Here is a 56,872-nt window from a genome sequence, read left to right as displayed (position 1 = left end):
GGCCCGGCCTGCCCGACGCTCGGCAATTACGTGGCCGAGTTCACCCTGTCCGGCGCGCGCGCGATGGGCGAGGTTCTGATCCCGTCGCTCATCGAGGGCTTCGCGCTGAACGCGGGCTATGCCCTGTCGCGGGAAGAGATCGCGGGCACCGGCCTTTACTACCGCCTGCTTGACGAGGATGGCGGGACCGAGGCGGCGCGGATCACCGTGCGGCTGACCACCTCCGCCGAAGGCTTTGCCGATCTGCTGGGCGAAGAGGCCGACATGGTGCTGTCGCTGCGCGAAGTCACCATTCCCGAGCGCAACATGGCGCGCGAAGCCGGGCTGGGCGATCTGCGCGGCATCCGGCAGTTTCGCGTGCTGGCGCGTGATGCGCTGGTGCCGATCGTTGCTCCGGGCAACCCGGTGCGCCGCCTGTCGATGCAGGATCTGGCGCGGGTCTATGCTGGCGAGATCACCCGCTGGTCGGAGCTTGGCGGCGAGGATGCCCCGATCACCCTGCACCTGACCGAAACGGATGCCGGCATCGGGGCTTTGTTTGTCGACCGCGTGATCGCCGCCCAGGGCAAGGTTCTGTCGGACCGGCTGGCATTGCACGGCACGATCCGCGGGCTGACCGAAGCTGTGGCCGACGACCCTTTCGGCATCGGCATCGGCACATTGTCACAGGCCGGCGTGTCGGAGGTGGTTACCCTTACCGGCGATTGCGCCTTCGAGGTCGAGGCGAGCAGCGCGGCGGTCAAGGCGGGGGATTATCCGCTCACCGCGCCGCTCTATCTCTACCTGCCGGGGCTCAGGCTGCCCAAACTGGCGCGTGATTTTCTGGGCTATATGCGTTCGACCAGTGCGCAGCTCGTCACCCGGCGCGCGGGCTTCGTCGATCAGGCTTTCACAGAGGTGCCGGTGGCGGAGCAGGGCGAGCGGCTGTCGAACGCGATTCTCGCGGCGGGGGCCGAAGTGAGCCTTGCGGAATTGCAGCGCATGGCCGCCCTGTTTGACGGCAAGCAGCGGCTGACGCTCACCTATCGGTTCCGCGGCGGATCGGCAGCGCTCGATGCCCCCTCGCGCGCCAACGTGGCTCTGCTGGCCTCGGCGCTGGAGACCGGGCAGTTCGACGGGCGCCGGCTCGTCTTCGTTGGCTTCAGCGACGGTCAGGGCGATGGCGGGGCCAACCTGCGGCTGTCGCAGCGGCGTGCCAATGCTGTGCGCGATGCCGTGCTGGCCGAAGCGGAGGCATTCGACCCGACCCATGTGACGATTGAAACCGATGGCTTCGGCGAGGCGCTGCCGATGGCCTGTGACGATTCCGACTGGGGCCGCGAGGTGAACCGCCGGGTCGAAGTCTGGGTGGAATAGAGTCTAAATCAGCCCTGCATCGCGGAAGCTCAGCTCGCGCGAGCGGCCGATGATCAGGTGATCGTGCAGCGTGATCTCCAACGCCTCCAGCGCCGTATGAATGCGCGCGGTCATTGCAATGTCGCTCTCTGACGGGGTCGGATCGCCGGATGGGTGGTTGTGCACGAGGATGAGCGCCGAGGCGTTCAGCTCAAGCGCCCGCTTCGCCACTTCGCGCGGATAGACCGGCACGTGGTTCACCGTGCCGCGCGCCTGCTCTTCATCCGCGATGAGCGCATTGCGCCGGTCGAGGAACAGTACGCGGAAATGCTCGGTATTGCGGTGGGCCATCGCGGTATGGCAATAGTCGATCAGCGCATCCCACGATGAGATGACGCAGCGCCCCATCACCCGGGCGCGGGCAAGGCGCTGGGCCGCAGCTTCGACGATCTTGAGCTCCTGCACCACGACCGCGCCCACGCCGCTTTGCTCGGCGAGCCGCTCCGGCGGGGCCGAGATGACACCGTTGAAATCGCCGAACCGGTCGAGCAGGGCGCGCGCCAGCGGCTTCACATCCTGCCGGGGCAGGGCGCGAAACAGGATCAGTTCGAGAAGCTCGTAATCCGGCACCGCTCCTGCGCCACCCGTCATGAACCGTGTGCGCAGCCGCTTGCGGTGGTCGGAAATGTAGGAGGGCAGGCGGGCCTTGCCGGGCGCCATGGGCAGGGCAGGGGCCTCGTCGCCAAACAGGGGCAGGGGGCGTTCGGACATATGCGACTCGGGGCAGGACATGCCCCGAGCCTGGCGCGATGTGGTGAAAGAAAGGTTAACGGGCCAGGGCTGCCACCCTAGCCCTTCATCCCGTCCCAGAAACTCTTCACCTTGGTGAAGAAGCTGGAGCTTTCGGGGTTGTTCTCTTCCGAAAGCTCCTCGAACTCGCGCAGCAGCTCTTTCTGGCGCGAGGTGAGGTTCACGGGCGTTTCCACGGCGAGCTCGATATACATATCGCCCGCGCCGCCGCCGCGCAGCGCCGGCATGCCCTTGCCGCGCAGCCGCATCTGCCGCCCCGATTGCGACCCCGCCGGGATCTTCACCCGGCTGCGGCCACCGTCGATCGTGGGCACCTCGATATCGCCGCCCATCGCCGCCGTCGCCATCGACACCGGCACGCGGCAATGGAGGTTGACCCCCTCGCGTTCGAAGATCGGGTGGCCTGCCACTTCGATGAAGATATAGAGATCGCCCGAGGGGCCGCCGCGCAGGCCAGCTTCGCCTTCGCCGGCAAGACGGATGCGGGTGCCCGTCTCAACCCCTGCCGGGATGTTCACGCTCAGGGCGCGCTCTTTCTCGATCCGGCCATGGCCGTGGCACGTCTTGCACGGGTTCTTGATCATCTGCCCGACACCGTGACAGGTGGGGCAGGTGCGCTCGACGGTGAAGAAGCCCTGTTGCGCGCGCACCTTGCCCAGCCCCGAACAGGTCGGGCAGGTGGTCGGCTCGCTGCCGCCCTCGGCGCCGGTGCCGTTGCAGGAATCGCAGGCCACCGAGGTGGGCACGTTGATGGTTTTCTGCAGCCCGTTATAGGCCTCTTCGAGAGTGACGCGCATGTTGTAACGCAGATCGGAGCCGCGCGTGGCACGCCGCCCGCCGCCCGCGCGCCCGCCGCCCATGAAATCGCCGAACAGATCGTCGAACACATCCGAGAAGGCCGAGGCGAAATCGCCCTGGCCCTGAAAGCCGCCGCCGGGGCGCCCGCCGCCGCCCATGCCGCCTTCGAAGGCAGCATGGCCGAAGCGGTCATAGGCCGCTTTCTTGTCGGCGTCTTTCAGAACGTCATAGGCTTCGTTCACTTCCTTGAACTGGGCCTCGGCGTCGGGATTGTCGGCGTTCCGGTCGGGGTGGAGCTCCTTGGCCTTGGTGCGATAGGCCTTCTTGATCTCGTCCGCCGACGCGCCTTTCGACGCGCCCAGAACTTCGTAATAGTCACGCTTCGACATCGGGTGTCATTCCCCTTGGGAACGCAAGCGCCGGCCCACACACTGGCGGGCCGGCGGCAAGCTTGTCAGTCCTTACGACCGTTTGTCGTCGTCGAGGTCTTCGAAGTCGGCATCGACGATATCATCGTCCACGCCCGCCGGCGCATCATCGTCTTCCGGCTCTTCGCCCGCCGAAGCCTGCTCGGCCTTGTAGATGGCCTCGCCCAGCTTCATCGCGGCATCGGTCACGTTCTGGATGCCCGACTTGATCTTGTCGGCGTTGTCCTTCTCAAGTTCGTCCTTGAGCGCGGCGATGGCCAGTTCGATCGCTTCGATGGTGGTCGGGTCGACCTTGCTGCCGTGCTCTTCCACCGACTTCTCGGTCGAATGGATGAGGCTCTCGGCCTGGTTCTTCGCCTCGACAAGCTCTTTGCGGGCCTTGTCGGCTTCGGCGTTGTCCTCGGCGTCCTTCACCATCTTGTCGATGTCTTCGTCGGACAGACCGCCCGAAGCCTGGATCGTGATCCGGTGCTCCTTGCCGGTGCCTTTGTCCTTGGCCTGGACCGAGACGATGCCGTTGGCGTCGATGTCGAAGGTCACTTCGATCTGCGGCATGCCGCGCGGGGCCGGCGGGATATCTTCGAGGTTGAACTGGCCGAGCAGCTTGTTGTCGGCAGCCATCTCGCGCTCACCCTGGAACACCCGGATCGTCACCGCGTTCTGATTGTCTTCGGCGGTGGAGAACACCTGGCTCTTCTTCGTCGGGATCGTCGTGTTGCGGTCGATCAGCCGGGTGAACACGCCGCCCAGCGTTTCGATGCCGAGCGAAAGCGGGGTCACGTCGAGCAGGACCACATCTTTCACGTCGCCCTGAAGCACACCGGCCTGGATCGCGGCGCCCATCGCCACAACCTCATCGGGGTTCACACCCTTATGCGGCTCCTTGCCGAAGAACTTGGTGACCTCTTCCATCACCTTCGGCATCCGGGTCATGCCGCCGACGAGGATCACCTCGTCGATGTCTTCCTTCGACAGGCCGGCATCTTTCAGCGCCGCCTGGCAGGGCTTCATCGAGTTCTTGATCAGATCGCCGACGAGGCTTTCCAGCTTCGCGCGGGTGAGCTTCATCACCATGTGCAGCGGCTGACCGTCGGACCCCATCGAGATGAACGGCTGGTTGATCTCGGTCTGGCTCGACGAGGAAAGCTCGATCTTGGCTTTCTCGGCGGCTTCCTTGAGACGCTGCAGCGCCATCTTGTCTTTGGTCAGATCGACGTTGTTTTCCTTTTTGAACTCGTCGGCGAGGTAGTTCACGATCCGCATGTCGAAATCTTCACCGCCAAGGAACGTGTCGCCATTGGTGGATTTCACTTCGAACAACCCGTCGTCGATTTCGAGGATGGTGATGTCGAAGGTGCCGCCGCCGAGGTCATAGACGGCGATGGTCTTGTTGTCTTTCTTCTCAAGCCCATAGGCCAGCGCGGCCGCGGTCGGCTCGTTGATGATCCGCAGCACTTCGAGGCCCGCGATCTTGCCGGCGTCTTTGGTGGACTGGCGCTGGGCGTCGTTGAAATAGGCGGGCACGGTGATGACGGCTTGCGTCACCTCTTCACCAAGGTAGCTCTCGGCGGTCTCTTTCATCTTTTGCAGGATGAAGGCCGAAATCTGCGACGGCGAATACTTTTCGCCCGCGGCTTCAACCCACGCATCGCCGTTGCCGCCGTTGATGATCTTGTAGGGCACCATATGCTTGTCTTTTTCGACGGCCGGATCGTCGTAGCGACGACCGATCAGGCGCTTGACGGCGAAGACGGTGTTGTCGGGGTTGGTAACGGCCTGCCGCTTGGCGGGCTGGCCGACGAGCCGCTCTTCATCCTTGAAGGCGACGATGGAGGGCGTCGTGCGCGCCCCTTCGGAGTTCTCGATAACCCGCGGCTGCGAACCATCCATGATGGCAACACAGGAGTTCGTGGTGCCGAGGTCGATACCGATGACTTTGGCCATGCTCAAAATCCTCTCTTGGCGATGTTGTGGGCCTGGGCCTTGGAAAGCACCCGTGCCCGATCCCGGTTTGTTGGCCGGAGGGGGATCCCTGTCCGGCGTCCCGGCGTATATAGGGAGGGCAAAAGAGCGCTGCAAGCCGCGTAAATGGGGCGAAAATGCAAAAAACCGAGTCGTTTTCAGGGTTTTGGCAATGAATGCGACGAATGGCCCGCGCCCGCCGGACCTGCATGTGGGGGGCGCAACGATCTGGAAGGGGTTGATCGACGCCCATGCGCAGGCGGCAATCGTCGCACGCCTGCGCGATATCGTGGCCGCCGCACCGCTGTTTTCACCCGAGACGCGCTGGGGCAAGCCGATGTCTGTGCGGATGACGAGCGCGGGCCGCTACGGCTGGTATTCCGACCGGGCAGGCTACCGTTACATCGACCATCACCCATCGGGAGCGGCGTGGCCGCCGATCCCCGACGAGGTGCTGGAGGTTTGGCGCACCGTGGCCCCGGATGCACGCGCGCCCGATTGCTGCCTTGTGAATTTCTACAGCGGAACCGCCAGGATGGGCCTGCACCAGGACCGGGACGAGGCCGATTTTTCACAGCCGGTGGTGTCAATCAGCCTCGGTGACGACGGGCTTTTTCGGATCGGCGGCACCGAGCGCGGCGGCAAGACGCAATCTGTCTGGCTCGCCTCGGGCGACGTGCTGGCTCTCGGTGGCGAGGCGCGGCTGGCCTATCACGGGATCGACCGGATCCGGCAAGGCTCGTCCGGCCTTCTCAGGGAAGGTGGGCGGATCAATCTGACCCTCCGCGTGGTAGACTGAGACGGCGCGTGCCGGACTTTGGTTGTGCGTTAATCCAGCGTTTATCTGTTGCCGAAGAGTTAATTGAAAAACTATTCTAAGATGCTGAAAATAATAGACTATCTTCCTCTGAGCGACACTACGATTCTAGAGTTCTAGAGTTCTAGAGTCGCTCCAGGCCCCAACCGGGTAGCAAAAGAAAAGGGGCGCAGCCCGTCGGCTCCGCCCCTTCGTCATCCGAGCTTTCCGAACCCTAAAGCCCTTCGCGGGCCACCAGTTCCATCTCGTGACTATCTTCGCGCGCCACGGTTTCGACGCCGAGCTTGCCACGCAGCGTGACCACGGTGCCGATCATGATCAGCGCGGGCCCCTTGAGCTTTGCCGCCGCCACCTTCGCGCCGATATCGGCCAGCGTTCCGGCGACGATCTTCTGGGTGGTGCGGGTGCCGTTGTCGATCACCGCGATGGGCATCTCGGCGGGCACGCCCTGCGCCATCGCCGCCTCGGCGATCTCGGCCACAAAGCGCAGGCCCATATAGACCACGACCGTCTGATCGTGGCGGGCAAGGCGCGTCCAGTCATGTGGCAGCAGCCCGTCTTTGCCATGCGCGGTCACGAAGACGACGCTTTGCGAATGGTCACGGTGGGTGAGCGGGATGCCGGCGGACGAGCCGCAGCCGGCGGCGGCGGTGATGCCCGGCACGACGATCACCGGAATGCCGTGTTCGGCCACATCTTCCAGCTCTTCGCCGCCGCGGCCGAAGATGAACGGATCGCCGCCCTTGAGCCGCAGCACCCGCTGGCCTGTCTTGGCGCGGTCGATCATCAGCGTGGTGATGTCTTGCTGGCTCATCACGTGATCGCCGGCACGTTTGCCGACATTGATCCGCTCGGCATCGCGGCGCACGAGGTCGAGGATGCCGGGGCCGATCAGCCGGTCATAAAGCACCACATCGGCGTGCTGCATCATGCGCAGGGCCTTGAAGGTCAGCAGATCCGGATCGCCCGGCCCGGCGCCGACAAGCCAGACTTCGCCGCGCTTGAGATCGTTCGTGCCGCTGGCGAGGTCTTGCTCCACGAGTTGCGCCGCGAGCGCCTCGTCGCCGGCGAGAAAGGCATCGCCCACCGAGCCTTCGATCAGGTTTTCCCAAAACCGCCGCCGGGCGGTGCCGCCCTTGATCTGCTCGGCGATCCTGTCGCGGTAGCCGGAGAGAAAATCGGCCAGCCGGCCATAGGCGGCGGGCAGCATCGCCTCGACCCGGGCGCGCAGGATACGCGCCACAACGGGCGCCGCGCCGCCGGTGGAGATCGCGATCGTCAGCGGATCGCGCTCGACCACCGAGGGGGTGATGAAATCGCAGTAATCCTTCTCGTCGGCCACGTTCGCCAGCGCACCGTGCCGCTTCGCCGCGGCGTAGAGCAGCGCATCGCGTTCGGCCACTTCCGACGCACCATAAGCCACCAGACACCCGGCGAAATCCGCCTCGACCGGCACGCGATCGTGATAGGTCAGGTTCTTGTGCCCGAAGAAGGCGCGCACTTCGGCGCCCGGTTCGGGGTCGAAGCACCGCACCCTGGCTCCGGCTGCGAGCGCCCGCTCGATCCGCCGCGCGGCCACCGTGGTGCCGCCATCGACGATCACCGTCTTGCCGGCGACGTCGAGAAAGATCGGAAGGTAATCCATCAGGAATTCTGCCTTGCCCAGTCGCCCATCGCATCGGCGAGCGCCGCGGCGCTGTCGCCGTCGAGGTCCACCTGCGTGATCCGTCGGCCTTCGCGCAGGATCAGCCGCAGCATCTTCATGCCGCCGTCGAAGGTCACCTCCCGCAATTCGGCCTTGCGGCTGTAGGGCAATTCGTAATTGGCAATCTCGCGCAGGTCGTCACTCATAGCGCAGCCCCCGGGTAAATGCGCCCTCAAGCAGCCATTCCCACTTGCGGGGCGTGTCCTTGTAATCGGGCTTGAGATCGAATTCGAGATGCATGATCCCGCTTTCGGCGGCATGGGCCACCAGCCGTTCCAGCTCCGAGAAGCTCGTCACCTCCGGGTGGCCGATGATCAGATCGCTCAGCCGGGCGTGGTTGGTCTCGGTCATGTCAGCTTCCTTTCACGCGGTTGTGGAACCGGACGCGATAAACCACGCGCGGGGAAAACTCCTGGCGCGTGGCATCGAATCCGGTCCGGTCGTGCAGAACGTTGTTGCAGAGCACGCCCTGCCCCTCCTCGAACCTAAGAGAGATCGTCAGAGGATCGGGCTTTTCAAGGGTGGATTGCAGAAACGCCACCGCTTCGCGGGTGAGCGAATCGTCGCGCCAGGCGATCGACCGGGTGCGTGCAGTGTAGCGCATCTGCAAAGCGCCGGTTTCCTCGTCGGCGAAAAACACCGGCCCAACCGAGGCCGGGCGATAGCTGCCCTCTTCCTCGTTCGCCGGGATGGTCATCGCCTCGGGATGCATCAGCGCGGCGACGTAATCGGGGTTTTCATCCATCAGGCGGATATAGGCGATGGTGTGATCGAGAAACTGGTTCGAGCCGCCATCGTCCGCCGGCACCGCTGTATGAAGCACCATCGCGCTGATCCGGTCGTCGGGCGCGTTGTAGTAGCCATCGGTGTGCCAGTTCATCTTGCGCTTGGAATAGGGGATGTAGCCTTTCTGGCTCGGCGCATCGCTTTCGCGCAGGGCGACGATCCCGTCGCCGCCGGCCGAGCGGTGCTTCTCGGCGATGCGCAATCCCATGGCGTCGGCAAAGGCCCGGAGCTTCTCGCGCCGGGCCGACGATTCGGAGGTTTGATAGAGCGCGAGATTCGCCGCCCCGCAGCGCCGGATCAGCTCCGATTTCTCCGGTTCGGAGGGATTCGCGAGGTCCGCCACTTCGACGAAACCAGCCGACCTGGCGGCCTCGGCGGCCTCTAGCCGAGCCTCCCGCCAATTCCGATAAAAATCATCGGCCTTTGGCGTTTTCCAGGAAAAGCCTTTGAGTTCATTCGTGTTAATGGCCATCTCCTCCCACCGTCACGCTATCCGACTGTTTTTGTCGGTAATATTCTGTTGTTTCTTTTGCAGTTGCGGCAACTTTTTCCTTTTACATTCGATTATCCGGATGTGTAAATTAATCTCAACACGCTTCAATGGTCGGCGGGTGAATCGCATGCGCGGGGAGAAAAGGACGGCGCAGGCGACAAGCCCGAGACGGGAGCGGGTTCGATCGAACGATTAACACGCGCGACCAACCTTAGGGAGGATCAAATGAAAGACGATCAGACCGGCCAGACCAAGCACGCGACGCCGATGCTTGACGAGCTCGAAGGCGGCAAGTGGCCGAGCTTCGTGACCGGCCTCAAGCGCCTGCGCGACGAGGGGACGGAAAGCAATCAGGCGATCATGAATGACCTCCTCGGTCAGCTTGAACACTCCTATGAGGAGAAGCTGGGCTTCTGGAAGGGCGGCGCCATCTCGGTGATGGGCTATGGCGGCGGTGTCATTCCTCGGTTTTCGGAAGTGGCCGCGAAATATCCGGCCTCGAAGGAATTCCATACCCTGCGGGTGATGCCGCCGGCGGGCTTCCACTATTCCACCGATCTCCTACGTCAGATGGCGGATATCTGGGAAAAGCACGGCTCCGGCCTCATCGCTTTCCACGGCCAGTCGGGCGATATCATGTTCCAGGGCTGCTCCTCGGAGGCCGTCCAGCCGGCGTTTGACGAACTCAACGAGTTGGGCTTTGACCTCGGCGGCGCCGGCCCGGCGCTGCGGACCGCGATGTCCTGCGTCGGCCACGCACGCTGCGAGCAGTCCTGCTTCGACGAGGTGCGCGCCCACCGCACGATGATCAACGCCTTCCTCGACGAGATGCACCGCCCGTCGCTGCCCTACAAGTTCAAGTTCAAGTTCTCGGGCTGCGGCAATGACTGCGTGAACGCCATCCACCGCGCCGACTTCGCGGTGATCGGCACCTGGCGCGACGACATCAAGATCGACCAGGAGAAGGTGAAGGAGCACGTCGCCAAGGTTGGCCGCAAATACACGATCGACACCGTCGTTTCGATGTGCCCGACCCGCGCCATCTCGCTCAATGACGACGACACCCTTGAGATCGACAACCAGTCCTGCGTGCGCTGCATGCACTGCATCAACGTCATGACCAAGGCGCTCAGCCCGGGTGACGACAAGGGCGTTTCGATCCTGATCGGCGGCAAGCGTTCGCTGAAGGTCGGCGACCTCATGGGCACCATGATCGTTCCGTTCATGAAGCTCGAATCGGACGAAGATTTCGAGCGTCTGGAAGAGTTTGGCGAGACCGTCATCGAATTCTTCGCCGACAACGCGCTTGAGCATGAGCGGATCGGCGAAACGATCGACCGTATCGGCCTGCCCGCCTTCATCGAGGCCGTTGGGATCGAGCCCGATCCGAACATGGTCAACCACCCGCGCACCTCGTCCTATGTCCGCACGGACGACTTCGACGAAGAAGCCGAGAAGTGGTTCGCCCGCAAGGCCGCAGAAGCTCAGATCAGCGCCGAGTAATCGACGCTCCAATTTCGATGATACTGCACCCGCGTCCGCCCCTCGGCGGCGCGGCTTGGGAGGAAAAGCATGAATCAGCAAGCCGAAAAGCCCCGTATGCCCGATGAGGTCGGCGTCCCGGATCCGTTCCCGTATATGCACCCGGTGATGAAGGCCAACTACGGCAACTGGGATTGGCATGACCGTCCGCGCCCCGGCGTTCTGCACCACGTGTCGAAATCCGGCGACGAGATCTGGACGGTGCGTGCCGGCACCCAGCGCCAGATGGACGTGTTCACCATCCGCAAGCTCTGCGATATCGGCGACAATCTTGCCGACGGCCATGTGCGCTTCACCACCCGCTCGAACATCGAGTACATGGTGGCGGACGAAGCCAAGGTGCAGCCGCTGATCGACGAGCTTGAAGCCAACGGCTTCCCGGTGGGTGGCACCGGCGCCTCGGTGTCGATGATCTCGCACACCCAGGGCTGGCTGCACTGCGACATCCCCGGCACCGACGCTTCGGGCGTGGTGAAATCGCTCATGGACGTGCTCTATGACGAGTTCGTTCAGGAGAAGATGCCGAACCGCGTGCGCATCACCACTTCGTGCTGCCAGATCAACTGCGGCGGCCAGGGCGATATCGCGGTGAACGTGCAATACACCAAGCCGCCGCGCATCAACCACGATCTCGTGGCCAACGTCTGCGAACGCCCCGCCGTTGTGGCCCGTTGCCCGGTTGCGGCCATCCGCCCGGCCATGGTCAACGGCAAGCCCTCGCTGGAAGTTGACGAGAAGAAATGCGTGGCCTGCGGTGCCTGCTACCCGCCCTGCCCGCCGATGCAGATCAACGGCAAGGAAGAAACCCGGATCGCGATCTGGGTGGGCGGCAAGCACTCGAACGCCCGTTCGAAGCCGACCTTCCACAAGCTGGCCGTGGCCAACCTGCCCAACAACCCGCCGCATTGGCCGGAAGTTGCCGGGATCGTTCGCAAGATCGTCCAGACCTACAAGACCGATGCCAAGCATTGGGAGCGTATGGGCGAGTGGATCGAGCGGATCGGCTGGAACCGCTTCTTCGAGAAAACGGGCCTGGCCTTCACCAAGCACCACCTCGACACCTGGACCGGCGCGCGCAAGACGATGAACATGTCGGCGCACGTCCACTTCTAAGGCTCAAGTCAGAGGAATATGTGAAGTGAAGATCGGAGTTCTCGTTTCCGAAGGGCCGTACACGCACCAGGCTGCGGACACGGCGTACAAATTCGTGACGGCCGCGCTTGCGGCCGGCCACGAAGTCCCGCGGGTCTTTTTCTACCATGACGGTGTGAACGTCGCGACGCGCCTGTCGGTGCCGCCGCAGGACGAACGTCACATCCAGCAGAACTGGACCGCACTCGCCAAGGAGCATGGCATCGACCTCGTGGTCTGCATTGCCGCGGCCCAGCGCCGCGGGATGCTCGACGAAAACGAAGCCAACCGCCAGGGCAAGGATGCCAGCAACATCGCCGAGGGCTTCCGCATCTCGGGCCTTGGCCAGCTCATCGAAATGGGAATCCAGACCGACCGTCTGGTGACCTTCGGCGATTGAGGGGGAACGAAAATGTCTGACGTGAAAAAGTTCCTCTATCTGAACCGCCGCGCGCCCTACGGCACGATCTACGCCCTCGAAAGCCTTGAGGTCGTTCTGATCGGCGCTGCTTTCGAGCAGGACGTGGCGCTGGCGTTCGTGGATGATGGCGTGTTCCAGCTCACCAAGGGGCAGAACACTGACGGAATCGGCGTGAAGAATTTCTCGCCGACGTTCCGGGCGCTGGGCGATTACGATGTGCAGAAGCTGTATGTCGAGCGCGAGAGCCTGGAAGAGCGGGGGCTCAGCGAGGACGATCTCATGGAGGTCGTATACGAAGACGAGGATGACGATTGGGAGGAGAAACCCGCCATCCGCGTTATCAGCCGCGCCGAAATGGCCGACGTCATGGCCGATGCCGACGTCGTGCTGAGCTTCTGAGGGAGGGGGAGAAATGTCTACGCTTCACACGGTAAACAAATCGCCCTTCACGACACAGGCGCTCGTGAGCTGCCTGAATCACGCCAAACCCGGCGATGCCATCCTCATGATCGAAGATGGTGTCTACGGTGGGCTCGGCGGCACCGGTTTGACCGAAATCATTGCGGAATTCGGAAAAAACGTGTCGCTCTACGTGTTGTCGCCCGACCTCGCCGCGCGCGGGTTCGACGCTGGCCGTCTTATCGGTGAGGTCGAGGGTGTCGACTACGACGGGTTTGTGGACCTGGTCACCAAACACGACCGGACCCAGGCCTGGCTCTAACGCAAGATCAACAGAAGGAAAGCGAACATGGCATACGAAGTGAACGGCACCACCGTTGAACACGACGAAGAAGGCTACATCACCAACCTGAGTGAATGGACGCCGGAACTCGCCGAAGTCATCGCCAAAGCCGAAGACATCGAGATGGACGACGAACGCTGGGAAGTGGTGAACTTCCTGCGTGAATACTACGATGAATACCAGATCGCCCCGGCGGTCCGCGTGCTCATCAAAGCCGTCAAGAAAACGATGGGTCCGGAAAAGGGCAACAACAAGTACATGTACGAGCTGTTCCCCTACGGCCCGGCCAAGCAAGCCTGTAAGATCGCGGGCCTGCCGAAGCCGACCGGCTGCGTCTGATACCAAATCAGCGATAGGGCCCGGCGGCGACACGCACGCCGCCGGACCACACCAGAATTTTGCTAATGCCCTGAAAAACAAAAGCTTCGGGGCAAGCGATGGGAGGAGTCTGCGTGCTGTCTACGATCTACGCATTGCTGTTCTATGGGGCGACGATCCTGATCGTCGTCGGTGTCGCGGCGAAGATCCGCAAGTATGCAGCTACTCCTGCCCCCCTCAAGATTCCGACCACCCCGGCCCCCACCACACGCGGCGGCGTGGTCCTGCGGATGCTCCGCGAGGTGATCTTTTTCGAGAGCCTGTTCAAGTCCAACAAGTGGATCTGGCTGTTCGGCTGGATGTTCCACATGGCGCTCTGGCTCGTGATCATCCGCCACCTGCGCTACACGATCCCCGGCAACACGCCTTGGCTTCTGGATTTTCTCCAGCCCTTCGGCAAATATGCCGGCTTCGCGATGGTTCTGGGCCTCCTCGGCCTCTGGGCACGCCGCTTCCTCGTCGACCGCGTGCGCTACATCTCGAACCCGTCGGACCATCTGATCCTTGCCCTGCTCGTCGCCATCGGCCTCTCGGGCCTGACGATGAAATTCGTCGCCCATACCGATGTAGTGGCGGTGAAGGCGTTCATGAGCGGGCTCTGGACCTTCAAGATCAATACGCTGCCGACCGATCCGTTCATCCTGATCCACCTTACGCTGGTGCTGATCCTGATGATCATCTTCCCGATTTCAAAGCTGCTGCATGCGCCGGGCGTGTTCTTCAGCCCGAGCCGCAACCAGGTCGACAACCCGCGCGAGCAGCGCCACATCGCCCCCTGGGCGGCCGAACTGGAGAAGTGATCCATGGCTGACGGCGATACCAATATCCCGAAACTCGACGATCCGCTTCAGGTTCCCTGCATCAAGCCGGGCGCGATGGAGGGCCTGCAGCCCTTCCTTGCCTCGCCGGAACACAACAAGGCGCTGGGCTTTCCCGAAGAGCTCGTGCCCGACTGGAAGGAAAAGGCGCTCGCGAAGATGAAGGAGCTTGCGGACAAGAACCGCGCGTTCCAGGTCTATCTCGACATCTGCGTGAAATGCGGCGCCTGCACCGACAAGTGCCATTACTTCCTCGGCACCGCCGACCCGAAGAACATGCCCGTCGCCCGGCAGGATCTGCTGCGCTCGGTCTATCGCCGCTACTTCACCTTTGCGGGCAAGTACTTCCCGTGGCTCGTCGGTGCGCGCGACCTCACCAAAGAGGTGCTCGATGAGTGGTATTCCTACTACCACCAGTGCTCCGAATGCCGTCGCTGCTCGGTGTTCTGCCCCTACGGGATCGACACCGCCGAGATCACCATGGCCGCGCGCGATATCCTCGACGCTGTCGGCTACGGGATGAAATATTCCAACGAGATCATCGGCAAGGTCCACACCGTCGGCAACAACCTCGGCCTGAATCCGAAGGCGCTCGCCGCGACGCTGGAAGACCTCGAAGAAGATATCGAAGACGAAACCGGCGTCTCCGTCCGGCTGCCGATCGACGAGCACGGCGCCGATATTCTGCTGGTGACGCCCTCGGCCGACTTCTTTGCCGAACCGCATATCGACGGCCTGATCGGCTATGCCAAGGTGTTCCACCAGGCCGGTGTGAGCTGGACGCTCAGCTCCTATGCCTCGGAAGCGGCCAATTTCGGCCTGTTCATCGGCAACTATGAGAACATGCGCCTCGTCTCGCAGCGGATTCGTAAAGCCGCGAAAGACCTTGGCGTAAAGCGGATCATCTTCGGCGAGTGCGGCCATGCCTGGCGCGTGGCCTATTCGTTCCTGAACACGCTCGCCGGCCCCTGGGATTTCCTCGATCCGAAATACCCGGTGCCGCAGCACATTCTCGAATTCACCTGGAACGAGATCCAGCAGGGCAACCTGACGCTCGACCCGTCGCGCAACGACCATATGACGGTCACGTTCCACGACAGCTGCAACGTCGCCCGCGGTTCGCGCATGGGCGACATGCCCGGCGGCCAGTTCGAGATTCCGCGTAACGTGATCAAGGCGGTCTGCAACAATTTCGTCGATATGGACCAGGACACGATCCACGAGAGCACCCTGTGCTGCGGTGGCGGTGGCGGCCTGTTGACGGACGACCTCATGGACCTGCGCATCAAGGGCGCCAGCCCACGCATGACCGCGCTTCAGAAGACCACCGAGGAAAGCGGCGTAACCCACATGGCCGCGATCTGCGCCATCTGCAAAACGCAGTTTTCCAAGGTGATGCCGAAATATGGCTATGACATGGACTCGATCGTTTCCGTGCACCAGCTGGTGTCCAACGCGATCATCCTCGATGGCCAGGAAACCGACGACGACGCCGACGAGTAAGGCGCAAGGGAGGACCAGATTATGAACGATATGGACCCGAACACCAAGCCGACTTTCCGGCGTTTCCAGGAAGGCGAGACGGCTGAAGATTGGGCTCTGGAAGAGAAGATCTTCCAGGCGGACCACAGCTACAAGTGCCCGACCTATGTCCACAAGACGCCGCCGTGCCAGGGCGCCTGCCCTTCGGGTCACAATATCCGTGGCTGGCTCGCCATCGCGCGCGGCATGGACAAGCCGCCGGTCGAGGACATGCCCTGGCAGGAATACGCCTTCCGCAACATGGTGGAGGCCAACCCCTTCCCGGCCACGATGGGCCGCGTTTGCCCCGCACCCTGTGAGGCGGGCTGCAACCGCAACGAGGTGGACGATTACGTCGGCATCAATGGCGTCGAGCAATATGTCGGCGACTGGGCCAACGAGAACAACATCAAGATGGCCGCGCCGGCTGCCGAGACGGGCCGCAAGATTGCCGTCATCGGCGGTGGCCCCGCCGGCCTTTCGGCGGCGTACTTCCTGCGCCTCGACGGCCATGACGTGACCCTGTTCGAAGCCAACGAAGAGCTGGGCGGCATGATGCGCTACGGCATCCCGGGCTACCGGACCCCGCGCGACATGCTCGACAAGGAGATCGGCCGTATCATCGACATGGGCGTGAAGGTGCACACCAACACCCGTGTGGGCCAGGACGTATCTGTCGAAGAGCTCGACAAGGCGTTTGACGCGGTGTTCTGGGCGCTTGGCGCGCAGCAGGGCCGTCCGCTGCCGATCGCAGGCTGGGACGAAACCGAAAACTGCATCAACGGCATCGAATTCCTCGATGCGTTCAATAAAGGCTGGGTGCTTGGCACCGCCAAGAAGGTTGTCGTGGTCGGCGGTGGCGACACCTCGATCGACGTTGCCTCGGTGGCCCGCCGCCTCGGCAATATCACCGAAGTGAAGTCCTCGGAGCACCCGGACGGGACCGTGATCGACTGGGCCGCACATGACGCCGCCGGCCTGCTCACCCGTTCGGGCATTCAGGCCACGCTGACCTCGCTCTTCCCGGTTGAGCAGATGACTGCCGCCGAGCATGAGCGCGAAGACGCCAAGCGCGAAGGCATCGACATCAAAGGCGGGGTGATGCCGCTTGAGGTGATCAAGAACGAAAACGGCATCGCCACCGGCCTGAAGATGTGCGAATGTGTGATGAAGGGCAACGTGCCGGAGCCTGTCGAGGGCACCGAGTTCACGCTGGAGGCCGATATCATCATCGCCGCCATCGGCCAGATGGGCGATCTGAGCCACGGTCTTGAAGATCTCGACAACGGCCGCGGCTTCATCGACGCCACGCCGACCTACCAGGTCAAAGGCAAGGAGAAGCATTTCGTCGGCGGCGATATCATCCGCCCGCACCTGCTGACCACCGCCATCGGCCATGGCCGGATCGCCGCCGAAACCATCAACGATTTCCTCGATGACGGCGAGATCCACAAGCGTCCGAAAGTGGATGTGCATCACTGGAATCTGATGGAAGAGCTGCACCAGCGCGGCAAGGATCCGGAAGAGTACCCGCACCAGCAGATCAGCGGCACCTCGTCGGCCGATTGGGCGATCCACAACTACGAAGACCGGTCTTCGAGCCAGATCATCCCGCATACCGAGCTGTTCAAAGGTCACTTCAACTACGTGCCGCGCGAAGTGCGCGACCAGAAGGAGATCGTCGGCGATGCGGTGCTCGGCAACTTCGAGGAGCGGATCATCGGCTTCTCCGAAGAGCAGGCGCAGAAGGAAGGCGAGCGCTGCATGTCCTGCGGCCTGTGCTTCGAATGCGACAACTGCGTGATCTTCTGCCCGCAGGATGCCGTGTTCCGCATCCCGAAGGGCGACCGCACCGTCGGCCGCTATGTCGACACCGACTACACCAAGTGCGTCGGCTGCCACATCTGTGCGGATGTGTGCCCGACCGGTTACATCAAGATGGGTCTCGGGGAGTGACCATGCGGCTCGTTCTCGCTTTCCTTGCCGTGATTGGTTTCGCCGGGGGTGCGGCGGCCGACGGGACTGGTCCCGTCGTGCCCGCCGCGACCGGTGACCCACACCCCGAAGGCAGTGACTACTGGCGGATCCATCACATGGACATGCTCAAGCATGACCGTGACCTGACGATGCGCGACGGCGTGCGCGATCTTTCGCCCGACGATCTGGCGATCAACGCTTCCATCGGCGAATGCTTCGACTGCCACGCGGTGAAGGACGAGGCCGGAGACTATGTGACCTTTGCCGACGACCGCCACTTCTGCCGGGTCTGCCACGACTATGCGGCGGTGACGGTCGATTGCTTCTCCTGCCACCGGTCGACCCCGTCGAACGAAAGCGCCGTTGCCTACCGGACGATGGCCGGGCCGGAAGATCCGAGCTCGATCGAAGCCTATCTTTCCCGCGTCGCGCAGGAGATGAACGAATGACCAATCGCGCCGAAATGACCCGCCGCGACATCCTGAAATCGGGCGCGGCGGCCTCCACCGTTACTCTTGCGCCGGGTGTGACCCTGATGGCGTTCGGCGGCACCGCCGAAGCCTCGTCGCGGGCCGATGCGGGCAAGCGCTGGGGTCTGCTCATCGACGCCTCGAAATGCGATGCGAACTGCACCGACTGCGTGACCGCCTGCAAGGTCGAAAACGGCTGGGGCGCGGATGCCGAGCATGGTCATGTCAGCGCCGACCAGAGCCCGGAATGGATTCGCAAGGTCACCCTGAAAGACAAATCCACCGGCCGCGAAGTGTCGGCCCCGGTCATGTGCCAGCATTGCGAAGAACCGCCTTGCGTCGACGTTTGCCCGACCGGCGCGTCGATGAAGCGCGAAGACGGGATCGTGCTGGTCGACAAGCATATCTGTATCGGCTGCCGCTATTGCATGATGGCCTGCCCCTTCAAGGCGCGCAGCTTCGTGCATGAGCCGATCACCGACCAGAACGTGCAGTCACCGCGCGGCAAGGGCACGGTCGAAAGCTGCAACCTCTGCGCCCCGCGCATCGACTCTGGCCGCATCCCGGCCTGTGTCGAAGCCTGTGAAAATGCCGGCCATTCGGCGATCCTGTTCGGCGATCTGAAAGATCCCGAAAGCCCGATTTCGAAGGCGCTCAAAGAATACGATTCGGTAGCCCTGCGTGCCGACCTGGAGCTGAACCCGGGCGTCCGCTACACGAACCTCTGACGGGGAACGACCATGGCAATGGAACAGACGATCTATCGTGAACTCAAGGCGACGCCCGGCGTCTGGCAACTGGCCGCGCTGCTGGTGGCCTTCCTCGCCGCCGCAGGTGGTGCATGGTTCTACATGGAGCACCACGGCCATGTGGTGACGGGCATGAACAACCAGATTGTCTGGGGCTTGCCGCATGTCTTTGCGATCTTCCTGATCGTCGCCGCCTCGGGCGCGCTCAACATTGCCTCCATCGGCTCGGTTTTCGGCCAGACCGCCTACAAGCCGATGGGCCGCTTCTCGTCGCTCCTCGCCATCACGCTGCTTGTCGGCGGCCTCGCCATCGTCGTGCTTGACCTCGGCCGCGCCGACCGGCTGATCGTGGCGATGACCACCTACAATTTCACCTCGATCTTCGCGTGGAACGTGCTGCTCTATAACGGCTTCATCGCCGTGGTCGCCGTCTATCTCGTGATGCAGATGATGCGCCGGCTCGATTACAAATGGGTCAAAGCCGCCGGGTTCGTCGCCTTCCTGTGGCGCCTTGCGCTCACCACCGGCACCGGCTCGATCTTTGGCTGGCTCGTTGCCCGCCCCGGCTACGATGCCGCGATCATGGCGCCGATGTTCATCATCATGAGCTTCTCCTTCGGCCTCGCGATCTTCATCCTGGTGACGCTCACGCTCTTCAAGCTGAATGACCGGCCGTTTGGCGACCAGCTTCTGATCCGCCTCGGCCGCCTGCTTGGCATCTTCGCGGCGGCGGTGCTCTACTTCGCCATCGTCTTTCACCTGACCAATCTCTACGCCACCGAGCATGGCGGTTATGAGCGCTTCATCCTGCTCAACGGCGGCATCTACACGGTGCTGTTCTGGGGCGTGCAGGTGGTGCTCGGCGGGCTGATCCCGATTGCGCTCGTGTTCCTGAACCCCTCGCGCAGCTCGACCATCCTCGCCTCGATCCTCGTGGTGATCGGCGGCTTTGCGCAGGTTTATGTGATCGTCATCGGCGGCCAGGCTTACCCGCTCGACATCTTCCCGGGCTACGAGGTGATCGAGGGCTTCCACGAAGGTGTGGTGAACCCCTACACGCCGTCGATCTGGGAGCTTATGTTGGGTCTTGGCGGGGTGGCGCTGGCGCTGTTCGCGGCGGGCCTCGGGGCGAAAGTGCTCCGCGTGCTGCCGACGAACCTGTCGGATGCCAACGTCGCCGCCAAAGGCTGACAGCGGGGCTTAAGCCATGAAAGACCAGGCCAGGATCGTCGACCCGATGAACCCCCACCCGTTCTCGCGCTTCGTCGCGATCCTTGGGCGGGGCAAGACCAAGCAGCGCCACCTGACGCTGGATGAAAGCCGTGAGAGCATGGCGATGATCCTGCGTGGCGAGGCCGAGCCGGAGCAGATCGGCGCCTTCCTCATGCTGCTGCGCCTCAAGGAAGAAGCGCCGGAGGAAATCGCGGGCTTCGCCATGGGCACGCGCGATACCTTCGATCTGCCCGCCAGGCTCCCGCATGTGGATATCGACTGGTCGTCCTATGCCGGCAAGCGGGTGCAGCTGCCCTGGTATCTGCTGAGCGTCATGGCGCTGGTCGGTGCGGGCTACAAGGTGTTCATGCACGGCACCGAGGGCCACACGCCGGGCCGGGTCTATACCCGCGATGTGCTGGAGCATTTCGGCCTGCCGGTCTGCGTCTCGCTTCAGGAGGCGGCCGACCGGATCGAGGCCGAGGGCTTCGCCTATGTGCCGCTCGAAGTGCTGAGCCCGAAGCTGCAGGAGATGATCAACCTGCGCCCGATCCTCGGGCTGCGCAGCCCGGTGCATTCCTTCACCCGGATGCTGAACCCGTTCAACGCGCCGACGGTGATGCAGGGCATTTTCCACCGCGGCTTCATGGATATTCACTCCGGCGCGGCGCAGCTTCTCGGCATCGAGCACGCGGCGGTGTTCCGCGGCGATGGCGGCGAGATCGAGCGGCGGCCCAACAAGCCGACCCCGGTCTGGACCACGCATGACGCGGCCGGGCCGCATGTCGAGGAATGGCCGCAGATGATCGACGAGGGCCACGCGCCGCCTGACGAAGAGATGGACGTGGACCGGCTGATGAAGGTCTGGCGCGGCGAGGACGATGATGAGTACGCCCGCGAAGCGATCATCGGCACGATGGCGGTCACGCTGAAAACCGCCGGCAAAGCCGCGACGATGGATGAAGCCCAGGCGCTCGCCACCGACATCTGGACTGCGCGCGACATCTCGAAGCTGCCGGTCGGCGCCTGATGCGCGCGCCGCGGTTCCTGATCGCCGCCGCGCACAAATCCTCGGGCAAGACGGTTGTCTCCACCGGGCTCGCCCGTGCGCTTACTGCGCGCGGATTGACAGTAGCCGCCTTCAAGAAGGGCCCCGACTACATTGACCCGATGTGGCTTGGCGCCGCTACCGGCGGTCCCTGCTACAACCTCGATTTCAACACGCAAGCGCCGGATGAAATCACCGCTTTCTTCGGCTCCCGCGTGCAGGCCAGCGGCGTGGCGCTGGTGGAGGCCAACAAGGGGCTGTTCGACGGCGTGTCGATGGACGGATCGGATTCCAACGCTGCCATCGCCAGGCTGCTGAGGCTGCCGGTGATCCTGGTGATCGACACGGTGGGCATGACGCGCGGGATCGCGCCGCTCCTGCAGGGCTACAGGGCGTTTGATCCCCAGGTGAACATCACCGGCGTCATTCTCAACAAGGTGGGCGGCCCCCGGCACGAGAAGAAGCTGCGCGAGGCGGTTGAAACCTATACCGACCTCAAAGTGGTTGGTGCGGTGCATCGCAATGCAGCGCTGGAAATCGGCGAGCGCCATCTCGGCCTCACCACCCCGGCGGAAACCGGCGAGCTTGACGCGCTCATCGCCCGGATGGGCGAGATCATCGGCGGTTCGGTCGATCTCGATTTGCTGCTGGAACTGGCCGGAGAGGCCCCCGACCTGCCCGATCCGCCCAGCCCCGCGCCCCTGCCCGAGCCGGATGTGACCATCGCCTATGCCCGCGACCGCGCCTTCGGCTTCTACTACCCCGACGATCTGGAAGCCTTCGCCGAAGCGGGCGCGCGCCTCGTGCCCTTCGACGCGATGAAAGATGCAGAGCTTCCCGCCTGCGACGGGCTTTTCATCGGTGGCGGCTTTCCCGAGATGTTCACCCGCGAGCTTGCCGCCAATACCCGACTGCGCGCCGATATCCGAGCCCGGATCGAGCGCGGCCTGCCCGCCTATGCCGAATGCGGTGGGCTGATGTATCTGTCGCGCGCCATCGTCGGAGAGGGCGGTGCGGGCGAGATGGTGGGCGTTGTGCCCGGCGAGGCGGTGATGCATCCCAGCCCCGAGGGCAAGGGCCTGATCCGCTTTATCGAGCGTGCCGATCACCCCTGGCCCGGGCCGGGCGGAGAAATCCGGGCGCATGAGTTCCACTATGCCCGGCTCAAGGCGATCGCTGGCGCCCCGGTCTATGGCCGCGACATGACCCGCGGCCACGGCGTCGATGGCACACATGACGGGATCGTGGTGCATAACGCGCTTGCCGGCTTCTGCCATTTGCGGGCCACCCGTGCCGACAATTGGGTTGCCCGCTTCGTCGCCTTCGTGCGCAGCCACAAGGCAGGCTGACCGGATCGCCACGGAATCTGGGCAATTTCTGGCCGATCGGTCAAAAAATGTCGTGCCTGCGTCACATCCGGCCGCTAGCCTTCCTCCATCTGCTTTAGTGGAGGCTCCCTCATGACTTCTTCTCATCTTCTTCTTCCCACCCGCCGCGGCTTTCTCGGCGGGGTGGCTGGCGCATCATTCATCGCGCTGCATCCGTTTTCGGCCCGTGCCGCGGCGAACGAGGCGCATCTGCGGATCATGGAAACCACCGATCTGCACGTGCACGTGATGCCTTACGATTATTACAGCGACCGGCAGATCGACACGGTCGGCCTCGCCCGTACCACCGCCCATATCAAGGCGATCCGATCCGAGGCGACCAACTCGATGCTGGTCGATAACGGCGACTTTCTGCAGGGCAACCCGATGGGCGATTACATGGCCTATGAGAAGGGCATGAAGGAAGGCGACCTGCATCCGGTCATTGCCGCGATGAACACGGTCGGCTTCGATGCCTCGACGCTCGGCAACCACGAGTTCAATTATGGCCTCGACTTCCTGTCCAAGTCGCTCGCGGGCGCGGCCTTCCCGGTCGTCTCCGCCAATGTGGCGCTTGAAGCGGCGGCCGACCCGACCGGCGACAAGACCCTGGTGAAGCCCTACGTGATCCTTGAGAAGACCGTGGTCGACGGGGCCGGCACCGAGCACAATGTCAAGATCGGCCTGATCGGGTTCGTCCCGCCCCAGATCATGACCTGGGACCGCCGCCACCTCGAAGGCAACGTGACGGCGCGCGATATTGTCGAGACCGCCAGGGCCTGGGTGCCGCAGATGAAGGAGGAGGGCGCCGAGATCATCATCGCGCTCAGCCATTCCGGCATCGGTGCGGCGGCGTGGAGTGACGGGATGGAAAACGCCTCGATCCCGCTTGCCGAGGTCGACGGGATCGACGCGCTGATGACGGGCCATTCCCACCTTGTCTTCCCCGGCCCCGACTATGCCGAGACGCCGGGCGTGGATGCCGCAAACGGCACGATCCACGGTAAGCCCGCCGTCATGGGGGGCTTCTGGGGCTCGCATCTCGGGGTGATCGACCTCATGCTGTCCTTCGAAGGCGGCGAAGTGAGCATTGTCAGCCATGCCTCGGAAGTGCGCCCGATCTATGAGCGCGGCGAAGGTGGCGCGATCGTCGCGCTGGTCGAGAGCGTGCCGGAGGTGGAAGCTTCGGTTCAGACGGCGCATGAAGAGACGCTGGCCTATGTCCGCCGCGCGGTAGGCAAGACCTCGGCGCCGCTGCAGAGCTACTTCGCGCTGGTGGCCGATGACCCCTCGGTCCAGATCGTGAGCCAGGCGCAGCTTTGGTACATCGCCCAGATGATGCAGGGCACGGCGTATGAGGGCCTGCCGATCCTGTCCGCCGCCGCGCCGTTCAAGGCCGGTGGCCGGGGTGGCCCGGAATATTACACCGACGTGCCCGCGGGAGATGTGGCGATCAAGAACGTGGCCGACCTCTACCTCTATCCCAACACCGTGCGCGCGGTGAAGATCACCGGGGCGCAGCTCAAAGGGTGGCTTGAGCGCTCGGCGGGGATGTTCAACCAGATCACGCCGGGCGAGGCGGATCAGGTGCTGCTGAACCCCGATTTCCCGTCTTACAACTTCGATGTGATGGATGGCGTGACCTACGAGATCGACCTCAGCCAGCCGATGATGTTCGACCGTGACGGCAACGTGATCAATGAAGGTGCGAACCGGATCGTGAACCTGCAGTTCAACGGTGCGCCGGTGACGGACGACATGGAATTCGTCGTCGCCACCAACAACTACCGCGCCGGCGGCGGCGGCCATTTCCCGGGCACCGGCGATACGATCATCTTCGAGGGGCCGGACACCAACCGCGACGTGATCGTGCGCTACATTGTCGATCAGGGCACGATCAATCCGTCCGCGGACGCCAACTGGCACTTCGCGGCGATGCCGGGCACCACCGTGCTCTTCGATACCGGCCCGAAAGCGGCGGAATATATCGGCGATGTGAAAGGCGTGACGATCGAGCCGGCGGGCGAAGGCCCGGATGGCTTCGCGCGGTTCCGCATCGCGCTCTGACGCGACGCAGGACAAAGAAAAGCCCCGCCGAATCTCTCCGGCGGGGCTTCCTGTTCGGCAGGGATCAGAGTCAGGCGACCTTGATCTCGAAGGTGTAAACGTCGCCCTCGTTCGACTGGCTCATCAGCTCGTTGCCGGTCTGATTGCAGAAGGCGGTCATGTCGGCGATCGAACCGGGATCGGTGGCCATGACCTGGAGAACCTGGCCCGGGGTCATGCCCTTGATCGCTTTTTTGGTTTTGAGGATCGGAAGCGGGCAGTTGAGCCCCTTCGCGTCGAGAACTTGATCGGCCATGTGGTATTATCCTCCCTTTGGCGTCCGTGTCTTCAGTTCAGAGATACAGGTTGATATCCGAGGCGGTCGCCTCTTCCAACCAGGTGGCTGCGCCACCGATTTCGACGCCGTCGATCAGATCGTTGCGGTCGATCTCGAAAAGGTCGAGCGTCATCTGGCACGCGATGATCTTGACCTCCATTTCAACGGCGGCTTCCCGCAGATCCTCGATCGAGGCGACGCCCTTCTTCTTGATGAGATTCTTCATCATCGTGGTCGTCATGCGGTCCACACCAGGAATCATCGGCATGATGTTGGGCATGGACATGTGCATCCCGCCCATCGGCATCTGCATCGCAGGGTTGCCAAGGGTCGAGACTTTCAGGTCGAGGTCCTTCTTCAGAAGCTGCAGCCCGTAGAAGGTGAAAAACATAGTGACTTCAACGTCCATCGCCGCCGCAGTGGTACCCAGGATGAAGGGCGGGTAGGCCCAATCGAGGGTGCCCTTCGTGACGATGAGCGTCATTTTCTTGGTGTTGTCGCCAGCATCCAGCACAGCGAGCCCTCCCGTTTCGGTAATTATTTGTGTATCGAAATTGTTGAATATAAAATGGTCGCCAGTCAAGTAGACTCTGCATGCACTCAGGGGAATCGCGCCTTGGCAAGGGTGTGAGACGGGAGGAGAGCTGATGGATCCAAACTGGGCCCCGAAAAACCGGGCCGAAATCGCCGATGCGGCAAGCGAATTGTTGCGCGTTCTGTCGAACCCGAAACGCTTGCTCATCCTGTGCTATCTGGCCGACGGTGAATTGTCGGTTCAGCAGTTGCAGGTTGCAACCGGCCTCGGCCAGTCGACGGTGTCGCAACAGCTCGCCATCATGCGGGGCGAAAAACTGGTGACGGCCCGGCGCGAGGCACAATCGGTCTACTATTCGCTGGAATCCGCCGAGGCCCGCAAGGTGATCGAAACGTTGCAGAGCATCTACGTGCCGGACCCGGCCATGCTCAAGGAAATGGCCTTTTCCTCGTAATTTCCGAACAGAAAAGAATTGCGTCGCGCAATTTTTGTGCGATGTTCATTCAAATATCCAAATGTCGAGATATGACCCGATGACAAGACCCGAGAACATCCAGATCGAAACGTCGCCGCCCGTTTCGGACGAGATCCGCAAGACGACGTGCTACATGTGCGCCTGCCGCTGCGGCATCAACGTGCACATGAAGGGCGACCAGGTCGTCTACATCGAGGGCAACCGCGATCACCCGGTGAACCAGGGCGTGCTCTGCGGCAAGGGTTCCTCGGGCATCATGAACCATTACGCGCCGTCGCGCCTGCGCGCGCCGCTGAAGCGGGTGGGCCCGCGCGGCTCCGGCGAGTTTGAAGAAATCTCCTGGGACGAGGCGCTTCAGATCGCCACCGACTGGCTTGAGCCGATCCGCCAGACCGATCCCAGGAAGCTTGCCTTCTTTACCGGCCGCGATCAGTCGCAGAGCTTCACCAGCTTCTGGGGCCAGAGCTTCGGCACGCCGAACTACGCGGCCCATGGCGGCTTCTGCTCGGTCAACATGGCCGCCGGCGGCATCTACACGATGGGCGGCGCGTTCTGGGAATTCGGCCAGCCGGACTGGGACCGCACCAAGCTGTTCGTGCTGTTCGGCGTGGCGGAGGATCATGACTCCAACCCGATCAAGATCGGCATCGGCAAGATGAAGGCCAATGGCGGCAAGGTCATGGGCATCAACCCGATCCGTTCGGGCTACAATGCGGTGGCCGACGATTGGGTGGGCATCACCCCCGGCACCGACGGCCTCCTGATCCTGTCGATCATTCACGAGCTGTTCCGCGCCGGGAAGGTCGATCTCGACTACCTGCGCCGCTACACCAATGCGGGCTTCCTGGTGAACGAGGCCGAGGGGCCGGAGAAGGGCCTGTTCATCCGCGACCAGGACGGCAAGCCGCAGATCGTCGATCAGAAAACCGGCAAGCTGGTGGCCTTCGACAAACCCGGCAGCATCGCCAACCTCGCCGCGAGCAAGGATGGCAACCGCACCGTGTTCCAGCTCATGGCCGAGAAATACATGGCCGATGACTACACGCCGGAAGCCGTGGCCGAGCGCTGCGGCCTGACCGCCCAGCGCATTCGGAATATCGCCGCCGAGTTTGCCCGCGTCGCCTTCGAGGAAGAGATCAGCCTCGATGTGGAATGGACCGACTGGAAGGGCGAAAAGCACTCGAAGATGATCGGCCGCCCGATCTCGTTCCACTCGATGCGCGGCATCTCCGCCCATTCCAACGGCTTCCAGACCGCCCGCGCCCTGCACGTGCTGCAGATCCTGCTCGGCTCGGTCGAGGTGCCCGGCGGCTTCCGCTTCAAGCCGCCCTATCCGAAGCCGCCCGAGGCGCATCCCAAGCCCCATGCCGGCGTCACCCCCGGCAAGCCGCTGAACGGCCCGCATCTGGGCTACGTGATGGGGCCGGAGCACCTGCTTGTGAACGAAGACGGCACCGCCCAGCGGATCGACAAGGCCTACACCTGGGAAAACCCGATGTCGGCCCACGGGCTGATGCATATGGTGATCTCCAACGCCCATGCCGGCGATCCCTACAAGATCGACACGCTGTTCCTCTACATGGCCAACATGGCGTGGAACTCGTCGATGAACACCTCGGAAGTGATCCGGATGCTCACCGACAAGGACGAGAACGGCGAATATGTGATCCCGCATATCATCTACTCCGACGCCTATTCGTCCGAGACGGTCGCCTATGCCGATCTGATCCTGCCCGACACCACCTATCTTGAGCGTCACGATTGCATCTCGCTGCTCGACCGGCCGATCTGCGAGGCCGAAGCCGCCGCCGACAGCATCCGTTGGCCGGTGGTCGAGCCCGACCGCGACGTGCGTAATTTCCAGACCGTGCTGGTCCAGCTCGCCAACAAGATGAAGCTTCCGGGCTTCACCGATGACGAGGGCAACGCGAAGTGGGCGGATTACGCCGATTACATCCAGAACCACGAACGCCGCCCCGGCGTGGGTCCGCTTGCGGGCTGGCGTGGCAAGGATGGCGACAAGTCGGGCCGTGGCGAGGCCAACCCGAACCAGATTCAGGCCTATATCGACAATGGCGGCTTCTGGATCGGCCATATCCCGCAAGAGGGGCAGTTCTACAAGCCGTGGAACAAGGCCTATCAGGATTGGGCGGTCGAGATCGGGCTTTACGACTCGCCGCTGTTCTACGCCTTCAACCTCTATGTCGAGCCGCTGCGCAAGTTCCAGCTTGCCGCCGAGGGTCATGGCGAGCAGCAGCCGCCCGACCATCTGCGCGCGCGCATCCTGCGCACGATGGACCCGCTGCCGATCTGGTATGAACCCTTCGAGGACACCAACGTCGATATCGAGGAATACAACATTCACGCGCTGACCCAGCGGCCGATGCAGATGTATCACTCCTGGGGCACGCAGAACGCCTGGCTGCGCCAGATCACCGGCAAGAACTACATGTATCTGCCGAAAGCGATCTGGCAGAAGCATGGCTTCGAGGATGGCGATTATGCAAGGATCAGCTCGGTTCACGGCTCCATCGTGGTGCCGGTCGCGCTGCACGAGGGCCTGAACGATCACACGATCTGGACCTGGAACGCCATCGGCAAGCGCAAGGGCGCCTGGGCGCTTGACGAGAAGGCGCCGGAGGCCACCGAAGGCTTCCTGCTCAACCACATCATCCACGAGCTTCAGCCGCCGAAGGGCGACGGGATGCGCTGGTCCAACAGCGATCCGGTTACCGGCCAGGCGGCCTGGTTCGACCTGCGGGTGAAAATCGAAAAGGCCGATCCGAAACCGGCCGAAGCCCAGCCCGTTTTCCCGCCGATCAAATCGCCGGTCGGCAAGGGGCCGAAGAAAGTTGCAAGGAAGATCTGATGACCAAGCTTCCCTCTGAGTCGAAGAAAAAGCTCGGCCTGGTGATCGACCTCGACACCTGCGTCGGCTGTCATGGCTGCGTGACGGCCTGCAAGGGCTGGAACACCCAGAACTACGGTGCACCGCTCTCGGATATCGACGCCTATGGCGCCGACCCGGAAGGCACCTTCCTGAACCGCGTGTTCAACTACGAGATCGAGCCCAAGGATGGCGGCCCGGCGCAGGCGGTGCACTTCCCCAAATCGTGCCTGCATTGCGAAGACGCGCCCTGCGTTACCGTCTGCCCCACCGGCGCGAGCTACAAGCGCGCCGAAGACGGTATCGTGCTGGTGAACGAAGACCGGTGCATCGGCTGCGGCCTCTGCGCCTGGTCCTGCCCCTACGGTGCGCGCGAGCTCGACCGCGACGCGGGCGTGATGAAGAAGTGCACGCTCTGTGTGGACCGGATCTACAACGAGAACCTGCCGGAAGAAGACCGGGTGCCCGCCTGCGTGCGCACCTGCCCGGCCGGCGCGCGCCACTTCGGCGATCTCGGCGATCCCGAAAGCGACGTGTCGAAGCTCGTCGCCGAGCGCGGCGGGATGGACCTGATGCCCGAACAGGGCACCAAACCCGTCAACAAATACCTGCCGCCGCGTCCGAAAGACACGCTCGACAAGACGCCGCCCAAGGCGCTCGAAACCGTCGCCGAAGAGCCCAAGGGCTTCCTCGGCTGGCTTGACAAGGCACTGGAGAAACTCTGATGCACCCGGCACCTTCCGTTATCGTCTTTACCTCGATCTCCGGTCTTGGCTTCGGTCTGTTCATGTGGCTGGGGCTCGGCTTTCCGAGCTTCACCGGCATGGCGGCCTTTGGCGTCTACTTCATGGCCTATGCGCTGTCGGTGGGCGGCCTTTTGTCGTCGGTCCTGCACCTCGCCAACAAGAAAAACGCGATCTATGCGTTCAGCCAGTGGCAAACCTCGTGGCTCTCGCGCGAGGGGATCCTTTCGGTGATCGCGCTGTTCACCTTCGCACCGATGGCGATTGCGCAGATTTTCTTCGCCTCCGACAGCCTGAACTGGCTCGGGCCCATCGGTTCGGCGCTGGCGCTCATCACGGTGTTTTCCACCTCGATGATCTACGCCCAGCTCAAGACCATTCCGCGCTGGCATATGCCGCTCACCCCGGTGCTCTATCTCACCTATGCCATTGCCGGCGGCGCGCTCCTGTCGATGCAGGCGAAGGTGGCGGGTGTGCTGCTGATCGTCGTGCTGGCGCTGCAATGGGCCTATTGGACGATGGGCGACAAGCGCCTTGCCGAAACCGGCTCCGACAAGGGCACCGCCACTGGCCTTGGCTCCATCGGCAAGGTGCGGATGTTCGAAAGCGCCCACACGGCGCGCAACTACATCCTCGATGAGATGTTCTTTACCGTTGGCCGCAAGCACAGCCAGAAACTGCGGATGATCTCGACCGTCCTGATCGGCGTGGTGCCGGTGCTGATGCTCCTGCTGCTGCCGGTCAGCATGCCGATGGCGATTGCCGCGCTGCTCATTCATGTCGCGGGCGTCCTTACGTCGCGTTGGCTTTTCTTCGCGGAAGCGGAACACGTGGTGTCGCTGTATTATTCGCGCGGCTGACGCTTCGCCCAGGGAGGAATTTGAACAATGATGATCACACGGATCATGGCGAACCTCGCCAAGGTGACGGCTGAGGGCGTGAAGGGCAATATTGTCGAGGCGGGGCTCGTCTCGGAGAAGGACGTTGCCATCAATGACCACAAGGTCGTGGTGTCGGTGAACGTGCCGGGCGATTTCATGGGCGACCTCAAGGCGCTCAAGGAAGAGATCGAGAAGCGGGTGGGCGAGAACATCCCGCAGATCACCAACCTGCTCGTGGTGCTCACCGGCGAGAAGGGGGCCGATGTGGCGCCCGAGACAGCGCCCGCCGCCGAAGCGCCGAAGCTGCGCAAACCGGCCCCGAAAAACCCCGGCGTGCCCGGGCCTGACATGCGGCCCGCGCAGGCAGCGATTCCCGGCATCAAGCACATCGTTGCGGTGGCCTCGGGCAAGGGTGGCGTGGGCAAGTCCACCACCGCCGTGAACCTCGCGGCCACGCTCGCCGCGCTGGGCTTCAAGGTGGGCCTTCTCGACGGCGATATCTACGGCCCCTCGATCCCGCGCCTGCTCGACATCAAGGACCGCCCGGCGATGAAGGGCGACCGGGTGATCCCGATCGAGAAATACGGCATGAAGGTCATGTCGATGGGCTTTTTGCAGGATGAGGAAAGCCCGGTGATCTGGCGCGGCCCGATGGTGGTGACCGCTCTGATGCAGATGACCCGCGACGTGGATTGGGGCGAGCTCGATTTCCTCGTGCTCGATATGCCGCCGGGCACCGGCGACGCACAGCTCACCATGGCGCAGCAAACCCCGCTCTCGGGCGCGGTCATCGTTTCGACGCCGCAGGATCTTGCGCTGGTCGATGCGCGCAAGGGCCTCAAGATGTTCAAGGATGTCGATGTGCCGATCCTTGGCATCATCGAGAACATGTCGACCTTCGTCTGCCCGCATTGCGGCAAGGAAAGCGAGATCTTCGGTCATGGCGGCGCGGAGGCCGATGCGCACCGTCTCGGCGTGATGTTCCTCGGCGCGATCCCGCTGCACATGGACATCCGCGTCACCTCCGATGCTGGCAAACCCTGCATCATCGCCGATCCGAATGGCGTACATGCCGATCATTACAAGAAGGTGGCGCTGAAGGTCGCCGCACTCCTTGGCATGGCCGAGGACGACGACGAGGATTGATCCGAAATCGGGGCAAGACCGGGAACGAAGAAAGGGCGCGAGGCGGACTCGCGCCCTTTTCGTTATCTCAGGCCAGCGCTTCCATCGCCTTCATCCCGATCACCCCGCCGATCACGATGAAGACGAAGGTGATGAGCGAGCCGAGCGCCAGCGTTGAAACGCCGCTGACCGATTGGCCGATGGTGCAGCCCAGCGCCGTGACGCCGCCGATCCCCATCAGCACCGCGCCGCCGATATTGCGCAGCGTGTCGCCCGCGTCGGTGAACGTGGCGAAGGCGAAGCTCTTGTTGGTGATGGCGCTGAGGAAGGCACCGATCAGCGCGCCCAGCAGGGTGACAACGGTAAAGCTCGGTGCCTCATAGGCCGTGAAGCGCATCAGGTAGTCGAGCGTGTCGCCTGCGGGCCGGACATAGGAGAGTGATTCCACGCGCGGATTGTCGGCGAAATCGTCGAGCGCGAGGCCGGTCAGCATCCACCCGGCCAGCACGCAGAGCCCCACCACGAGGCCCGCGATGAGATGCATGCGCGACTGGCGGAAGCCTGTGTCGGCGAAGGCATAGACCAGCAGTGCGCCGGCGATCAGCACCACGGCGATCAGGTTGGCCGTGCCCGCGCCCATGCCGGTGAGCGCCCCGATCATCTCGTCCACCCGCTGGCTTTCCAGCCCCGCGGCGGAAAGGTCGGCGGTGAGCGGCGTGGTGATCCAGATCCGCGCCTGGGCGAACAGCCCGCCGATGGTCATGTAGCCCGCGATGCCGATCACCACGAGCACGATCAACGAGCGCAGATCGCCGCCGCCCGCCCGCGCGAGGTTTTTCGACACGCAGCCGCCGCCAAAGACCATGCCGATCCCGAACAGGAGCCCGCCGATGATATGCCCGCCCCACTGGAAGGTGGGCCCGGTGTAGATCGAGTACGAAAGATCGGCGGCGCCAAGGCGCTCGATCACCGCAACGCCGATCACCGCCACCCCGGCCGCCATCAGCCACGAGCGAAAGCGCCGGTAATCGCCGAATGACAGGATGTCGGAGATCGACCCCATCGTGCAGAAATTGGTGCGTTGAATGGTAAAGCCGAACACGATCCCGATGATGAGACCACCCCAGCCGATCCACGCCGCCGGATTGGCCAGCGCGGCTTCTCTCCACATGTCGAGCATGCGTCCCTCCCTGATGTCATATCATGTGCCCCGCCTGTTCCGGCGGGTTCCGAACATACTAACACATCGCAATGCATTCATGCTTGTCTTTTGTGCGCCGAAGGCGAAAGCCCCGTTGATCGCGTGCGGCAATCCCACTATCAAGCGCCAGAACCAATACGAGGGGCTCATGGCCAATCATCTCTATAAGCGCGACCTCCCCGACGGGCTCGATCTCGGCCCCGTCGTGGCGATTGACACCGAGACCATGGGCCTCAACCCGCACCGTGACCGGCTTTGCGTCATCCAGCTTTCCTCGGGCGACGGCAATGCGCATATCGTGCACGTCGACAAGGGCCAGACCGAGGCGCCGAACCTCGTGAAGATGCTCACCGATCCGAAGGTGCTGAAGCTCTTCCATTTCGGCCGGTTCGATATCGCCATGCTGCTCAACGCTTTCGGCGCGCTGACCGCGCCGGTCTATTGCACCAAGATCGCGTCGAAGCTGGTGCGCACCTATACCGACCGGCACGGGCTCAAGGTGCTGCTCGACGAGCTTCTGCACGTCGACATTTCCAAACAGCAGCAGCAAACCGACTGGGGCGCCGAAGAGCTGACCGAGGCGCAGCTCGACTACGCCGCGTCGGACGTGCTCTATCTGCACCGGCTGAAAGAAAAGCTCGATGCGCGGCTCGCCCGGGAGGGCCGCACGGAGGTGGCGCAGGCGGCGTTCGGCTTCCTGCCGGCCCGGGCGCAGCTCGATCTTATGGGCTGGCCCGAGACCGACATCTTCGCCCACTGAATCCATCGCCAAACCGGCCTATTTCGGTTGACAACGGGAGCCCTCCGTCGCCAAATGAATGTGAACATGCATGGACACAGCTCTGCCCGTTCGTGCCCTGGCCACCTTGGCCGCAGCACCACAATCGCCCGTGAGATTCGGGCGGGTTCCAACACGCAAGCATCAACAACATCAATCCATGAGACCATTCCCGGATACCTCGCGGGCGCAGGTGCGCGCCGCGACGCCGGGGCAAATCCGAAAGTGAGGAGGTAGGATGAAGTACCAGATCAGTGGCAAACAAATCGACATCGGCGAAGCCCTTCAGACCCATGTGAAGGACGAATTGGGTGCCGTCGTGCAAAAGTATGCCGAACGCCCGACCGATGCCCAGGTGGTCTTCTCCAAGAACGCTCATGAATATGTGTGCGAAGCCGTCGTGCACCTGTCGACGGGCCTGACCGCTCAGGCCAGCGCGAAGGCGACGGAAATCTACGCTTCGTTCGACGAATGCGCTGAAAAGATGGAGAAACAGCTTCGTCGCTACAAGCGCCGGTTGAAAGATCACCACAAGGAACGGGCCAACCCGGTTGAAACTCTGGGCGGTGCCTCGTATATCCTCGCCGCGGAAGAGGGAGCTGAGGACGCGGAGCCCGAGTCGCTGCAGCCGATGATCATCGCCGAGATGGAGACGAAAATCGCCACGATCTCGGTTGGTGAAGCGGTGATGCAGATGGAACTCGCCCATGCTCCGGTGCTCGTGTTCCGGAACGAGAAAACCAACGGGGTTAACGTCGTCTACCGCCGCGAAGATGGCAACATCGGCTGGATCGACCCCGGCAACACGGCCTGAGACGAGCAATGATGTGGGCCGGACATAAGTAGGGACGATGGAACTTTCACGTATTCTCCGGCCCACAGCCGTCAAAGTGCTGGCCAATGTGTCCAGCAAGAAGCGGCTGTTTCAGGATCTGGGCGACATTGTTGCCTCGGTCTACGGGCTTGACGCCGGTATGGCGTTCAACGCGCTGCAGGAACGCGAAACGCTGGGGCCCACGGGTGTGGGCCACGGCGTGGCGCTGCCGCATGCCCGCATCAAGGGACTCGACGAGGTTGTCGGCGCTTTCGTGCGCATCGAAAAACCCGTGGATTTCGATGCGGTCGACCGTCAGCCCGTCGATCTTGTCTTTGCCCTGTTCGCCCCGGATGGCTCCGGGGTGGATCACCTCAAGGCGCTGGCGCTGGTCTCGCGGACGATGCGCGATCAGAGCGTCTGCGCCAAGCTGCGGGCGAATGACGATCCCGACACGCTGCACACCATCTTGACCGAGGCGCAATCCACCCGCGCCGCCTGATGGCTCAGGCGCCGCGCCGCCAGGGCCGGTATCCAAACAGCATGAAATCGCGCTGATAGGCTTTGCGCACCGCCTCTTCGATCTCGTTGTCGTAGATATCGGCGAGCGTGAACGGCGCGTCAGGTTCGATATCCGGCAATTCCGGCGCCTCTACCCCCACCTCATGCGCGATCTCGGCCAGGCCAGCGGCAAGATCGTCTTCGCGCAGGATGTGATCGGGCAGCAGGAACTGCCCAAAGCCCTGCACCACATGGCCCTGCGTTGCCCATGACCCGTCGATCCGGATCGGCGTCTGGCCGTTGAGGTTGCTGGCGACGAAGCCGAGAAAGGCAAGGAACGCCTCGCGGTGCTTTTCCACGTCATAGCCGTTGTCGGGCGGGATCGCGGCGGGCAGGGGCACCTTGTAGGTGTCGATCAGCGACTGGCGAATTTCCGAATAGGTGTCAGGCCCACCAATGAGGAAATGACGGCAGAAGGCGGCATGGGCGCGGCTTGCCGGATGCCGCAACACGGTAAAGCTGCGATGGCCCGGATGCTGGCGCTTCCACTTGCGCAGGTCGCGCTGGGTGAAGCCGGTGGCGAGATCCTCCGGCTTCACCCCGTCGATCGCCGCGAGCCAGGCTTTCACCTCCCGGTCGGGTCCGCCCTGCATCGGCATGTAAAGCAGCGGCGCCTTTTCGGTGGTCACATAGCTCGGCACCACCGGGTTTCTCATCGGCTCGAAATTGGGAAGGCTGCCGAGATCGTATCGGTCGATCTCGTTCACCGTGGCTTCCAGCACCGGGAAGTTGCGCACCTTGTCGGCCAGCGTCTCGGGGTTCTGCTTCTTGAACTTGCCCGAAAAGGCTTCCAGCTCGAACGACACGCCGAGGAACCGGATCAGCCCGTTGATGACCTTGATGTCCTGAATGTCGTCATAATCGAGGTAGAAGCCGGCCTGCCCCGTCTCCTGCAATCGCCGCGCGATCAGAATCTGGCGCTCTTTTATGGTGAAATAGAGATGCCTGAAATCGTCGGGGTCGAATTTGACCCGCCATTTCTTTGCGTCCTTCACATCCTGAAGCGCCCATTGGTTGGTCGACCATGCGATCCGCTGCGATACCCAGGAATCGACGATATTGCGGTTGAGGATCACCTTGGCGCAGCGCCGGTCCTCCATCACATGGTCAAAGACCCGCGCGTCGTGGTCGTGAAACAGCCGAAAGCCATAAATCCCGTCGGCCTGCTCGCGCATCCGCCTGATCAGCCGCAGCGGATCGGCATCGCGTTCGGCCAGCGTCACGCCCAGAAGCTCGGTCTGCCCCGGCTTGCACATGATATGCGGATTGAACGCCTCGCCGTAGGAATGCAGCCCTGGCACTTCGTTGATGTTGGATTCGAGAAAATTCGATCCGGTGCGCATCTCGGCGAGGATTACGAAACTGTCAAACATTCTGTCCATCGGCCCGGATCTTTACTTCACAAGGTAGGGTTTGCGCGGCTTGTTCTGGTTCTGCGCCAGCGTGTTCGCGACGGGGAAATCGCCCATCAGGTGTGGCTGCATGCCCTGGTTCTTGAGGTTCTGGAGAAACTGGCCAAACCCGTCGAGCGAGACCATGCGCGGCGCCTCGGTGAGCCGGTGCGCAGCGCGTGAGCCCAGCTCGTCGATGATGGTCTGCAACGGTTCCATCGGGTTTTCGACGAAATCCGCCAGCGTCCAGATCCGCACCCGCGCCTTGGCGTAGTAGGAGCGCAGCGCGTCGAGATGCTGCGCCTCGATCTTCTGGAGCCGCGCCGCTTCCTTGCGGATCGAGGAGAAATTGGCGTTGGAATAGAACAGCGGCACCGCCCAGGCGCCCGAGATCACCGAGATGGTGGCGTTCGCGTCCTTGGCGACGATCCAGCTGATATCCTGATTGTCGCGCGGGCCGAACTGGAAGCATTGCCGTTCGCCGCGGGTGTTCCAGATCAGGTTGGTGAGGAAGGCGCGCGGATTGTAATCGCGCAGCTCGACCGAATCGGAAAGCGCCCCGGCAAACACGCTTTGCCCGCCGGTAAACGCCACCCCTTCGGGTGCGAAAAGATGCCCATGCACCCGTGCGCCAACGATCCGGCCAAGCCAGTCTTCGAAATCCTCGAACAGCTCGGTGAAGCCCTCGAACACCGCGTAAGGCGCGCTGGTGATCCCGTTTTCCCAGCCCTCGTTGGGCATCCGGCTTTGCATGTAGAGCCCCGGGCGCCCCTTGGTCCGGCGCTCGACGGCCTTGGAAAAGATCCGGTCGATCTTGCCCGGGTTCGGTTCGGCGCCGGTGACGATGGAGGCGTCTTCCGACAGGAAGCCGTTATAGAGCTTGTCCGCATGGGGCCAGATCTTGCGCGCGACGAAGCAGTCCGACCGGCGCAGAAGCTGCATGTGGTCATCGTAGAAGATGTGCGGTTTGCCCTGAAAGTCGAACTTCGACAGCGTAAGCGACCGGCTCTCGATATTGGTGGAATAGAGCCGCACCAGGGTCTGATAATAGCTTTCGTCGGGGATCCAGACCTTGGAGAAATACTTGTCGTAGGCGGCGCGGTCCGGGTCTTCGAGGATGGCGGTGAGGGTCTGGCGCGTGAGGCACCACCATTGGCTGCCCAAATGCGGCACCACCCCTTCGGGAACTTTGCGTTTGAGCTTCCAGCGGCGCTGGAGCCGCACATACCAGTCAAACAGACGGCGCTGCTTTTTCCACGAAAACGGGAACCGCAGGATGAACCGTTCTTCATCGAGCCCGCCCACCGTCCACGGCACGTCTTCCGTGGTCACGCTTTCGATGAAATTGGTCATCGGCCGTTCGGCGAGATAATCCTTCAGCTCCTGCACCGGCCGCAGCGGCAGGCACGACCCCGAGGCGAGGAACACATGGCGGACGGCGGGAAACTCCTTCAGCAACAGCTCCGACGCGTCCTGGCTCGCCTCCACCAGCAACCAGGTGCCCCATTCGCAGGAATACCGGGTGGAAAACTTCACATTGTCGAGGTCGGCCAGCGCGGTAACGAACTCGCTATAGGCCCGCCGCTTCACCTTCTTGTCGACATGGATCACCACCGGGCAATCGTTCTTCGCCCAGTGCCGCGCCACCTGTTCGGCGCGGTCCAGCGCGGTGTGCACCAGCATGACGAAGCCCACGCTCATGCCCAGTTTCCCTTCGACATCAGGCCGAGGATCTCAAGCTGCCGCCAGTTGATGTATTTCTCCGACCATTTGCACCACAGGTCCGGGTTGTCTGCGAGCTTCGCGGCATAGGCCTTGTATTCGTGGCTGGCGGCGTAATGCTGTTTGCGCGCCAGCTCCTCCTCGGCCTTGCCGGCGAACGTGTCGAGAAACTTTGCGTGCAGAAGCACGCCCGATGCCTTTTCGCCGCCCCATTCGTCGTAGACGAGGTTCAGCCCGCGCGGCAGCAGGTTGTGGGTCGAGCTCACATAGGTATAGGCGCGGTGCCACTTCACCAGCGGGATCTTGTTCAGCGCCGGGGCGCGCGCCGGATTGTCGCCGAAAAACGCGCGCGCGCGCGGACCGCCCTGAATCCAGAGATTCCCGAATTTCGGGTTCTTCGTGATCATGTAATTGCCCGAGTCGAACCAGTTGGCGATCTCGAACGGGTCTTGCCCTTCGCGGTAGGGCTGCTGATCCAGCGCGCCCTTGGGGTACATGTCGAGCAGCATTGCCCCGAAGGAGCGGATCGACGAAGCGTCCAGCCAGTCGGTCAGCGCCCGCAACCCGCGGGTATCGGCAAAGGGGTAGACGAAGAATTCGTCCGGATCGACGGTCAGCGCCCAGTGCCCATGCGCATGTTTGCGTGCGATCCAGTTCAGCCAGTCCACCCCGAACCGCGCCCGCTTGTAGCTGGCCGTCGTCGTCCAGAGCGAGACATCGTCCTGCTGTTCGAGGTACTCGCGCGAGCCATCGTCGCTGTCATTGTCGATCATCAGGAAATGGCCGACGCCGAGATTGCGGTAATAGCGCAGGAAAAACGGCAGCCGCACGCGCTCGTTGCGCAGCGTGGTCAGAACGAGAATGTCCTTGGCTTTGATTGTCCCGGTCCGGTCAACAACAGAGACCAGCTCCCGGCGTTTGCGCAACGCCCGGATCCGCCAACGCTTTCGCTCCCAGCGCAGACGATATGACCGTGCAAAACTCAACCCCGTCCCTTCCACTTGAGGCAGGTACCGTTCCGGCTATCACGTCACCTTTAAAACAAGGTTGAAATGCTCTTGCCAAGTGGGCAGCCCGATATCTGCCCCGACCGCTGCCTTGTGTTGGTTTTTTTCTGCCTGCGAGAGACGCAAGATCGCCTCGGACCAAGAATACATATCGCTGACTCTGGCGTAAATGAGATTGTTTCCAAAGACTTCACGATAGATATCAAGGTCATTCACGATTGCCGGTGTGCCGAGCAGCAGCGCCTCGCCCGGCGGCAGGCCGAAACCTTCGGCGAAACTCGGCATCAAAAGCGCCCGCGCGCCCTGGATCAGCGCGGCAACGGCGCGATCGTCGAGGCCGGAAAATTCGAACACGTGCCGCTCCATGACGGGCGAGGCATCGAGCCGTTCGAACAGGGCCTCGTTCATCCAGCCGCGCTGGCCGACAATCGCCAGCTTCGGGATTTCGCCTGCCGGCAAGGTCTGATCGAACCGCTCCCAGATATCGAGCAGAAGCGCATGGTTCTTGCGCGGTTCAATCGTGCCAAGCACCACGAAATAGGGCCGCGACAGGTCGAACCTGGCCGGAATATGGGTCGCATCCGGTTCTCGCGGCATGTCGATCCCGAGATGGGCCGAGATCATCGGCGGAACCCGCCCCATCGCCTCGAAATGCCGTTCGGCACTTTGGCGCGTCGCGTCGGAATTGCAGATCACCAGATCGGCCTTTGCCGAGATCGCCCGCATCATCTGCGCATGGGCCGACGCCGAGCGCGGCGTCATGTAGTCCGGATGATCGAGCGGGATCGTGTCGTGCAGCAGCACATGCACCCGGCCCCGTTCAACCGCCTTGATCGCGTCAAACACGCCCTCATGAACGGCCTTGCCCTGCCCCACGGCGATATAGGCCGTTCCCTTGGGTAGATGACGCCCGAACATGGCGGCAAGCCCGCTCTTGCGGCTGACCGCGATCGACAGGCGGCGCACATCGCTTTCGGCGGCGCGTTGTGCAGGTTTCATCTTGCGCCGCAAGCGCATGGCAAGGCTGGGTCTGCCCCAGCGCATCTCGCCAAACAGCCGTGCGGCCAGCGCCCGCGTGCCGTCCCGGTCCAGAAGTGCATTGAAAAAGCGGGTTTGCACCAGAGCGAAAAGCGGCTCGGGCTCGTCCAGAAACCGGCGAAGATAAGCCGCCTCGACCCGGTCGATCCCCGTATGCGGCCCGTTCCCGACCCGCGACATGAGCCGCGTGAGATCAAGCAAACGTGCCGCCGGTCGTTCAAACGACGACACGCCGGGTTCCATGCCCATTCCTGAGCGCCTACTGCGCCGCCTTGCGCACCGCCATCAGCTCTTCAAGATAGGTGATGAACTCGTCCCGCAGATCTTCCCGCTCCATACCGAAGGCGACGGTGGCCTGCAGGAATCCGGCCTTGGAGCCGCAATCGAAGCGCTGGCCGCGGAAGCGATAACCGTACACATCGCGGCCCTGGGTGATCTCTTCGGCGATTGCGTCGGTGAGCTGAATTTCGCCCCCGGCGCCGCTGCGCACCTTGGGCATATTGGCGAGCACTTTCGGCGTCAGGATATAGCGCCCGATCACCGCGAGGTTCGAGGGCGCCTCGTCCGCCTTGGGCTTCTCGACCATGCCCTTGACCTTCACGAGCGAGCCCATGTCTTCCGCGATATCGAGCACGCCATAGGCCGAGGCCCGCTCGGGCGCCACTTCCATCGCGGCAACCATTGCGCCGCCGGTTTCTTCATAGGCCTCGACCATCTGCTTGAGCACCGGCGTATCGCCGGCGATCACGTCGTCTGGCAGGATCACCGCGAAGGGCTCGTTGGCGATCAGCCGCCGTGCGCACCAGACGGCATGGCCAAGGCCGAGCGCCTTGTGCTGGCGGATATAGGCAATCGCGCCGCTTTCCATATTGGTGTTCTTGAGCACGTCGAGCAGCGCATCCTTGCCCGACTTGCGCAGCGAGGCTTCGAGCACCGGGTTGATGTCGAAGTAATCTTCCAGCGCACCCTTGCCGCGTGAGGTGACGAAGATGAATTCCTTGATCCCGGCTTCGCGGGCCTCGTCGATCGCGTATTGGATCAGCGGGCGGTCAACCAGCGTCATGATCTCTTTCGGGATCGACTTGGTGGCGGGCAGAAAGCGCGTGCCCATACCTGCGACGGGGAAGATTGCCTTGGTGACCTTACGTCTCATGTTACAGCGTGACCTCTTATGACCGGATTTCCTGCCCAATCTTCGAGCAGGGCATTAAAAACGGCGACACCCCCAAGCCTTGTTCGGCAAGCTATCGCGAACGGGATAAAAGGTCATTACGAAATCGGGGATGAAGGGTCGCACTGGCGCAGAGCCGCCACATGTGCCCATTCTTTGTGCACCCGTTCCCGGAAGCCTTGCAGCCGAAAGACCGGATCGGCCCGGTCCGCGCGCCCGAAAAGGCCGCCGCGCTGCTCCCACCATCCGCCCGGATGAAACTGTACGCGATGGGGCAGGGCCGTGGGGCTGAACCGGAACAGCGTTACGATATCCCCTGCCGCCACAGCGTCCGCCGCCTCACGGCGCAGCCGCGGCCGGTTCCACGGGCGCCCGGCGACATGGCGGGATACGCCACTGACCGGCTGGCGCCGGAAGCGCAAAAACGGTGCGGGCGCCGGTGGCAGCGGGGCAAGCGCCGTCATCTCGCGGGAGAGCCCGGCGGCAAAGCCTGCCTCGAACCCGGCGAGCAACCTTTCAACGTCGCGCGGTTCCAGCGCGCCATCCACCATGTAGCGCAGAAGTGCCTTGCGGTGCGTGTCGCGCAATGCCGCGCGCTGGGCATCTGCATCCGCATTTGGGGCGTGTTTGCGCAGGAACAGAGACGAAGATGCGCCGATTTCGGTCAGATCCCTTGGTGCGCGGTCGGCGGCGCGTCGGGCCGAGGCGGCATAGCCGTGATGCACCAGCGCGCGCGGTACCATCACCGTGCGCGCGCCGGCCCGGGCGAGCCGCATGTTGAGGTCCGTTTCGTCCAGATAGAACCGGAAGGCCGGGTCAAAGCCGCCCTGCGCGGCCAGCACATCGCGCCGGAACGCACAGTTCGTGCCTTCAACCTTCGGCACGTAGCCCTCGGGCGGGCGTGGCTCGAACGGCTCCTCGCCGGTATGGTCGAGCACGACCTTTTCGCCGAGCGCATTCACCGCCCGTGCCGTCCACTGGAACGAGATACCGTTGCGCCCGATCACATAGCCGCCGCTGGCCGCCACACCTGCATCGTCGAACGGCGCGATGAGATGCGTCAGCCATGTTGGCTCCGGCACAGCATCGTCGTCGATGAAGGCCAGAACCTCGCCGGCTGCCTGAACAATCCCCGCATTGCGGGCGGCGGAGATATTGGCCTCGTCGAAGGGCACGAGCTTCACCCGCTCGCCCCAGCCCATCGCGCGCACTGCCGCCATGCCCGCCGGATCGGCTACGACGACGATTTCGAAAGCGGGGTGGCATAATTGACCGATCCCGGTGAGGCAGCGCGGCAAGAGCGCCGGGCGCCCCCGGCTGACAACGATGACCGAGACCGACCGGGCGGTCATTCGATCCCCATTTCGGCCAGCATCGTCTCGATCCGGGAAACGTCTTCGGGGTTGTTCAACTCCCAGAACTGGCGCCCGCGCGCATCCACCTCGACGCACAGCACCGGGCGCTCGCGTTCGAGAAAGCGAAGCTGCTCCAGCCCTTCGAGCCGTTCAAGCGGCCCCGCCTGCCAGCGCGGATAGGCGGCCAGCGCCGAGGGGCGGTAGGCATAGACCCCAACATGGTGGAAAACAGGCGTATCCGCATCCGGCGGGAAATTCTCGGTGACATGGGGGATCACCTCTTTCGAGAAATAAAGCGCCTGTTTCTCGATCCCGAAAACCGCCGTGGTTGCCCCCACGCGCCCGGCCCGCCGGTCTTCAAGAAATCCGGCCAGAGCCCGGCCATTGGTGCGCAGTACTGGCGTGGCCACCTCCGCAGTCGGATGCGCCTCAAGCTCGGCCACCAGCGCCTCGACGAACCAGGGCGGGGTGAGCGGCGCATCGCCCTGCAGGTTGACCACGATGTCAAACCGCGCGCCCAGCGCGTCATGCGCCTCGGCGCAGCGCTCGGTGCCGTTCTCGCAAGTATCCGAGGTCATCACCACCTCGGCCCCGAAGCCTTGCGCCATGTCGCGAATGCGGGCGTCATCCGTGGCCACCACCACCCGGTCGATGCCGGACACCTGCCTTGCTGCGTCCCAACTGCGCTGGATCAGAGTCTTTTTCGCCCCGGTCGCACCCGTCAGAGGCACCAGCGCCTTGCCGGGATAGCGGCTTGAGGCGTAGCGGGCGGGGATGACGAGAAGGGTCGACATGTCAGGCCGGTTTCAGCTCCACGCCCGGCGCATAGGCGATGAAGAACGGGTTCTCATAGATCGGCTTGCCATAGGTCAGCGGCGTGTGATCGTCGAAGCGCACCACCGCGCCACCGGCCCCTGCCAGCACCGCATGGCCCGCAGCCGTGTCCCATTCCATCGTCCGCCCGACGCGCGGGTACAGATCGGCCTCGCCGGTGGCGACAAGGCAGAATTTCAGCGACGATCCCGCCGAGGTCATGTCTTTCACCGCGTATTTGCCAATGTAATCGTCGGTCGCCTGGTCGCGATGCGACTTCGAGGCGACGACCATCAGCGCGCCGTTATCGGGCGTGGATACGCGGATTGGCGTCAGTACGCCCACCGCGTCCTTGTCGAACGGCCCGGCTTCCTCGACCGAGCCGCCATCGGCACGGGTAAAGAACATGCGGCTCTTGGCTGGCGCATAGACCACGCCGCGCACCGGCACGCCATCGACCACATAGGCGATGTTCACGGTAAAATCGCCGCGCCGGTGGACGAATTCCTTGGTGCCGTCGAGCGGATCGACGATCAGGAATTCCGATGCGCTCTCCTTGTGGCTCGCCGCCTGCTCTTCGGTCACCAGCAGCACCTCGGGAAACGCCGCGCGCAGCCCTGCAGAGATCAGCGCGTCGGCGGCCTCGTCGGCGGCGGTTACCGGGCTGTCGTCAGACTTCGAGCGCACGTCGAAATCGTCGGAGTTGTAGATCTCCATGATCACGTCGCCCGCCTCCAGCGCCAGCCGCCGCATCACGATTTCCAGCTTGTCGAAATCCACCGCTCTCTCCTTCCAGCCCCGGCTCTCTCGGCCGTGTTGCGAAAATACACGTGCCCCCTTATGATCCGGGTGTAAGGGATCGGCAAGAATTCCCTGCAAAAAAGGGGCGAGGCAGGCATAAGGCGCGCGCATGATCCAATTTCAGGCCCGACAACAGCAGCAGAGCAAGCTGGCAACGGCGGTCTCGATGCTTGAGGTCATCTACGTCGCCACTGTCCGCCAGTTGCGCACGTCCCATACCAACGCAATCGTCGGGCTGTTTCTCAACATGCTCCAGACGATGCTGCTCGTTGGCGTGTTCTACTTCATGTACGCGGTGCTCGGCCTTCGCGGCACGCTGATCCGGGGCGATTTTCTCATCTACATCATGTCGGGGATTTTCCTTTACATGACACATGTGAAAACGCTGGGCGCGGTCGCCGGCGCTGCCGGGCCAACCTCGGCGATGATGCAGCACGCGCCGATGAACACGCTCGTGGCCATCGTCTCCAGCGCCTTGTCGCAGCTCTATATTCAGGTGCTGACGGTGGTGATCGTGCTCTACATCTACCACATCGCCTTCAACCCGATCGAGTTCGAGAATGTTCTGGGCGCTTTCGGGATGCTCCTTCTGGCCTGGTTCTCGGGCATCGGCGTGGGGCTGATCTTCCTGGCGCTCCGGCCGTGGTTTCCGAACTTCACCCGTGTCGGCACGCAGCTCTACACACGGGCGAACATGATCGCCTCGGGCAAGATGTTCGTGGCCAATACGCTGCCCTATACGATGCTCAAGATTTTCGACTGGAACCCACTGTTCCACATCATCGACCAGGCCCGTGGCTTCGCCTTCATCAACTACAACCCGCATTACTCGAACTGGCTTTATCCTCTGATCGTCTCGGTCGTGCTGATGATGATCGGGCTGATGGGCGAATCCTACACCCGCAAACATGCCTCGCTGAGCTGGGGGGCCCGGCGATGACCCGGCTCGCCGCTCTTGCGCTGTTATGCCTGCCGGGCCTCGCCTCGGCCCAGACGTTCCCCGCGCTCTATGATGTTGCCGGCGTTGCCGCAAACGATGTGCTGAATATCCGGGCCGAGCCCACGGCAAGCGCGGGAATCGTCGGAACATTCGCGCCCGACGCGACGCGCATTGAGGTGGTCCGCCTTGCCGAAGGCGCTGATTGGGGCCTGGTGAACAGCGGCGAAAGCGCCGGCTGGGTCTCGATGGCTTATCTCGCGCGGCTGGACGGGCAGGCATGGGGCGACATGCCCGCAGCAATCTCCTGCTTCGGGACGGAGCCGTTCTGGGCCTTCGGCGTCAGCGCGGATGACACGGCGAGGTTTCCCATGCCGGACGGTGAGCGGGCCTTTCAGGTCACCGCCCGCGTGCCGGGCCAGTCCTATCCCGGCGATATGGCGATCCTGGCCGAAAGCACCGGCATACGGGCCACGGCCATCGTCTCTGCAGGCAGCTGCAACGATGGGATGTCGGACCGCGAATACGGCCTGAAAGCGGGGCTGCTGCTGGAAGCCGGCGGCCCGCCGATCCTCTACACCGGATGCTGTTCTCTGGCGGATTAGAGCCTTTGCATCGCCAGCCCGTTGTCGATCCGGGTCACACGCAGGATGCAATCCGCCTCGATCTCGAACCACTCCGTCTGTTCCCCGTCGGGCCAGGTGATCCGCGCCCGCGCCACTTCCGCCGCGCCAAGCCCGAAATGCTCGGGCACCGCGCTGCCGCTGGCATGGCCGCCACCCACGGTGATTTCGCGGCTGAACACCTGCTCGCCGACCTGAAGGTCGATCCACGCGCCCACGGCCTGGCTGTTCGGCCCCGGCTGCGCGAGCGTGATCGCCAGCCAATGGCCATCGGTCGCGGCGGCGTTCTGGTAGATCTCCATCGGAACCCGGCGATTGACCACGGCAAGGTCGAGCCGCCCGTCAAGGTTCAGGTCGACCAGCGCCGCCCCGCGCGAGCGCGCCATGCTCGCTACGCCCGCCTCCACCGACATTTCGGTAAAGCGCCCGTCCTCGCGCTGCATGAGCAGCGAATTCGGATCTTCCATCGCGTTTGACGGCATCTGCTCCACATTGCCCTTGGCGATGAACACGTCATCGCGGGTATCGTTGTTCACATCGCCAAATGAAATCTGCCAGCCGGTCGAGGGCCGCCCGTCATCGCCCAGATGCGGACGCTGGGCTGTCGCGCCCATTTCGAACGGCGCGTTCACCCAGCTTGGGCCGGTGCCATCGCGGATTTGCAGATGCTGGTCGCCCATTGATGAGAGGTAGACCTCCGGCAGCCCGTCGCCGGTCAGATCGCGGCTGGCGATGCCCATGCCCCAGAGCGAATAGGGCCGCCAGCCTTCATCCTCGGTATAGAGGCGCGGCGCGGCCTCCATCGCCCAGAGCTGTTCCTGCCCGCCACGCACATAGTAGTGCCGGTCGTTCGACAGGCGCAGATCGGCCTGCCCGTTGCGATTCCAGTCCGAGAACAGCGCCGACAGGGCGCAGAACCCCGGTTCAAGCACGATTGGGCTGGAATAGACACTGTTTTCGGGCCGATAGAGCTGGTTGATATCGCAGGCTTCGAACGGCCCTTGCGGGTCGGTCCGGTCAACGTAATTGCCGAAGGCGAGCGTGGGCAGACCGGCCCCGGCCTCCCAGGTTGCCGAAAACGAGGTGGTCCAGCGGTCATCGCTGGTAAAGCCGAGGCTGGCGGGGAACGGCGCGAAGCGGCAATCGCCTTCGCCACGCAGCAGCATGTTCTCGCCCACCCGCAGCACTGCCAGATCGAGCACCCCGTCGCCGTCGATATCGAGCGGGTAGAAGCCGCTGACCCCGGCAAGCGCAAGCTCCGCCGGCGTATCGGCATGAAAGGCGATATCGGCCCCGATTTCGGCGGTGTCGTTGCGCAACAGTGCGGCCGGATTGGCCCCGCCCGCCGCCACGATCTCGGGAAAGAGATCGCCGTCACAGTCGAAAACCGCAAGCCCGCCGCCCACGAAATGCTCCCACCCTCCGGCATAGACATGCTCGGGGATGGTCACGGGCCGGAACGCCGGATTGCCCAGGGCCATACCTGGGAGGGCGATCAGAATGGCAACGATTCCCCTACGCATCGACCGTGAGCCTCCGCACTGCGAGCTCCGTCACCCCTTCCATTGCATAGGCCGCCGCACCCTTGGCCCACATCTGGTCGCCCCATTTGTGGATCTTCACCTCCGGCGGCGGGGCATCCACCTGCACCACGGAATCGTGCATCTCGGCGAGTACCGCGTCGGAATAGAGAAAATCGTGGCTCATCCGTTCGCCCGACAGGATCACCAGCTTCGGATCGAAGATGTTCACCAGATTGGCGAGCCCCATCGCAAACATCCGGCTGGCGCGGCGGATGATCGAGCGCGCCGTGGGGTCGCCCTCATGTGCGGCGTCGAACAGGAGCGCGAGCCGCTCCTCCGTGGTCGCCCCGGCCGCGGCGGCGGGCAGCGATACGTCGGCCTCCCGCAGCAGCGCGTAATCGGCCACGTAAGCCTCAAGGCAGCCGCGCTGGCCGCAGCGGCAGATCGCGCCGTCGAGATGCACCTTGGTGTGGCCGAACTCGGCGCCGCAGCCGCGCGTGCCGCGAAACACCTCACCGTCGATCACGATGCCCATGCCAACGCCCTGCTCGATGGTGACGACGATAAAGTCGCGCACCCCGCGCGCCTCGCCGAACAACTGCTCGGCCTTGGCGACGAGGTTGGCGTCATTGTCGAGAAACACGGTCATCGGCAGGGCCGCTTCGAGCATGTCGCGCAGCTGAACGTTGCGGGCGGTGAGCGAGGGCGACCAGTGCACGAAGCCCTCAATGGCGTCGATCGTGCCGGCGAGGCCCACACCGAGGCCGGAAATATCCTCGATCTTGCGCCCGATCTCGGCCGTCGCCGCAACCAGCAGCGCGCGGATATCCTGCGCGAGCGCTTCCGGCGAGACGCGCGGCGCCGACAGTGGCCAGACCTGCTCGCCCAGCGGGTTTCCTTCGAAGTCGATCAGCACCAGACTCAGCGTGCGGAACGAAACCTTGATCCCGGCGACGATATGCGCATTGCCCCGCAGCCTGAGCGAGACGCGCGGCCGCCCCCGTCCGGAGACGCGGCCCGCCTCGGGGGCCACCTCTTCGACCAGTCCGGCCTGGATCATCTCCTGCGTGATCGCGGTGATGGTGGCAGGGCTGACACCGGTCGCGGCGGCAATGTCGATGCGTGCGATCTGCCCGGCCGACCGGATCAGCGAGACCACCTGTTGCCGTGTCTTGTCGCGTGAATCGCCGGTCCCGGCAGCACGGTCCAACTTGGCCACGGGTTGTCCTCCTCCTCGTACATGAAAGGTCTAACACATTTTTTCAGATTCGGTGCGATATTTATTTAGGTTGCCAAAATAAATATGCTAGCATCCCGACAGCCGCCGAATCTCCCGGGAGGGGGGATAGCCTACGGCGGTCCATTTGGGAGGACATCATGAAGAAAGTTTCTGTATTTGCCGCGGCGATTCTGGGTGCGACCATGGCAACCTCGGCGCTGGCGCAAACCGTCGGTGTGAGCTGGTCGAACTTCCAGGAAGAGCGTTGGAAAACCGACGAAGCGGCGATTGTGGCGGCGCTGGAAGCCGCAGGCGCGACCTATATTTCGGCTGACGCGCAAAGCTCGGCGGCCAAGCAGCTTTCGGATATCGAAAGCCTGATCGCCCAGGGTGCCGAAGCGCTGATCGTGCTCGCACAGGACACTCAGGCGATCATCCCCGCCGTTCAGGCCGCCGCCGACGAGGGCATCCCGGTCATCGCCTATGACCGCCTGATCGAAGATGCCCGCGCGCTCTACATCACCTTCGACAACGTCGAAGTGGGCCGGATGCAGGCCCGTGCCGTCTTCGAGGCGCAGCCCACCGGCAATTACGTGATGATCAAGGGCTCCCCGACCGACCCGAACGCCGACTTCCTGCGCGGCGGTCAGCAGGAGATTCTGCAAGCCGCGATCGACGCGGGCGACATCACCATCGTCGGCGAAGCCTACACCGATGGTTGGCTGCCGGCGAACGCGCAGCGCAACATGGAACAGATCCTGACGGCGAACGACAACAACGTCGATGCGGTCGTGGCGTCGAATGACGGCACCGCCGGTGGCGTGGTGGCCGCGCTCACCGCCCAGGGCATGGAAGGTATCCCGGTCTCCGGCCAGGATGGCGACCACGCCGCTCTGAACCGCGTTGCCAAGGGCACGCAAACCGTGTCGGTGTGGAAAGACGCGCGCGATCTCGGCCGCGCCGCCGGTGAAGCTGCCGCCGCGATGGTGGCCGGCACAGCGATGACCGATCTTGACGGTGTGGGCGAATGGACCTCGCCGGCCGGTACGACGATGAACTCGATCTTCCTCGCCCCGGTGCCGATCACCCAGGACAACCTGTCGGTGGTGGTGGACTCCGGCTGGATCAGCCAGGAGGCTCTGTGCCAGGGTGTGGAAAACGGCCCGGCGCCCTGCAACTGATCGCCGTTCCGACTTCAAACACAAGCCGACCCTCTCCCCGCCTTTCGCGGGGGGAGGGCCCCCACCCAGTGGACCGCGGCCATGACTGACAGCACCCCCACCCACGATGCGACGGAGCCGACGCGGCTCAAACGCAACTTCTTCCAGACGCTTGAGATCGACACCCGCCTGCTCGGGATGATCGGCGCCTTCATCGCGATCGCGCTGGTGTTCAACATCCTGACCGAAGGCCGGTTTCTGACGCCGCGCAACATCTTCAACCTGACGATTCAGACGGTCTCGGTTGCGATCATGGCCACGGGCATGGTGTTCATCATCGTGATGCGCCATATCGACCTCTCGGTCGGCGCCGTGCTTGCCGTGACCTCAGCGATGATGGCGATGACCCAGACGGTTGTGCTGCCACAATGGTTCGGGATCGAGCTGGGAAGCTGGATCATCGCTCCGGCCGCGATCCTCGTCGGCGTGATCACCGGCGTCGCCGTCGGCAGTTTGCATGGCTGGCTGGTTGGCTATCTCGCCATTCCCGCCTTCATCGTCACGCTGGGCGGCTACCTCGTCTGGCGCAATGTCGGCTGGTATCTGACCAATGGCCAGACCATCGGCCCGCTCGACGCGAATTTCCAGATCTTCGGCGGCATCAACGGCACACTGGGCGAAACCTGGAGCTGGGTCGTCGGCGTGATCGCCCTGCTCCTGGTGTTCTGGGCGATGATCCGGTCCCGCCGCGCCAAGATCGCACATGAATTCCCGGTGAAGCCGGTTTGGGCGGAAGTGCTGCTCGGCATCATCGCGGCGGTTTCGATCCTCGGTTTCGTGGCCATCCTCAACGCCTACGAAATTCCGCATCTGCGCCTGCAACGCATGTTCGAGGCGCGCGGCGAAGTTCTGCCGGAGGGTTACACCACCGGCTACGGTGTGCCGATCTCGGTCTTCGTGCTGATCCTGATCGCCGTGCTCATGACCGTGATCGCCAAGCGCACCCGGCTGGGGCGCTACATCTTCGCCACCGGCGGCAACCCGGAGGCGGCGGAGCTGGCAGGGATCAACATCCGCTTCCTTACCGTCAAGATCTTCATCATCATGGGGATACTGGCGGCGGTTTCGGCGGTCGTCGCCTCGTCGCGGCAAACCTTCCATTCCAACGATATCGGCACGCTCGACGAGTTGCGCGTGATCGCCGCCGCGGTGATCGGCGGAACGGCGCTCTCCGGCGGGATCGGCACGATCCACGGCGCCATTCTGGGCGCGCTGATCATGCAGAGCCTGCAATCGGGCATGGCGATGGTCGGCGTCGATGCGCCGTTCCAGAACATCGTTGTCGGTTCGGTGCTCGTGATCGCCGTTCTGATCGACACCATCTATCGCAAGCGGACGGGAACCTGAGCCATGTTTGACGCCACAGTTGACAGAAGCGGCACCCCCCTGTGCGAGATGCGCGACATGCAAAAGGCCTTCGGCGGCATCCGTGCCGTCGACCATGTCACCGTTGATCTCTATCCCGGCGAGGTGGTGGGCATTCTCGGCCATAACGGCGCCGGCAAATCGGTGCTGATGAAGATGCTCTCCGGGGCTTACCAGCGTGACGGCGGGCAGATTTTCGTCAATGGCACGCCCGCCGAAATCAGCAATCCGCGCGACGCCCGCAAATACAATATCGAGACGATCTATCAGACCCTCGCCCTCGCCGATAACCTCGATGCCGCGTCCAATCTCTTTCTCGGCCGTGAACTGGTGAACGGGCTCGGCATGGTCGACGATCCCAGGATGGAGGCCGAGACGCGCAAGATCATGGCCCGCCTCAACCCCAACTTCCGGCGCTATTCCACGCCGGTGGCCGGGCTCTCGGGCGGCCAGCGGCAATCCGTCGCAATCGCCCGCGCCGTCTACTTCAACGCCAAGATCCTGATCATGGACGAACCGACCGCCGCGCTGGGCGTCGAGGAAACCCGGATGGTGGCCGAGCTCATTCAGGAGCTGAAGCGCCAGGGCATCGGCATTTTCCTGATCGACCACGATATCCACCAGGTGAAAGCCCTGTGCGACAGGGCCTCCGTCATGAAGAACGGCCGCCTTGTCGGAACCGTGAAGGTCGACGAGGTGACCGAGGACGATCTGCTTTCGATGATCATCCTCGGAAAGAACCCCAAAGACGCCGCTGCCTGACGCGGGCCGGGCGGTGGACGAAACCGGCCTCTCGCCTTGCCGCATGAACCGCCATCGTGCCGGGCGCGGGCAAAAATCACCCCGCCCGTTGCCAGAATCCGTTTGAATTATGCGTGTTGGCCCGTAGTGTTGGCGGACAATCCGGCGGGGCTTCGGGCCTGGAACCGGAGGAAAACAACCGACAATGAATGACGAAAGATCGGAGGAGGATATCTCACATGGAGCGTCGTAAGTTTCTGACTGGTGCCGCAATCGGCACCGCTGCCAGCGCTCTGGCAGCACCGGCTGTGGCTCAGGGCAATATCACCTGGCGCATGGTCACCACCTGGCCGAAAAACTTTCCCGGCCTCGGGGTGGGCGCCCAGCGTCTCGCCGACCGGATCACCGCCGCCACCGACGGCCAGCTTACCGTGCAGGTCTTTGCCGCCGGCGAAATGGTTCCGGCCCTTCAGGCGCTCGATGCGGTGATCGACGGCTCGGCCGAGATGAGCCATGGCGCGGCCTATTACTGGCAGAACAAGTCGGTCGGCCTGTCGTTCTTCACCGGCGTGCCCTTCGGCATGACCGCGCGCGAAATGACCGCCTGGATCCGCTACATGGGCGGTCAGGAAATCTGGGATGAAATCTATGACCAGTTCGGGCTGAAAGGCTTCCTTTCGGGCAACACCGGCACCCAGGCCGGCGGGTGGTTCAAGAATGAGCTGACCGGCCTTCAGGACATTCAGGGCCTGCGGTTCCGCACCCCCGGCCTTGGCGGTCAGGTCTGGGCCAAGATCGGCGCGTCGGTCACCAACCTCGCGGCGGGCGAAGTCTATCAGGCCCTGCAAAACAACACGCTGGACGCCGCTGAATTCGTCGGCCCCTATAACGACCTCGCGCTTGGCTTCTACCAGGTCTGCAACCACTACTACACCTCGTCCTTCGTCGAGCCGGGCCTTGCGACCGAGCTTGTCGTCGACAAGGCGAAGTATGAAGAGCTTCCGGCCAATATCCAGACCATCATCCGCGATGTCTGCCAGGCCGAATACGATCAGGTCGCATCCGACATGTATGCCAACGATCCGCGCGCCCTGGCGACGCTGATCAACGAACACGGCGTGACGGTGCACTCGGCCTTCCCCGACGAGATTCTCGAAGCGGCTGCCAATGCGTCGGTCGAGCTGCTCACCGAGATCCGCGAAGGCGGCGACGAGCTCACCAAGAAGACGGTCGAGAACTATGTCGAGGCGCTCAACATCCTGCGTTCGCGCACCGAAGGCACGGATGCCGGCTTCGTCGAGGCGCGCCGGAAGTACTTCTCGTTCACCTGAGACCGGTGCGGAGAAAACACAAAAGGCCCGGAGTTCGCTCCGGGCCTTTTTCGTTCTGTGGCGGCTGCGTCAGCGCGAGAGGCTTGGTAACCAGGTGACCAGTTCCGGGAAGATGAACAGCAACGCGATCGCGACGATCTGCAACAGCACGAAGGGGATCGCCCCGCGATAGATCGTGCCGGTGCTCACATCGTTCGGCGCCACCCCGCGCAGATAGAACAGCGCGAAGCCGAAGGGCGGGGTGAGGAACGAGGTTTGCAGGTTCACCCCGACCATGACGCCGAGCCAGACCGGATCGAGCCCCAGCGCCAGCAGCACGGGCGCGGTGATGGGGATGATGATGAAGATGATCTCGAACGTGTCGAGGATGAAGCCAAGCACGAACATCAGCATCATCACCACGATCATCGCACCAGTCACGCCACCAGGCATGTTGGAGAGAAATTCGTGCACCAGATTGTCGCCGCCCATCTGGCGGAACACGACCGAAAACACCGAAGCGCCAAACAGGATGATGAACACCATCGAGGTGATCGTCGCCGTCGAGATCACCACCTGCTTCATGATCGAGAACGAAAGCCGCCAGCGCAGCGCCGTCAGCAGCGTGGCCCCCACGGCACCGACCGAGGCCGCCTCGGTGGGTGTGGCGATGCCACCGAGGATCGAGCCGAGCACGGCCACGATCAGCAGCAGCGGCGGCACCAGCGCCACCGCCAGTTCCTTGCCCAGACCGGCGCGTTCCTCTGCGGTCATCGGCGTAGCCGGGCAGGATTTCGGATCGGTGATCGCCTTGAAGACAACATAGCCAAGATAAAGCCCCACCAGCAGCAGCCCCGGCAGGAAGGCCCCCGCAAACAGATCGCCGACCGAGACCGGCGTGGGCGCAAAATTGCCCTGCGCCATCTGCACCTGCGCGTTGATCCCCGCCAGCATGTCGCCCATGAAGATCAGCACCGTGGATGGCGGAATGATCTGGCCGAGTGTGCCGCTGGCACAGATCACACCCGAGGCGAGCTTCGGGTCGTAGCCCGCCCGCATCATCGCCGGCAGAGAGATCAGCCCCATCGTCACCACCGTGGCGCCGACAACGCCGGTCGAAGCCGCCAGCATCGCGCCCACGAGGATGACCGAGATCCCGAGCCCCCCGCGCATCCGGCCAAAGAGCTTGCTCATCGTCATCAGAAGCTGCTCCGCGATCCGTGATCGCTCCAGCATGACCCCCATGAAGATGAAGAGCGGCACCGCCACCAGCACTTCGTTGGTCATGAAGCCGATGTAACGATTGGCCAGCGCGCCGAAATTCGAAGGGTCGAACACCCCGAAGGCCATGCCGGCGAGCGCGAATATCAGCGATGTCCCTGCCAGGGTGAAGGCGACGGGAAAGCCGAGCATCAGCATCCCGATCACGCCGAAAAACATCAATCCGGCGAGGATTTCGCCAATCAGTACAGGATCCATATGTCTTATGCTGCCTTGTGATAGCGGTAGTCGGGCGGCACCTTGTCTCCGTGTCCGCGCAGGATCAGCACCGACCGGCTGATCATGGCGACGGCCTGAAGGCCGATCAGGACGGCGAAGACAATGATGAACGATTTGAGCACATAAAGCCCCGGCATGCCGCCGACATTCGCCGAACTTTCCATGAAGCGCCACGAGCGCTGCACGAAGGGCAGGCCATAACTGATAACGATGGCAACGAAGGGCAGCAGAAACACCAGCGCGCCGATCAGGTCGGCGGCGGCCTTCCAGCGGTCCGAGGCCGGGCGGTAGAAGATATCCACGCGCACGTGATCGTCACGCATCAGCGCGAAGCCCGCCACCGCGGTGAACATCGCGCCATTGAGCCAGACGTAAAGATCCTGCATCCAGAGCTTTGTCGTGGTGAACAGGTAGCGTTCGACCACCACCCAGAAACAAACGAGCACGATGCCGAGGGCCAGCCAGGCAAACGCCTTCCCGACCAGCGTGTTTAACCCGTTTATGGCCCGTATCAGCCGACCGAGAAATGCCACGAAACCCTCCCTTGCGGACCTGATCGAATTGGCCGGTCTCCGGATTGCGGCACGGCCAACGGGTATCGGCCCGGGTTGGGCCTTTGTCATTTGCGCGTGTATGACATCCCGTTGCCGTTTGGGTCAACACAGACTGCGGTTTCATGAGACGGCATGTCGCGCAAAAATAGGGGAATTGAGGGTATTTTGGGAAGAGATGCTGCCACAAATCTGCCCGCTGGCCCGACAAACCCGGCGCGCGATACCGGCGCGGCGGCGGGCTGATCGCTCGTATCGCGGCAATGGCTTACCGAGCGTTTGCTTATGCGGGATGAGACCAACCCAGCGACCTGCGCCGGATATGCCCGGCATCCGTCCCCGCAGATGCTTGACGAAAGATGAAGATGCGTTTGTGAGCCGGGGTGAAATCCAATATCACTTTGAAATAACAAAAAGAATTTCAGTGTCTCCCGGTAACGCAAACTCCAGTTATCCGGATTTCTGGAGTCTGTGCATCACCGCAGCCGCCGCGCGGCCAGAAAGCTCGCGCCGGCCATGAGCCCGGCAGTAGCAAGGCAAAGCGGCAGCCCGCCCGCCTGATAGCTGAGGCCCGAAAGCAGTGTGCCCACGAGGCGCCCGGCGGCGTTCGACATGTAGTAAAACCCCACATCCATCGTCACCCGTTCCGCCCCGGTGAAGGCAAGGATCAGGTAGGAATGGACCGATGAGTTGATCGCGAAGACGAAGCCAAATGCCAGCAGCCCCGCCACCAGCACCGGCGTTAACCAAGTGCCACCCACGAGCGTGGCCCCGGCCAATGCGAACGGGATGAGCGTGAGCAGGCCCACCCAGACGGCGGCGAGCCGGGTGATTTCTTCAGTGCTGCGGCGTGCGCCTTTCAGAAGTTTCGGCGCAAGGGCCTGCACCGCGCCATAGGCGATAATCCAGAGCGCCATAAAGCCACCGATGAGGAAGAACGCCCGCCGCGCACCCTCCGGTGTACCGTCCGAGAGCACGGCGTGAAAGTAGATCGGGATGCCGACGACGAACCATGTATCGCGCGCGCCGAAGAGAAAAAGCCGCGCCAGCGAAAGCCGGTTCACGCGGCTATCCGTCGCGAAAACATGGGCGAATTTGGCTGATTTAGAGCCTTTCGGCAGCCCCGCCGGCATGAACAGCAGCACCGCGATCAGGATCACGGCAAGGATCAGCGCCATGCCGAGTACCGAAGCGTGGAATCCGGCCAGCCCGAGCAGCGCCGCGCCGAGGAAGAAGCCAAACCCCTTCACCGCATTCTTCGATCCGGTGAGCAGGGCGACCCAGCGGAACAGCCCGCCTTCGCCCTCCGGGGCCAGCAGCTTCACCGCCGATTTGGAAGACATCTTGGCAAGGTCCTTGGCCACACCGGAAAGCCCCTGCACCACCATCACGAAGGGCACCGACAGGGCCATCGCCCATTCCGGCTGCAGCCGTGACAGCGCCAACAGGGCCAGAATCTGCAGGAACAGACCCACATAGAGCGTCGTCGTCAGCCCAAACCGCGCGGCGATCCAGCCTGCCGAAAGGTTGGTGACGATCCCGGCGACCTCGTAGAGCAGGAACAGCCAGGCCAATGTGAGCGGCGAGAACCCAAGCTCGTGAAAATGCAGAAGCACCAGCATCCGCAGCGCGCCATCGGTGAGCATGAAGGCCCAATAGGCCGCCGTGACGGCGATATAGGCGGAAAGCCCC

At 63.2% G+C, this 56,872-nt stretch carries 54 protein-coding genes (2 of these 54 only partly in view); 31 read left to right on the top strand and 23 right to left on the bottom strand.

Annotated features, from left to right (window positions below):
• Positions 1-1,356: the 3' portion of a phosphate ABC transporter substrate-binding/OmpA family protein gene (locus QMG28_RS01435; protein WP_281840381.1), read on the top strand. The gene continues 204 nt to the left of window position 1, outside the view; 1,356 of the gene's 1,560 nt are visible here — the last part of the coding sequence; its start codon lies off the left edge, out of view; it ends in the stop codon at positions 1,354-1,356.
• Positions 1,357-1,359: 3 nt separating this feature from the next.
• Here the strand turns inward: QMG28_RS01435 and radC are convergent, their stop codons facing one another.
• From radC to dnaK, 3 genes are all read right to left on the bottom strand, one after another.
• Entirely contained in the window at positions 1,360-2,106 is a 747-nt protein-coding gene (gene radC, locus QMG28_RS01430; RefSeq protein ID WP_281840380.1) for a RadC family protein, read from the bottom strand.
• A gap of 77 nt (positions 2,107-2,183) precedes the next feature.
• Positions 2,184-3,332, bottom strand: a complete 1,149-nt coding sequence (dnaJ, locus tag QMG28_RS01425; RefSeq protein WP_281840379.1) for a molecular chaperone DnaJ — start codon at positions 3,330-3,332, stop codon at positions 2,184-2,186.
• Positions 3,333-3,404: 72 nt separating this feature from the next.
• A complete protein-coding gene (gene dnaK / locus QMG28_RS01420) occupies positions 3,405-5,315 on the bottom strand; it encodes a molecular chaperone DnaK (protein WP_281840377.1) in 1,911 nt (636 codons plus the stop codon).
• A gap of 190 nt (positions 5,316-5,505) precedes the next feature.
• Here dnaK and QMG28_RS01415 point away from each other — a divergent pair, with 190 nt between their 5' ends.
• On the top strand, positions 5,506-6,132 hold the full coding sequence (locus QMG28_RS01415) for an alpha-ketoglutarate-dependent dioxygenase AlkB family protein (protein WP_281840376.1): 627 nt from the start codon (positions 5,506-5,508) through the stop codon (positions 6,130-6,132).
• 232 nt (positions 6,133-6,364) lie between these two features.
• Here QMG28_RS01415 and cysG read toward each other — a convergent pair whose 3' ends face one another.
• From cysG to QMG28_RS01395, 4 genes are read right to left on the bottom strand one after another with little or no spacing between them, the layout of a single operon-like run.
• A complete protein-coding gene (gene cysG / locus QMG28_RS01410) occupies positions 6,365-7,795 on the bottom strand; it encodes a siroheme synthase CysG (RefSeq protein ID WP_281840375.1) in 1,431 nt (476 codons plus the stop codon).
• Positions 7,795-8,001 (bottom strand): DUF6967 family protein, encoded by a 207-nt coding sequence (locus tag QMG28_RS01405; RefSeq protein ID WP_281840374.1) that lies wholly within the window; start codon positions 7,999-8,001, stop codon positions 7,795-7,797. Before QMG28_RS01405 ends, cysG begins: the two co-directional genes overlap by 1 nt.
• Complete coding sequence (locus tag QMG28_RS01400; RefSeq protein ID WP_281840373.1) at positions 7,994-8,206, bottom strand: hypothetical protein; 213 nt, start codon at positions 8,204-8,206, stop codon at positions 7,994-7,996. The genes QMG28_RS01405 and QMG28_RS01400 overlap by 8 nt, the downstream gene beginning before the upstream one ends.
• A 1-nt stretch (position 8,207) precedes the next feature.
• A complete protein-coding gene (locus QMG28_RS01395) occupies positions 8,208-8,984 on the bottom strand; it encodes a TauD/TfdA family dioxygenase (RefSeq protein ID WP_281840372.1) in 777 nt (258 codons plus the stop codon).
• Positions 8,985-9,359: 375 nt separating this feature from the next.
• Between QMG28_RS01395 and dsrA the strand changes: the two genes are divergently transcribed.
• The 15 genes from dsrA to QMG28_RS01320 all read left to right on the top strand — a co-directional run bounded on the left by dsrA (position 9,360) and on the right by QMG28_RS01320 (position 24,577).
• Complete coding sequence (dsrA, locus tag QMG28_RS01390; RefSeq protein WP_281840371.1) at positions 9,360-10,637, top strand: dissimilatory-type sulfite reductase subunit alpha; 1,278 nt, start codon at positions 9,360-9,362, stop codon at positions 10,635-10,637.
• 69 nt (positions 10,638-10,706) lie between these two features.
• Positions 10,707-11,789: a dissimilatory-type sulfite reductase subunit beta gene (gene dsrB, locus QMG28_RS01385; protein WP_281840370.1), complete on the top strand. Its 1,083-nt coding sequence runs from the start codon at positions 10,707-10,709 to the stop codon at positions 11,787-11,789.
• A 25-nt stretch (positions 11,790-11,814) separates the two neighbouring features.
• Entirely contained in the window at positions 11,815-12,207 is a 393-nt protein-coding gene (gene tusD / locus QMG28_RS01380) for a sulfurtransferase complex subunit TusD (RefSeq protein WP_281840369.1), read from the top strand.
• A 12-nt stretch (positions 12,208-12,219) separates the two neighbouring features.
• Positions 12,220-12,627, top strand: coding sequence for a sulfurtransferase complex subunit TusC (gene tusC, locus QMG28_RS01375; RefSeq protein ID WP_281840368.1), 408 nt, complete (start codon positions 12,220-12,222; stop codon positions 12,625-12,627).
• Between the two features lie 13 nt (positions 12,628-12,640).
• Positions 12,641-12,949 carry a sulfurtransferase complex subunit TusB gene (gene tusB, locus QMG28_RS01370; RefSeq protein ID WP_281840367.1) on the top strand — a complete coding sequence of 103 codons (309 nt, stop codon included), beginning with the start codon at positions 12,641-12,643 and terminating at the stop codon, positions 12,947-12,949.
• Between the two features lie 27 nt (positions 12,950-12,976).
• Positions 12,977-13,309 (top strand): TusE/DsrC/DsvC family sulfur relay protein, encoded by a 333-nt coding sequence (locus QMG28_RS01365; RefSeq protein WP_281840366.1) that lies wholly within the window; start codon positions 12,977-12,979, stop codon positions 13,307-13,309.
• Between the two features lie 113 nt (positions 13,310-13,422).
• Positions 13,423-14,148, top strand: a complete 726-nt coding sequence (locus QMG28_RS01360; RefSeq protein ID WP_281840365.1) for a respiratory nitrate reductase subunit gamma — start codon at positions 13,423-13,425, stop codon at positions 14,146-14,148.
• 3 nt (positions 14,149-14,151) lie between these two features.
• Positions 14,152-15,669 carry a sulfate reduction electron transfer complex DsrMKJOP subunit DsrK gene (gene dsrK / locus QMG28_RS01355; protein WP_281840364.1) on the top strand — a complete coding sequence of 506 codons (1,518 nt, stop codon included), beginning with the start codon at positions 14,152-14,154 and terminating at the stop codon, positions 15,667-15,669.
• Positions 15,670-15,690: 21 nt separating this feature from the next.
• Positions 15,691-17,643 (top strand): NAD(P)-binding protein, encoded by a 1,953-nt coding sequence (locus QMG28_RS01350; protein ID WP_281840363.1) that lies wholly within the window; start codon positions 15,691-15,693, stop codon positions 17,641-17,643.
• Between the two features lie 2 nt (positions 17,644-17,645).
• A complete protein-coding gene (locus QMG28_RS01345) occupies positions 17,646-18,113 on the top strand; it encodes a hypothetical protein (RefSeq protein WP_281840362.1) in 468 nt (155 codons plus the stop codon).
• Positions 18,110-18,862, top strand: a complete 753-nt coding sequence (gene dsrO, locus QMG28_RS01340) for a sulfate reduction electron transfer complex DsrMKJOP subunit DsrO (RefSeq protein ID WP_281840361.1) — start codon at positions 18,110-18,112, stop codon at positions 18,860-18,862. Before QMG28_RS01345 ends, dsrO begins: the two co-directional genes overlap by 4 nt.
• A 12-nt stretch (positions 18,863-18,874) precedes the next feature.
• On the top strand, positions 18,875-20,074 hold the full coding sequence (gene nrfD / locus QMG28_RS01335) for an NrfD/PsrC family molybdoenzyme membrane anchor subunit (protein ID WP_281840360.1): 1,200 nt from the start codon (positions 18,875-18,877) through the stop codon (positions 20,072-20,074).
• A gap of 16 nt (positions 20,075-20,090) precedes the next feature.
• On the top strand, positions 20,091-21,125 hold the full coding sequence (locus tag QMG28_RS01330) for a glycosyl transferase family protein (protein ID WP_281840359.1): 1,035 nt from the start codon (positions 20,091-20,093) through the stop codon (positions 21,123-21,125).
• The gene (locus QMG28_RS01325; RefSeq protein ID WP_281840358.1) at positions 21,125-22,492 is read left to right on the top strand and encodes a cobyrinic acid a,c-diamide synthase CobB; all 1,368 of its coding nucleotides are present in this window, start codon (positions 21,125-21,127) and stop codon (positions 22,490-22,492) included. Before QMG28_RS01330 ends, QMG28_RS01325 begins: the two co-directional genes overlap by 1 nt.
• 111 nt (positions 22,493-22,603) lie before the next feature.
• The gene (locus QMG28_RS01320) at positions 22,604-24,577 is read left to right on the top strand and encodes a bifunctional 2',3'-cyclic-nucleotide 2'-phosphodiesterase/3'-nucleotidase (RefSeq protein WP_281840357.1); all 1,974 of its coding nucleotides are present in this window, start codon (positions 22,604-22,606) and stop codon (positions 24,575-24,577) included.
• A gap of 70 nt (positions 24,578-24,647) precedes the next feature.
• Here QMG28_RS01320 and QMG28_RS01315 read toward each other — a convergent pair whose 3' ends face one another.
• Together QMG28_RS01315 and dsrE2 are read right to left on the bottom strand one after the other, a co-directional pair.
• The gene (locus QMG28_RS01315; protein WP_281840356.1) at positions 24,648-24,872 is read right to left on the bottom strand and encodes a sulfurtransferase TusA family protein; all 225 of its coding nucleotides are present in this window, start codon (positions 24,870-24,872) and stop codon (positions 24,648-24,650) included.
• Between the two features lie 37 nt (positions 24,873-24,909).
• Positions 24,910-25,407, bottom strand: coding sequence for a sulfur carrier protein DsrE2 (gene dsrE2, locus QMG28_RS01310; RefSeq protein WP_281840355.1), 498 nt, complete (start codon positions 25,405-25,407; stop codon positions 24,910-24,912).
• Positions 25,408-25,540: 133 nt separating this feature from the next.
• On the opposite strand from dsrE2, the gene QMG28_RS01305 reads away from it, so the two are divergent.
• The 5 genes from QMG28_RS01305 to QMG28_RS01285 all read left to right on the top strand — a co-directional run bounded on the left by QMG28_RS01305 (position 25,541) and on the right by QMG28_RS01285 (position 31,560).
• Positions 25,541-25,882 carry an ArsR/SmtB family transcription factor gene (locus QMG28_RS01305; protein WP_281840354.1) on the top strand — a complete coding sequence of 114 codons (342 nt, stop codon included), beginning with the start codon at positions 25,541-25,543 and terminating at the stop codon, positions 25,880-25,882.
• Between the two features lie 79 nt (positions 25,883-25,961).
• Positions 25,962-28,772 (top strand): molybdopterin-dependent oxidoreductase, encoded by a 2,811-nt coding sequence (locus QMG28_RS01300; RefSeq protein WP_281840353.1) that lies wholly within the window; start codon positions 25,962-25,964, stop codon positions 28,770-28,772.
• Positions 28,772-29,515: a 4Fe-4S dicluster domain-containing protein gene (locus QMG28_RS01295; protein WP_281840351.1), complete on the top strand. Its 744-nt coding sequence runs from the start codon at positions 28,772-28,774 to the stop codon at positions 29,513-29,515. The genes QMG28_RS01300 and QMG28_RS01295 overlap by 1 nt, the downstream gene beginning before the upstream one ends.
• Positions 29,515-30,393, top strand: a complete 879-nt coding sequence (locus QMG28_RS01290; protein ID WP_281840350.1) for a dimethyl sulfoxide reductase anchor subunit family protein — start codon at positions 29,515-29,517, stop codon at positions 30,391-30,393. The genes QMG28_RS01295 and QMG28_RS01290 overlap by 1 nt, the downstream gene beginning before the upstream one ends.
• Before the next feature lie 27 nt (positions 30,394-30,420).
• Positions 30,421-31,560 carry an Mrp/NBP35 family ATP-binding protein gene (locus QMG28_RS01285; RefSeq protein ID WP_281840349.1) on the top strand — a complete coding sequence of 380 codons (1,140 nt, stop codon included), beginning with the start codon at positions 30,421-30,423 and terminating at the stop codon, positions 31,558-31,560.
• A 67-nt stretch (positions 31,561-31,627) separates the two neighbouring features.
• Here the strand turns inward: QMG28_RS01285 and QMG28_RS01280 are convergent, their stop codons facing one another.
• Positions 31,628-32,719 carry a YeeE/YedE family protein gene (locus QMG28_RS01280; RefSeq protein WP_281840348.1) on the bottom strand — a complete coding sequence of 364 codons (1,092 nt, stop codon included), beginning with the start codon at positions 32,717-32,719 and terminating at the stop codon, positions 31,628-31,630.
• Between the two features lie 169 nt (positions 32,720-32,888).
• Between QMG28_RS01280 and QMG28_RS01275 the strand changes: the two genes are divergently transcribed.
• The 3 genes from QMG28_RS01275 to QMG28_RS01265 all read left to right on the top strand — a co-directional run bounded on the left by QMG28_RS01275 (position 32,889) and on the right by QMG28_RS01265 (position 34,834).
• The gene (locus QMG28_RS01275; RefSeq protein WP_281840347.1) at positions 32,889-33,500 is read left to right on the top strand and encodes a ribonuclease D; all 612 of its coding nucleotides are present in this window, start codon (positions 32,889-32,891) and stop codon (positions 33,498-33,500) included.
• Between the two features lie 256 nt (positions 33,501-33,756).
• Positions 33,757-34,332 (top strand): ribosome hibernation-promoting factor, HPF/YfiA family, encoded by a 576-nt coding sequence (hpf, locus tag QMG28_RS01270; RefSeq protein ID WP_281840346.1) that lies wholly within the window; start codon positions 33,757-33,759, stop codon positions 34,330-34,332.
• A 37-nt stretch (positions 34,333-34,369) separates the two neighbouring features.
• Positions 34,370-34,834, top strand: coding sequence for a PTS sugar transporter subunit IIA (locus tag QMG28_RS01265; protein WP_281840345.1), 465 nt, complete (start codon positions 34,370-34,372; stop codon positions 34,832-34,834).
• Between the two features lie 4 nt (positions 34,835-34,838).
• Here the strand turns inward: QMG28_RS01265 and QMG28_RS01260 are convergent, their stop codons facing one another.
• The 8 genes from QMG28_RS01260 to cysQ all read right to left on the bottom strand — a co-directional run bounded on the left by QMG28_RS01260 (position 34,839) and on the right by cysQ (position 44,170).
• Positions 34,839-36,266 carry a nodulation protein NodH gene (locus QMG28_RS01260; RefSeq protein WP_307726332.1) on the bottom strand — a complete coding sequence of 476 codons (1,428 nt, stop codon included), beginning with the start codon at positions 36,264-36,266 and terminating at the stop codon, positions 34,839-34,841.
• 21 nt (positions 36,267-36,287) lie between these two features.
• Positions 36,288-37,985 carry a DUF5927 domain-containing protein gene (locus tag QMG28_RS01255; protein ID WP_281840342.1) on the bottom strand — a complete coding sequence of 566 codons (1,698 nt, stop codon included), beginning with the start codon at positions 37,983-37,985 and terminating at the stop codon, positions 36,288-36,290.
• Complete coding sequence (locus QMG28_RS01250) at positions 37,982-38,968, bottom strand: glycosyltransferase family 2 protein (protein WP_434784419.1); 987 nt, start codon at positions 38,966-38,968, stop codon at positions 37,982-37,984. Before QMG28_RS01250 ends, QMG28_RS01255 begins: the two co-directional genes overlap by 4 nt.
• Before the next feature lie 63 nt (positions 38,969-39,031).
• Entirely contained in the window at positions 39,032-40,231 is a 1,200-nt protein-coding gene (locus QMG28_RS01245) for a glycosyltransferase family 4 protein (protein ID WP_281840340.1), read from the bottom strand.
• 79 nt (positions 40,232-40,310) lie between these two features.
• Positions 40,311-41,204, bottom strand: coding sequence for a UTP--glucose-1-phosphate uridylyltransferase GalU (galU, locus tag QMG28_RS01240; RefSeq protein WP_281840339.1), 894 nt, complete (start codon positions 41,202-41,204; stop codon positions 40,311-40,313).
• A 116-nt stretch (positions 41,205-41,320) separates the two neighbouring features.
• A complete protein-coding gene (locus QMG28_RS01235) occupies positions 41,321-42,574 on the bottom strand; it encodes a glycosyltransferase family 2 protein (protein ID WP_281840338.1) in 1,254 nt (417 codons plus the stop codon).
• On the bottom strand, positions 42,571-43,371 hold the full coding sequence (locus QMG28_RS01230) for a 3-deoxy-manno-octulosonate cytidylyltransferase family protein (RefSeq protein ID WP_281840337.1): 801 nt from the start codon (positions 43,369-43,371) through the stop codon (positions 42,571-42,573). Before QMG28_RS01230 ends, QMG28_RS01235 begins: the two co-directional genes overlap by 4 nt.
• A 1-nt stretch (position 43,372) precedes the next feature.
• Positions 43,373-44,170 carry a 3'(2'),5'-bisphosphate nucleotidase CysQ gene (cysQ, locus tag QMG28_RS01225; protein ID WP_281840336.1) on the bottom strand — a complete coding sequence of 266 codons (798 nt, stop codon included), beginning with the start codon at positions 44,168-44,170 and terminating at the stop codon, positions 43,373-43,375.
• Between the two features lie 130 nt (positions 44,171-44,300).
• Here cysQ and QMG28_RS01220 point away from each other — a divergent pair, with 130 nt between their 5' ends.
• Entirely contained in the window at positions 44,301-45,131 is an 831-nt protein-coding gene (locus QMG28_RS01220; protein ID WP_281840335.1) for an ABC transporter permease, read from the top strand.
• The gene (locus QMG28_RS01215; RefSeq protein WP_281840333.1) at positions 45,128-45,733 is read left to right on the top strand and encodes an SH3 domain-containing protein; all 606 of its coding nucleotides are present in this window, start codon (positions 45,128-45,130) and stop codon (positions 45,731-45,733) included. Before QMG28_RS01220 ends, QMG28_RS01215 begins: the two co-directional genes overlap by 4 nt.
• Here the strand turns inward: QMG28_RS01215 and QMG28_RS01210 are convergent.
• Complete coding sequence (locus QMG28_RS01210) at positions 45,730-47,274, bottom strand: CRTAC1 family protein (protein ID WP_281840332.1); 1,545 nt, start codon at positions 47,272-47,274, stop codon at positions 45,730-45,732. The two genes, QMG28_RS01215 and QMG28_RS01210, sit on opposite strands and share 4 nt — an antisense overlap.
• Positions 47,267-48,493 carry an ROK family transcriptional regulator gene (locus QMG28_RS01205; RefSeq protein ID WP_281840331.1) on the bottom strand — a complete coding sequence of 409 codons (1,227 nt, stop codon included), beginning with the start codon at positions 48,491-48,493 and terminating at the stop codon, positions 47,267-47,269. The genes QMG28_RS01210 and QMG28_RS01205 overlap by 8 nt, the downstream gene beginning before the upstream one ends.
• 158 nt (positions 48,494-48,651) lie before the next feature.
• Between QMG28_RS01205 and xylF the strand changes: the two genes are divergently transcribed.
• The 4 genes from xylF (at position 48,652) to QMG28_RS01185 (ending at position 53,150) form a co-directional block, all read left to right on the top strand.
• Positions 48,652-49,674, top strand: a complete 1,023-nt coding sequence (gene xylF, locus QMG28_RS01200) for a D-xylose ABC transporter substrate-binding protein (protein ID WP_281840330.1) — start codon at positions 48,652-48,654, stop codon at positions 49,672-49,674.
• A gap of 81 nt (positions 49,675-49,755) precedes the next feature.
• Positions 49,756-51,060 carry a sugar ABC transporter permease gene (locus tag QMG28_RS01195; protein WP_281840329.1) on the top strand — a complete coding sequence of 435 codons (1,305 nt, stop codon included), beginning with the start codon at positions 49,756-49,758 and terminating at the stop codon, positions 51,058-51,060.
• A 3-nt stretch (positions 51,061-51,063) separates the two neighbouring features.
• Positions 51,064-51,840, top strand: coding sequence for an ATP-binding cassette domain-containing protein (locus tag QMG28_RS01190; protein WP_281840328.1), 777 nt, complete (start codon positions 51,064-51,066; stop codon positions 51,838-51,840).
• 218 nt (positions 51,841-52,058) lie between these two features.
• Positions 52,059-53,150, top strand: coding sequence for a TRAP transporter substrate-binding protein (locus QMG28_RS01185; protein WP_281840327.1), 1,092 nt, complete (start codon positions 52,059-52,061; stop codon positions 53,148-53,150).
• A 69-nt stretch (positions 53,151-53,219) separates the two neighbouring features.
• On the opposite strand, the gene QMG28_RS01180 is transcribed toward QMG28_RS01185, so the two are convergent.
• The 3 genes from QMG28_RS01180 to arsJ form a co-directional block, all read right to left on the bottom strand.
• Complete coding sequence (locus QMG28_RS01180) at positions 53,220-54,608, bottom strand: TRAP transporter large permease (RefSeq protein WP_281840326.1); 1,389 nt, start codon at positions 54,606-54,608, stop codon at positions 53,220-53,222.
• Positions 54,609-54,613: 5 nt separating this feature from the next.
• A complete protein-coding gene (locus tag QMG28_RS01175; protein ID WP_281840325.1) occupies positions 54,614-55,162 on the bottom strand; it encodes a TRAP transporter small permease subunit in 549 nt (182 codons plus the stop codon).
• Between the two features lie 494 nt (positions 55,163-55,656).
• On the bottom strand, positions 55,657-56,872 hold the 3' portion of the coding sequence (arsJ, locus tag QMG28_RS01170; RefSeq protein WP_281840324.1) for an organoarsenical effux MFS transporter ArsJ. 23 nt of this gene lie beyond the right edge of the window; the window shows 1,216 of its 1,239 coding nt (coding positions 24-1,239); its start codon lies beyond the right edge, outside the window; it ends in the stop codon at positions 55,657-55,659.

Origin of the sequence: Sinisalibacter aestuarii (assembly GCF_027923545.1) — a bacterium.
GTDB lineage: Bacteria > Pseudomonadota > Alphaproteobacteria > Rhodobacterales > Rhodobacteraceae > Sinisalibacter > Sinisalibacter aestuarii.
The sequence above is the reverse complement of the archived record's forward strand: the minus strand, read 5'-3'. Positions and strand labels throughout refer to the sequence as shown.

Excerpts from the sequence above, each read along its gene's own strand:
- radC (WP_281840380.1), bottom strand. The coding sequence starts at position 2,106 with ATGTCCGAACGCCCCCTGCCCCTGTTTGGCGACGAGGCCCCTGCCCTG.
- dnaJ (WP_281840379.1), bottom strand. The coding sequence starts at position 3,332 with ATGTCGAAGCGTGACTATTACGAAGTTCTGGGCGCGTCGAAAGGCGCG.
- dnaK (WP_281840377.1), bottom strand. The coding sequence starts at position 5,315 with ATGGCCAAAGTCATCGGTATCGACCTCGGCACCACGAACTCCTGTGTT.
- QMG28_RS01415 (WP_281840376.1), top strand. The coding sequence starts at position 5,506 with ATGAATGCGACGAATGGCCCGCGCCCGCCGGACCTGCATGTGGGGGGC.
- cysG (WP_281840375.1), bottom strand. The coding sequence starts at position 7,795 with ATGGATTACCTTCCGATCTTTCTCGACGTCGCCGGCAAGACGGTGATC.
- QMG28_RS01405 (WP_281840374.1), bottom strand. The coding sequence starts at position 8,001 with ATGAGTGACGACCTGCGCGAGATTGCCAATTACGAATTGCCCTACAGC.
- QMG28_RS01400 (WP_281840373.1), bottom strand. The coding sequence starts at position 8,206 with ATGACCGAGACCAACCACGCCCGGCTGAGCGATCTGATCATCGGCCAC.
- dsrA (WP_281840371.1), top strand. The coding sequence starts at position 9,360 with ATGAAAGACGATCAGACCGGCCAGACCAAGCACGCGACGCCGATGCTT.
- dsrB (WP_281840370.1), top strand. The coding sequence starts at position 10,707 with ATGAATCAGCAAGCCGAAAAGCCCCGTATGCCCGATGAGGTCGGCGTC.
- tusC (WP_281840368.1), top strand. The coding sequence starts at position 12,220 with ATGTCTGACGTGAAAAAGTTCCTCTATCTGAACCGCCGCGCGCCCTAC.
- tusB (WP_281840367.1), top strand. The coding sequence starts at position 12,641 with ATGTCTACGCTTCACACGGTAAACAAATCGCCCTTCACGACACAGGCG.
- QMG28_RS01365 (WP_281840366.1), top strand. The coding sequence starts at position 12,977 with ATGGCATACGAAGTGAACGGCACCACCGTTGAACACGACGAAGAAGGC.
- dsrK (WP_281840364.1), top strand. The coding sequence starts at position 14,152 with ATGGCTGACGGCGATACCAATATCCCGAAACTCGACGATCCGCTTCAG.
- QMG28_RS01350 (WP_281840363.1), top strand. The coding sequence starts at position 15,691 with ATGAACGATATGGACCCGAACACCAAGCCGACTTTCCGGCGTTTCCAG.
- QMG28_RS01345 (WP_281840362.1), top strand. The coding sequence starts at position 17,646 with ATGCGGCTCGTTCTCGCTTTCCTTGCCGTGATTGGTTTCGCCGGGGGT.
- dsrO (WP_281840361.1), top strand. The coding sequence starts at position 18,110 with ATGACCAATCGCGCCGAAATGACCCGCCGCGACATCCTGAAATCGGGC.
- nrfD (WP_281840360.1), top strand. The coding sequence starts at position 18,875 with ATGGCAATGGAACAGACGATCTATCGTGAACTCAAGGCGACGCCCGGC.
- QMG28_RS01330 (WP_281840359.1), top strand. The coding sequence starts at position 20,091 with ATGAAAGACCAGGCCAGGATCGTCGACCCGATGAACCCCCACCCGTTC.
- QMG28_RS01325 (WP_281840358.1), top strand. The coding sequence starts at position 21,125 with ATGCGCGCGCCGCGGTTCCTGATCGCCGCCGCGCACAAATCCTCGGGC.
- QMG28_RS01320 (WP_281840357.1), top strand. The coding sequence starts at position 22,604 with ATGACTTCTTCTCATCTTCTTCTTCCCACCCGCCGCGGCTTTCTCGGC.
- QMG28_RS01315 (WP_281840356.1), bottom strand. The coding sequence starts at position 24,872 with ATGGCCGATCAAGTTCTCGACGCGAAGGGGCTCAACTGCCCGCTTCCG.
- QMG28_RS01305 (WP_281840354.1), top strand. The coding sequence starts at position 25,541 with ATGGATCCAAACTGGGCCCCGAAAAACCGGGCCGAAATCGCCGATGCG.
- QMG28_RS01300 (WP_281840353.1), top strand. The coding sequence starts at position 25,962 with ATGACAAGACCCGAGAACATCCAGATCGAAACGTCGCCGCCCGTTTCG.
- QMG28_RS01295 (WP_281840351.1), top strand. The coding sequence starts at position 28,772 with ATGACCAAGCTTCCCTCTGAGTCGAAGAAAAAGCTCGGCCTGGTGATC.
- QMG28_RS01290 (WP_281840350.1), top strand. The coding sequence starts at position 29,515 with ATGCACCCGGCACCTTCCGTTATCGTCTTTACCTCGATCTCCGGTCTT.
- QMG28_RS01285 (WP_281840349.1), top strand. The coding sequence starts at position 30,421 with ATGATGATCACACGGATCATGGCGAACCTCGCCAAGGTGACGGCTGAG.
- QMG28_RS01280 (WP_281840348.1), bottom strand. The coding sequence starts at position 32,719 with ATGCTCGACATGTGGAGAGAAGCCGCGCTGGCCAATCCGGCGGCGTGG.
- QMG28_RS01275 (WP_281840347.1), top strand. The coding sequence starts at position 32,889 with ATGGCCAATCATCTCTATAAGCGCGACCTCCCCGACGGGCTCGATCTC.
- hpf (WP_281840346.1), top strand. The coding sequence starts at position 33,757 with ATGAAGTACCAGATCAGTGGCAAACAAATCGACATCGGCGAAGCCCTT.
- QMG28_RS01265 (WP_281840345.1), top strand. The coding sequence starts at position 34,370 with ATGGAACTTTCACGTATTCTCCGGCCCACAGCCGTCAAAGTGCTGGCC.
- QMG28_RS01260 (WP_307726332.1), bottom strand. The coding sequence starts at position 36,266 with ATGTTTGACAGTTTCGTAATCCTCGCCGAGATGCGCACCGGATCGAAT.
- QMG28_RS01255 (WP_281840342.1), bottom strand. The coding sequence starts at position 37,985 with ATGAGCGTGGGCTTCGTCATGCTGGTGCACACCGCGCTGGACCGCGCC.
- QMG28_RS01245 (WP_281840340.1), bottom strand. The coding sequence starts at position 40,231 with ATGTCGCGGGTCGGGAACGGGCCGCATACGGGGATCGACCGGGTCGAG.
- galU (WP_281840339.1), bottom strand. The coding sequence starts at position 41,204 with ATGAGACGTAAGGTCACCAAGGCAATCTTCCCCGTCGCAGGTATGGGC.
- QMG28_RS01235 (WP_281840338.1), bottom strand. The coding sequence starts at position 42,574 with ATGACCGCCCGGTCGGTCTCGGTCATCGTTGTCAGCCGGGGGCGCCCG.
- QMG28_RS01230 (WP_281840337.1), bottom strand. The coding sequence starts at position 43,371 with ATGTCGACCCTTCTCGTCATCCCCGCCCGCTACGCCTCAAGCCGCTAT.
- QMG28_RS01220 (WP_281840335.1), top strand. The coding sequence starts at position 44,301 with ATGATCCAATTTCAGGCCCGACAACAGCAGCAGAGCAAGCTGGCAACG.
- QMG28_RS01215 (WP_281840333.1), top strand. The coding sequence starts at position 45,128 with ATGACCCGGCTCGCCGCTCTTGCGCTGTTATGCCTGCCGGGCCTCGCC.
- QMG28_RS01210 (WP_281840332.1), bottom strand. The coding sequence starts at position 47,274 with ATGCGTAGGGGAATCGTTGCCATTCTGATCGCCCTCCCAGGTATGGCC.
- xylF (WP_281840330.1), top strand. The coding sequence starts at position 48,652 with ATGAAGAAAGTTTCTGTATTTGCCGCGGCGATTCTGGGTGCGACCATG.
- QMG28_RS01195 (WP_281840329.1), top strand. The coding sequence starts at position 49,756 with ATGACTGACAGCACCCCCACCCACGATGCGACGGAGCCGACGCGGCTC.
- QMG28_RS01190 (WP_281840328.1), top strand. The coding sequence starts at position 51,064 with ATGTTTGACGCCACAGTTGACAGAAGCGGCACCCCCCTGTGCGAGATG.
- QMG28_RS01185 (WP_281840327.1), top strand. The coding sequence starts at position 52,059 with ATGGAGCGTCGTAAGTTTCTGACTGGTGCCGCAATCGGCACCGCTGCC.
- QMG28_RS01180 (WP_281840326.1), bottom strand. The coding sequence starts at position 54,608 with ATGGATCCTGTACTGATTGGCGAAATCCTCGCCGGATTGATGTTTTTC.